Consider the following 57,671-nt stretch of genomic DNA (forward strand, 5'->3'; position numbering starts at 1 on the left):
CCATTTGTCGAGATCTGCTTGCGAGGTTAGAGGTTTGTCATTATCTCCGGTGATACAGTGTGCTGCCGTAAGGATGTAGGGAGCGAAGTCGAGGTTGGTGTTGTTTAGGAGGTTACCTGAGCAGCAACCCAAAGATACTTTACCATCTTCGGTTTCGTACATAACGATTTGTACTACACCGGTTTTTTCGGTTTGCCATTCGGCCCCTTGCTTACAATTAACGCCGATCTGGCAAAGAGGGTCGCTATTGTCTTCTCCGGGGTCGAAGAACTTCTTTGTGAGAGAGCCTAGACCTACATGAGAGTAGACAATGTGACCTATACCATCGATCAATAGAGAAGGCATTTCATTTCTTCTGCCCGGTACGTACTCAAGGATTAGTTCATTACCCTTGAGAGGCTCTGTTGAGAAGACACCGTGTTTGGGGTGTGTTTCGTTGGTGTAAGCTCCAAGAAGGGCACTTCTATTTGCGTTGTATATAAAAAGTTTCCCTCCGTCGTTGGGGATGAAGAAGTCTTTGTAGGTAATAGAGAGTGCTTTAGCTCCCGGAGAAGAGATAGCTAGGCGATACACCTCTTTACCATATTCTAGTGTGGTTCGTTTAGCCTCTTTGGCGAAGTCGATAGAGGTTTCTACTACCTGGCCTACGCGTAGAGGTTTAAAGTGAATGGCATTCTTGTTCCATTCGTTCAAGGTTTTTAGGTCTTGTGCGTTAAAGTCGGGGGTTACTCGCACAATGTTGATGGCCTCAGCACCACGGAGCTCAGACTTAGCAGCTGTAAAGCTTGGTGGCAGTCCTCCAAAAGACTCTTGAGCTTGTGCTTCATAAGCTTGCACTCCGAAGAAAGGAGCAGCTACTGCAAGCAGTAAGGCCTTTTTGCAATTGATTTTCATTATGATTTGTTATAATCTATATGTCTTAATCCTTTACAGAAGAGAGAGGGAGAAGCTGTGTCATCTTTTGTATGACAAGGTAGCTTCTCCCTCATAAAGACTAATTAAAACTATGCTTAGTGACGAACAATGAGACGCTTAGAAACATTGCCTACCAATACAACATAGATACCTTCTGCAAGTCCGTCTACATTGAGAGCTGCTCTACCAGAGGGGTCTGCAACAGAAGAGAGAACACGTACTCCGTCTAATGTGTATAGATCGATAGTAGCTTCCTTAGAAGCACCTTCAACAAAGACTTCTGCTCTTGCAGGGTTGGGGTAGAGTACAACATTTACATCGTCTCTAACTACTTGCTTGGTGAAAGTACTGTTCCAAGTCTCTCCTTCATAGGGATCCTTAGTGTCGAGGAGCCATTCGAATTTAGCAACAACTTCAGTGTCTTTGTCGAGGACAAATTCTTTGGTACCCTTAATATTTATACCATTTGCCTTCAAAGATTGGAGTTCTCTTTCGCCATCTGTTTCATTGGGGTCAATGGTAGCAATAACTTCAACCTTCAAGCCCTTAGGAAGTCTTTCGAGATCCTGATTGAGTCTTTCACCTCTGAGCTTGAGGATACCATGACCTTCACGCTTTAGTGTTACCTTGCAGATATCGTTGGTGAATGAAGCAACTACTTCACCATCTTTAGACACCCAGAAGGTTGAGTTTGTAAAGAGATTTTCGGCAGCCGCACCTTCTTCAGAAGGCTTAAATGCGAGAGTCTTTAGACCATAACCAGCATCAGGAGTAATTGTTACATCTACTCTTGTGTCTGTGTAGGCCTGTATAGAAGTAGCCTCTTGGTTGTTGAGTTTGATAGAACCGCCATTGCCTTCTGTGCGGCACTTGATCGTGCGAAGCATAGCTCCCGGGTAGTTAGCCCAAGTACGGTGGTCGAGGATATTCCAATTCTTGTCCTTAGCAGTCTTTACATCGTCTGCGGTACAGAGGTTCATTTCTTTGGGATCTCGAGTCTGTACTGCATAAAGAGAGCCTGCACTGAACGAATCTTTCTTATCCACTAGAGAAGCAACAAGCTTCTTCATATTCTCTCCTTGAATGTTGTTTTTGTAGACATTGACTTCGGAGAGTTGATCCAAGCCTGTAAGATCCAAAGCAGTGAGCTTATTATTGCCCAACTCGATGCTTTCTAGAGATTTACAAGCAGAGAGATCGATAGAGGTAAGTTGGTTGTCGTTGAGGAAGAGGTATTGGTGAGAAGCAAGAAGTTTGATAGAAGAGAGTTTGTTCTCGCTAGCATAAACATTTTCAAGGTCGCCATCGCAAGCCGTGAGGTCTAGTGAGGTGAGCTCATTCTTCTGAATACCAAGAGTAGACAATGCAGGACATCCGGTAACCTTGAAAGAGGTTAGCTTGTTGTTTTCGATTGTGAACTTATTAAGATTATCAAGACCCTTCAATTCGAATTCTCCTGTAAACTTATTGCTTCCTAGACCCACTTCGCTAAGAGACCCGGCACACTTGGAGAAATCTACAGCGGTAAGTCTGTTGTTTTCCAGGTTTACTTCGCTGAGTTCTGGGAGGTTTTCCAACTTTATTGTAGAGATTCTATTCCCATAGAGGTTTAGCTCTCTAAGTGCAGGAAGGTCAACTGCGGTAAAGCTTGTAAGTCTTGAGTCTTGAGGCTTGTTCTTGATCGAAACTACTTCAAGCTTGGGGCAGTTAGAGAAGGTTACTGCATCGATAGGGTTATACGAAAGTACAACACTCTCTAGAGATGTCAGGTCCTTGAGATCAATCTTTGAGATACCATTGTTGTTAAGGTCGAGCTCTTTGAGATTCTTCAAACCTGTAAGATCAAGATCTCTAAGCGAACTTAGAGTTAGAGAGAGTCTGCGAAGATTTGTAGCAGCAGCAAGATTGATCTTGACCAACTTACTCCCATTACATTGGATCTGCTTCAAGCTTGTACACCCTGTAAGATTAATTTCTCGTATTTCAGTAGCAGAGGCGCCTAGGTATTCGAGAGACTTCATCCCGGTAAGGTCGAGTACCCCCATCTTATTGGTTTCTACAATAAGCTCTTGTAGATTAACGGGGTTTTCGAACGTAATAGAGTCAATAGCAGAGAGGTTACAGTCGAACTTTACGACGGGACCGGTAATGGTGATCCAGTTCTTTGATACCTTCCAAGCTTCGCCTCCATCGGGTAGCTTTACGAGTTCACACCCATCAATTTGTACACCGCTTTCTCCAACTTTAGGAGTCATGACGAGGTTGATCTTCTCGTCACTGTTCGGCTTAACTTGGGTTCTGAACTTGATAACTTGCTGTTTCTGCTCTTGCGCATTAGCATGGTTAGGCAAAAGCGCCCCCACGAATGCTAGCAACGAAATTAGCGTAACAATTCTAAGTTTCATAGCTTTTGTTAATTATGAGAATGATGTTCTATAACCAATACTTAGGGGATGTAGACCTTCTGAGTCTTTCCGTTGGAAGAAACCAAATAGATACCCGTAGACAACTCTACACTGAAGGCTGTTTCGTTGGTGCTATGTACCAAATAGCCGTTGATAGAGTAGAGGTTTACTTGGTTGGCTTCGGGGTTTTCGATGCGAAGAACACCGGCTGAAGGCATCAAAACAAGGCTTTCGCTTGCGACTTCTTCTACGCTCTGGCCTTCAAGTTTTATGATCTGACGGAACTTCTTCCATGCAGAGGCCTTCTTGTATTCAGAGAGGCTTGCCTCGGGAACTTGCAATTGTGCGCCCTTAACGAGATCTTCATCGAGTTCTATAGACTTACCTTCAATGTCTTGTACTTTAGGGGGTACCTCTGCATAGATACGGATGATACCTTTACCCTTTGTCGCAAGAGCGGGGCATGTTGCGAATACGAAATCCCCAAGGGTCTTGCACCCCTTGCCGATCTCTACATAATTGAGTCTTTGGCAATCTTGGAATGCACCTGCAGCAATCGTTTCAACTGCATCGGGTACTTTTATAGAATAGAGGTTGCTACCACTAAAGGCAAATGCGCCAATAGATTTTAGGCTGCTGGGGAGTATAACTTCACGAGGACCTCTACCTCTATAATCTTCTTCCATATGGCTGTTCTCGAAGAGTACGAGCATAGCCTTATCTCCGATGTGTTCGATACCTTCGGGGATTGTAATCGGCTCTCTCTTTTCTGTGTAGAGGATAGAAACAGCTGTGTGAGTCTGCTTGTTGGCAAGAAGTCTGCCATTCATAAGCACTTCGAAGGTGGGGTTGCCTGCAGCTACTTCAAACTTTTCGCAGCTTTCGAGAAGGCAGAATGCAGAACCATCTGCAATCTTCTCTACAGAAGCAGGGATCTTTACAGACTTCAAGCTTCTACAGAGATAAAATGCTGTTGATTCGATCTCTTTGAGCCCTTCGTTCATGGTAATATCTGTGATGTACTCACAATACTCAAATGCTCCTTCAGCAATTTTCTTCACTGTAGAGGGGAGAATAACTTCCTTTACATTGTTTCTGTACGAAGGATATTTGATAACAGTGGACTCGTCCTTGGTATACAGAGCTCCATCTCTATTTGAGAAGGCAGTGTTCCCTTCGGCTATCGTTATCTCTTTGACATCCCAGCAGCCGGAGAAGGCGCCTGTCCCGACTTGGGTAAGCCCCTTACCAAGTTTGATAGTGCTGAGTTTGATAGCTTCTTTGAAGCACTTGTCACCAATTTCTTCCGTTGCATCAGGAATTTCTATCGACTTAATAGAAGACCCCCAGAATGCGCTCTGTCCAATATATTTAATGGTCTTAGGAAGTTTGACGCTTGTCAAATTGAACATATTCGCAAAAGCGACACGTCCGATAGCCACTACTGTATAGGTGTTACCGCCATAAGAAATAGTCTCGGGTACCACCATGTCGTATTGGTACACGTTGTCTATACCACTATATGGAGCTACACCTACAGTCTTGTCAGCTTCGCTGATAACGTAGTAGAACAACTTGTCTACCTGGAACTTCTTTGAGTAGTCAGGCTTTTTCCAAGAATCGTCAAATGTTGTGCTCCGGGTGGTACTATAAGTAACCTTGTCTCCGGTGCTAACTCCTATTTGAGAAGCCGCTGGTGCCACGGTGTTCCCAAACGAATTTGTCGCTACTGCCGACATTAGAGAAGCAATAGCAACAGAAATGAGAGTAGATCTTTTCATTTTTCTGTTTTAATGTTTAATTATTGCGGTTTTATATCATATAGCATTTGCGAGACGTTTCTCGGCTACTATTTCTATGATCTCTCACGTGCGAAGGTAAGCACTTTTTCTAGAATAGCAAACTTTTCACCCCTTTTCGAGGCTATTTTTTGGGAGAATTAGGCGAGAAAAAGCAGGCTTGTTTTATTCCGTGCTATTCTTCGAGAGTATGGTACGGTTACGTGTTTCTATGGGCTGGGTTTCCTCTCTCGAAAGTTAGATATACTCTCAGTTACAGCCTTTTTGAGAGCTACTTTTAGTGTTTATATATCCTAAAATATATTGCTATTCCGATTGCGTTTAGAGCGATTTTTCCTCGATGGATTTAGTTTTTTTATCTCTAATGATCTTCTTGAGAATGTCACTTTTTTCGACTTTCTAGAGGGCTTCTCTTGCGGATTAGAGGAGGGATAATTTGCTGCTTTGTGGTCGCAATTTCTTATCTCTCGAGTTGCTAACCTCTATTTCAGAAACTCTTTTGTTGATATCTGGTGATAAATGGATGTATTGTGGATGGGGTAATAATATGATATTATCTTCTGATTTTGCTTTTTTTAAGCCATTGAGGATTGAGACCCTAGATAAGCATTTCTTAAAATCTGTTTTAATGTTTTGTCCGGGCCTATCTATTCTTGAGGAAAATAGAAAGCTATCCCTCTCCACAGAAAAAGAGTCTGCCTTGTAATCGTTATGGGGTAGGCTCTTTTTGTTTTCGCCTGAGGGGGCTCTCAGCTTCTAGCCCTCACCTCTCTATCTTGTGTCGAGTAGATATGGGAGAATGGGGAACTCCTTACTCTCGCTTAGCGAGAGAGCATTGCCAATCCCAAGCAGAACGTAGAGTTTCCTCTAAACTCTTTTCTGCATGCCACCCGAGTACCTCGTTAGACTTTGTAGCTTCCGCCCAAATGGCTTCGATATCGCCTTCTCGTCTATCCACATACCGATGAGGAACCTTTACGCCTGTGGCGGTCTCAAATTTTTCTATGAGTTCGATTACACTTACCCCTCTGCCGGTTCCGATATTGAAAACATCAAGCTGAGGGGCGTCCTTCGCTTGTAGCATTCTGTCTAGAGCTGCGATGTGAGCTTTTGCTAGGTCAACAACATTGATGTAGTCGCGAATGCAGCTGCCATCGGGGGTATTATAGTCAGTGCCAAATACACTGAGTACTTCACGGATGCCTGCCGCCGTTTGCGTTAGATAGGGAATAAGATTTTGAGGAACTCCGTTGGGTTCTTCCCCGATAAGAGCTGAGGGATGGGCTCCGATTGGGTTAAAGTAACGTAGCAAGGTAGCTCGAAAATCTGCTCCTGATAGGATGGTATCCCGAATAATTTCTTCGTTAATCTGCTTGGTATTTCCATAAGGAGAAGTTGCAGGAAGGATAGGGGCATCTTCGCTTACGGGGAGCACATCGGGCTGCCCATACACCGTGCAACTCGAAGAAAAAACAAGAGCTTTGGTTGCAAACTCTTGCATGCACTCTAGCAGGGTGATGAGCGAGAGGATATTATTGCGGTAGTAGAGGAGGGGTTTTTGTACAGACTCCCCTACAGCCTTGCTCGCTGCAAAGTGGATAACGGCATCTATGGGGTGCTCCCTAAAGACTTGGCGCAAGGCCCCTTGGTCGCAGCAGTCAATGGCATAAAACTCGGGGCGTTTGCCCGTGATGGCTTCGATCCCATCGAGCACCTCACGACGGGAGTTGCTTAGGTTGTCTACTACTACTACCTTGTAGCCTGCCAAGATCAGTTCTACCGTTGTATGGGAGCCAATATAGCCTGTTCCTCCCGTTACGAGAATGGTTCCTTTCATAGTGACTGATTAATAGTGTCGATGTATTGTAGCAATTCGTCTCTCCCTGCCGCTTTCTCTGATGAGGTATAAAAGAAGGGGGGCAGTTCGTCCCACTCTTCCGACAAGGTCTCTTGGTATCGCTTTATAGACTCTTGCAATTTTGGGCGAGAGAGCTTATCAATTTTTGTCATGACAATAGAGAGAGGTACCCCGGCTTCACCCATCTGCTGGATAAACTCTAGGTCTATTTTTTGTGGTTCCAGACGGCTATCAACGAGTATAAATAGGTTGATAAGCTGCTTACGTCCCAAAATATATCCCTCAATCATACGGCGAAAGGTAAGGCGTTGCTCCTTATTGCGAGCGGCATAACCATAGCCCGGGAGGTCTACAAGGTGCCAATCTTTGTTGATTAAGAAGTGGTTGATGAGTTGGGTTTTGCCTGGTTTGGAACTTGTCATGGCCAACTTGGCATGCCCTGTAAGCATATTGATAAGGGAAGATTTACCCACATTGGAGCGTCCAATGAAGGCATATTCCGGCAGTTTACTCTCGGGGCATTGATCCAGTTGAGCGCTACTTTTGACAAATTCGGCAGTCTTTATGATCATGAGTCTCAGCAATTGTGTTTGTTGGGTGACGCAATAAATACCCGTCCTTTTGGGCTGGGGCTCCCACAAAGGTAGTCTCTTTCTACTAATTTATTGCCTCCTCTTCTATAAGTGCCTAGGAAGTGGGAAGAGCATTCCTAGTCGCTTGATGAAAGGCTGGTAACCAACAGAAACAAAAAAGGGAGCTACACCATAGAAAGTGTGCTCCCCTAATAGTGGACCCGAATCTGGGTAGATTTCTATCAGAATCTAGCTAGTTTTTCGCTAGAATCTGGGTGGATTTCTATGGGATTCTGGGCAAGAAATTATTTATTGTAGCGTGCTTTTAGGATGCGTACCATGTCTTCGCTCATGGTGTCGATGTCGAATTGGGGCTTCCAATCCCACTCTTGGCGAGCGCAGGTGTCATCAAGCGAGTTAGGCCACGACTCGGCAATGCCTTGGCGGAGAGGGTCTACATCGTAGGTCATCTCGAAGTTAGGGATCTGACGCTTTACGGCAGCTGCGATCTGGCTAGGCTCGAAACTCATGGAGGCAATGTTGAAAGAATTGCGATGAACGAGGCGCGTAGGATCGGCTTCCATTAGCTCGATAGCTGCACGGAGAGCATCGGGCATGTACATCATATCCATGTAAGTACCTTCCTTAATGGGGCAAACAAACTTACCCTCTTTTACGGCAGCATAGTAGATATCTACAGCGTAGTCCGTTGTACCCCCTCCGGGGAGAGTTACGTTGGAGATAAGGCCGGGGAAGCGTACCGAGCGAGTATCTACACCGAAGCGTTTGAAGTAGTAGTCGCTAAGAAGCTCACCGGCTACTTTGGTCACCCCGTACATCGTCTTGGGGCGTTGTAGGGTATCTTGGGGTGTCTTGTCTTTTGGGGTGTCGTTACCAAAAGCTCCGATAGAGCTAGGAGTAAATACGGCACAACCCTTTTCACGAGCGATCTCAAGTACATTGAAGAGACCTCCAAGTCCGATATGCCATGCAAGTTGAGGTTTTGCCTCAGCTACTGCACTCAGTAGGGCTGCCAAGTTGTAAATCGTATCCACATGGTACTTATCTACCACTTCGCTAATCTGCTGGGCGTTGGTAATGTCCACCACTTCAGCAGGACCGGATTCTGCCAAAATTCCCTTGGGTTCTGCGCCCGGGATATAGCCTGCAATTACATTTCCAGAGGGGTAGGTCTCCCTCAACTTCATAGTGAGCTCCGAGCCAATTTGCCCTGTTGAGCCGATGATGAGTATATTCTTCATTACTCCTAAATGGTTAACTATATATCTTCTGCAAAGGTAACTTTTTGCTAATTATTAGAGGTCATTTTGCCTCTTTAATAGCGAGTAAATGATTGCGTAATGGATTGGCATACATGAGTAGCATATGCTCCCGTAGTTGGGGCCGAGCCTCTAGTGGTGTGGGGCATTTTTCTAGTTGAGCCTCTATATATTGCTCAAATTCACCCTTTTCTTTGCTGCTGTAGTGCCCTGCAGTATGATGGCGCATAGAGCCACTAAGAAGGTCATCTGCAATATAATTGGCCGGATAGAGCCGGTAGTGGCGATGTATCTCTTGGTCTATAAGCTCAGCGGCAAGATGTAGCTGGTCTTTAGGACTTTTGGGGATCTCTACTTCGGAGATTAGCTCCCGAAGCGGTGTGCCAATTGTAACATGGATACGTCCCTTTTTACCCATGAGCCCCTCGCGCATGTTCAGTACGTCCTCGCCGGGCGACTTGTGGTATTCTCCATTTTGCTGGCGGGCAAGTAGCTCCATAGCCTTGAGGTAGTCGCAAGGGTCGTATTCGTAACTAATGGCAACGGGTACCGTATTTATGTCAAGTAGTCGGTCTATGATACTTCCCTCTCCAGCAATGGCAAGCATTTTGAGTAGGGCGGGCTGGGTGCGGTCATTGCTGTCTTTTGCACGCCCCTCGCGTTGGGCAATCCACAAAGAGGCTTTGTCTTGTGTAATACTATGGTGTATATAGGCTGAGAGCGCCTGGGAGGAGGCAAGGAAGTCGCGGGGCGATTCGGCGCGTTTCACGGTGACGCTATCCATCAGCCTCACCACTTCTTTGATCCAAGGGCGAGCAAAGAGGTTGTCGCCAATGGCGATACGGGGGAGGCGATAGCCCTTATCGGCTAGGAGTACATTGAGTATCCCGGTATCTAAAATGATGTCTCGGTGGTTGCTTACAAAGGTAGCCGGAATATCCCCCCCAAGGCGAGATGTACCCGACAAGTCGCAGCTAAATGCCGTCTTTTCTACGATATAACGGATGATGTTGTATCCAAAAGCAAGCTTGATCTCCCGTATTGTTTGGGATTTTAGCATGCCCTGCTTTAGAGCCTCGGCCTGGCTAGGGAGAACCTGATCGAGCAGTGCAGAAAACTCCGGATCGGCCAATAGTCGCTCTACGGCATCGTGTACTTCACTATCGAGATAGGGACGAATATCACCCCATATTTCGGTTGAGGCTGTTGAGGTCATAGGAGGTGTAGTTTGTCGTTTATAATCGCTGTAAATATATGAGATAGCTCAAGCCCGGCAGCTCGTATCTCTTGAGGGATAAAGCTCGCTTCGGTCATCCCGGGGGTCGTGTTTACCTCTAGCAACGTAGGCTTGCCGTCGGCTTCGATAATATAGTCTACACGGATAATCCCTTGGGCGTGCAATAGAAGGGCAATATGCGAGGTGAGGTCTTGCAATTCCTTTGTGAGCTCTGTCGAGATACGCGCAGGGGTAATCTCATCGCTATTGCCATGATATTTGGCATCGAAGTCGAAGAACTCCCCTTTCTTTATCACTACCTCTGTGAGAGGGAGAGGGTGGGGTGTGTTGTTTACAATGTAGCAACCGGATGTAACTTCGCTACCTTCGATCAGACGCTCTACAAGCACCTCGGGAGCCTCTTCGAAAGCCTTTTGGATAGCCACGGAAAGTTGATCCATAGAGGTAACTTTGGTTGTGGCTATGCTAGAGCCTCCGGCATTGGGCTTTACAAATACGGGGAGAGGGATGCGCTTGGCCACCTCTTCTACTTGGTAGGGAATGTCTGAGAATAATCTCTCGGAGGCAGCTATGCGAATGCCAAAGGCAGAGAGATAGTGGTTGCAGGTAAACTTGTCAAAGGTGAGAGACTCGCACAAAACACCCCCCGTATTGTAGGGGATCTCGAGCATGTCGAAGTACCCTTGCAGCAATCCATTTTCGCCGGGAGTGCCATGTATGGTAATGAAAGCATAGTCGAAACGGCACTCTTTACCTCCAAAGATAAACGAGAAGTGGTTACGGTCTATAGGAAGCCATGTTTCCTCTACTTCTACCTCCCATAGATCCCTAGATAGGCGAACAAGGTAGGGAGAGAAAAGGGTCGTATCTATATTTTTTATGATGGTGGCTGCACTACGGAGCGATACTTCACGCTCGCCGGAGTACCCGCCGGCAACAATGGCTATCAGTGGTTTTTGGGTCTTCATATACACTACACTATATAGGTGGAATAGGGTCGAGTTTGATATCTATACGAGGGCAAGAGCATAATCTCTCCACTCCGAGATGAGTTGCTCCATATCGGGAGGGATGGGAGCTTCGAAGCGCATAAATTCTCCGGTTGAGGGATGGGTAAATCCCAAGGTGCGAGCATGGAGGGCTTGTCTCGGGCAGGTGTCGAGCATGCGTCGTGCAAAGGCTAGGTAACTACTAGAGGGGCGACCCCGAAGTATCTCACTGCCGCCATATTTTTCGTCACTAAATAGGGGGTGATTTATACTCTTCATATGGGCGCGGATTTGGTGGGTTCTCCCCGTCTCTAGCCGGCACTCAATGTAAGAAACAAAGGCAAAGGTCTCGAGTACCCGATAGTGTGTAACGGCATTTTTCCCCTCATCGCTATCGGGAGGGAAAACGCTCATACGAGTTCGGTCTCGGGGGTCTCTGCCAATATTGCCCTCTATTCTTCCTTCGCTCTCTTTAAAGGCTCCCCATACGAGAGCTCGGTAGCTTCGCTCAGAGGTCTTCTCAAAAAATTGCTTCCCTAGGGCCGTCTTAGCCTCGGGGCGTTTCGCCACAACAAGGAGCCCACTGGTGTCTTTGTCGATACGATGTACGAGCCCAACATTGGGGTCGTTTGCATCGTATGTGGGATCGTCTCGGAAGTAGTAAGCCAGGGCATTTACGAGGGTGCCCGTATAGTTGCCGTTGCCAGGGTGTACGACCATCCCCGCCGGCTTATTTACCACCAGTAGGTCATTGTCTTCGTAAACAACCTCTAAGGGGATATCTTCGGCAACGATACCACGCTCGTGGGGCGGTCTGGCCAGACGTAGGGTAATAACGTCTCCGGGGCGAACTTTGTAGTTGCTTTTGATGGGGGCCTCTCCCACAAAAAGATAGCCCGCCTCTGCAGCCAGTTGGATGCGATGTCGAGAACTGTGCTCTAACTTGTCGACTAGGAATTTATCGATACGTAGGGGAGCTTGCCCCTTATCTACAACGATGCGAAAATGTTCGTAGAGAGTTCCCCCTTCCTCATCCCCCTCTTCGTCGAGAGGTGATAGGGTGTCTAGGTCCTCCTCTTCATTCTCCCAATTCAGAGCCATGTTACCACCATTCTTCGGGTTCGTCTTCTTTTATCGGGGCGACTTCGCGTGTGTCTATCTCCGATTGGGCCGTTGCGGAAGCATCATCCCCATTGGGACTGGCAAATAGAGACTCTTCTATGGCAAGGCTATCCGCACTAAAGCTCAAAGCATCACTCGTAACCAAAAGGGTAAGGTGTGCCTTGAGGGGAACTTTGGTGCCGGGGGGCATTAATTGGCCTTTGTCGTTGGCAATACCTACCACAAGGCCGTTGTATTTGCCATCCACTCGCTTTAGTCCGATATTGGTGAAGCCTAAGCCTTCTAGTAGGGCGTTGGCATGACGTGCAGACTGCCCCTCTACCTCGGGTATAGCTATCATACGAGGATAAAAGGCATTGATAGTTAGGAAGATGATGCGGCGTGGCTTTACACGAGAACCCGCCTCGGGGAGGGTCTCGAAGACGGTTCCGGGTTTCATGTCCTCCACATAGTTGGAGTCCACAACTTCGTACTTCAGTCCGGCATCGTCGAGTTTCTCTATGGCTTCGTCAAAGGATAGCCCCTTTAGCTCGGGTACTGTCACTGCTTGTCCGTGCCGAGTGTAGAGATGCATCAGCAGGAATACGATAAAAAGTACCAATATGGAAATGACAACCATCGCCACTATAGAGCTGATTGTGGGGTGTTTTCGAATGAATGTCCAGTTTCTCCAATTCATATATTTCTTCGATTGGGGTGTAGAGCACCACAGCCTTACGCCTCTATTCGGCTCCCAAGATAATGGGAGAAATAGGGGAGGTTGGGTACTTTCCGGCATCAAAGATACAGCAAAAGAGGCACACAACGAGGTTTCTTGCCTGATTCTCTAATGAAAAAGAGGGAGAGCAAGAAGCCTATGGGCGCATCTCTTTCTCTGAGGGTTTGATTGAAAAATAGCGCCGGATTGGGAGGATTCTTAGGCAAAAGTAAATCCATTTTTGCCCGCTACTTTCCCTTTATTCGTAGGAGAGGAGTCCGCTATTCTCCCCGGTTCGAGGGAAAAGACTCCGGAAATATGATGGCGTGTGTGAGGAATATTGTATATTTGCAAGAGATATAGTAAATGCAGAAGTATGAGCAAACAGACTACTCCATCTTTCCGTAGAACGCTGATAGGCTGCCTACTAGCGGTTTTTACTTTGGCTGTATCCACTCAAATGATGGCTGCTTCCGAAGCGCCGGAGCCAATTGCGCAAGAGGAATCCCGAGTTGCGGATTTGGGTGCTCCAGACGATGATTTTGCGTTGGTACGAGTCTTTAGTACTCCGTCTGATCTCGTGATAGAGCTCCCGACTTCTAATGTACAGCTAATAACTATTTACGATATAACGGGTCGGGTATGGTATAAGGTTGCCCCACAAGGCGAGGGCGTCTTGCGTATTGGGCATGACCAGCTCCCCTCGGGCTTACTACTTGTAGAGGTTATCAGCAAGGAGGGGCATCGCAAGACCTTTAAGGTGAAGTTGTAAGAGAAACTCTAATTGCGGAGCGTATTAGGGTTACCCGGCGCCTAGAGCGGTGTCTGACCTGCTTCTCCTGAGGCTGGGTGTGGATAGAGGGCTGCTCTGGAGGCATACGTCCGAATAATAATTACGGCTATATAGTTGTAAACGAAATGGATATGAAAGCACCATTAACCCCACACGCAGCCAACGAAACTGCAAAATTACATACCGTAGTACTTGGTCTGCCGGATTCTCCCGGAGTCACTCCCTCTCTGGAGGAGGCTTATGATGCAACAAGCTATCGCAGTGTGGAGTTGGGTATTTATCCCCAAGAAAAAGACATAAAAAGGGAGATGGATGCATTACTCTCCGTCTTGGAGAGGTATCAAGTGGAGGTGCTTCGCCCTACGTTTATCCCCAACTACAATCAAATATTTGCCCGAGACGTAGCCTTTACCATAGGGGATCGTTTCTTTGTGGCCAATATGATAGAGGATCGGATGCGGGAGGTTGAGGCTTTCCGTCCCATCTTCGATCGCATAGCTCCCGGTCACTTGGTAGAGATGCCCAAGGAGGCACATGCCGAGGGAGGGGATGTACTTTTATATAATGATTATCTATTCATCGGTACCTGTCGGGAGGATGAATTTGATCGATATAAGACCGCACGTACCAATCGTGCCGGCATAGAGTTCTTCAAAAAGCAATTCCCCGACAAGAAGGTTATTCCGTTGCATTTGAGAAAACACGACACGGATCCTACTCAATCCATCCTGCACCTCGATTGTACTTTTCAACCGGTTGCCGAAGGGAAGGCCGTTGTTTATCCCGGAGGTTTTGCCGTAGAGGAAGAGTACCAACTGATCGAGCGCATCTTTGGTCGCGAGAACCTCTTTGTCGTAACCCAAGAGGAGGCCATGAGCCTTTCTACGAATTTGTTCTCTCTTTCCCCCCGAGCCATTATTTCGGAAGAACGCTTCGAGCGTTTGAACCATCACTTGGCAACCGAGTGGAATATGGTGGTAGAGGCAATTCCCTATCACGAGATCTCAAAGGAGGGTGGGTTGCTCAGATGTTCTACTTGTCCTATTATTCGTGATTAAATAGCTCTAGACTCCTATCCCTTCGAGAGCTATGGCTGTACGCGTCAAGGTTTCATTTGTTTGTAGTGAATGCGGAGCTTCTTATCCCAAGTGGCAAGGGCAGTGTACGGTTTGTAAGGAGTGGAATACACTAAAAGAAGAGGTTGAGCGTCCCTCTCTGTCTAAGGGTGGGGGTGTTGTGGAGCGCATTACGGGGCACAAGCCTGCTGTTGCGCGTCCTCTGCATAGCATAGAAGCCTCCGAAGAGGCTCGCTGGGATTTGTTAGATGGCGAGTTTAATCGAGTCTTGGGAGGGGGGCTGGTTCGGGGCTCTTTTACTCTACTAGGGGGAGAGCCCGGCATTGGTAAGTCCACCTTGCTCTTGCAGACCATGCTTCGGCTTCAGACCCTTCGCATCCTCTATGTCTCCGGAGAAGAGAGTGAGCAGCAACTCAAAATGCGGGCGGATCGCCTCAATAGCGAAAAGAGTAACTGCTTGATTTATTGCTCAACCTCCATAGAGGAAATTTTGGCAACAGCTCAAGAAGTACATCCGGATTTACTCGTTATTGATTCCATTCAGACGGTGGCAACGTCGTCTTCGGAGAGTAGCCCCGGTACGCCATCTCAGATTAAAGAGTGCGCAAGCCTCCTCCTCCAATATGCCAAGACACAAGGCGTTTCGATTATCGTTGTTGGGCATATCACAAAGGATGGTTCTATTGCAGGTCCTAAGGTTTTAGAACACACGGTGGATACGGTGTTGCAGTTTGAGGGAGACAAACACTTCCTTTATAGGATCCTGAGAGCCAGTAAGAATCGTTTTGGTAGTACCCACGAAATAGGGATTTACGAGATGCGCAACGAGGGGCTTATGGCCGTGGAGAATCCTTCGGAACATCTAGTCTCAAAAGATATGGAGGCTCTTAGCGGAAGAGCCGTGGCTGTAGCCTTGGAGGGCGCACGCCCCCTACTTATAGAAACTCAAGCTCTCGTCAGCAGTGCCATCTATGCCAATCCGCAGCGGAGTGCTACAGGATTCGACCTCAGGCGGCTCAATATGTTGCTCGCAGTACTGGAGAAGCGCGCCGGATTCAAGCTCATTAAGCAAGATGTCTTCTTAAATATTGCCGGAGGTATACGCATCAACGATCCGGCTGTAGACCTGGCAGTATTGTCGGCTGTGCTATCTTCGGGATTAGACCGAGCCATCCCCTCCACTTTTTGCATCGCAGGAGAGGTGGGTTTGTCTGGGGAAATTCGAGCCGTTCAGCGTATTGAACAACGCATCGCTGAGGCCGAACGTATTGGATTCAAGGATATTATTATACCGAGAAGCAACGACTCCGATCGCTTGCATCCTGCTACGGGGAGAGCGATTCGAATTCACCTTTGCAGTGGTGTGGAGGAGGCTTTCCGGATTCTATTTTCATCAACTAATCAGTAGCAGTATGCGTCGTTGTATTTCTCTACTTTCGCTCACTCTCCTTTCTCTCTTGCTCAGTGGTTGTATTATTACTAATGTATCGGGGCATCGCGCTCCCGCCACTCAAGGATCTGTTTTGATCGGAGGTAAGCTCTATACTTCTGCATGGATTCAGCACTCTGCAGAGTACAAAGCCCTTTGCCAGCAAGCCTATAATATTGCAACGGATCGGGTACTCGAAGCAACTCGTTCGCCTCTAGCTCCCGGGGCTAAGCCTTGGGCCGTTGTTACAGATATTGACGAAACCATTTTAGATAACACTCCCAATGCTGTGCATCTAGCTCTTCGAGGAAAAGAGTTTACGTCCGAATCTTGGAATAAATGGTGCGAGTTGGCCGAGGCCGATACCCTAATAGGTGCTCTAGACTTCTTCTGTTTGGCTCAGGATCGGGGTGTGGAGATTTTTTATGTCTCCAATAGAGATCCCGAGAGTAGGGCTGCAACCCTTGCCAATCTACAGAAGTTTGGGTTCCCTCAAGCCGATGAAGAGCATCTTCTCTTGCGTGAGCAGACGTCTGATAAGAGCACTCGCCGTGAAAAAATCCTCTCTAAATACAATATTTTACTCCTCTTAGGGGATAATTTAGGGGACTTCGATCATATTTTCGATAGCTTGAATGCTAAGGATCGAAAGGATGCTGTCCAAAAATTCAAGAGCGAGTTTGGTAAGAAATTTATTGTATTGCCCAATCCCAATTATGGTACTTGGGAGCGAGCAATTATACACGAAGGCCGCTCGAGTAGGGACGAAGAGCGTCTTCTTATTCAGTCCCTACGCTCCCAAAGTGGAGAGTAATGCTTCAGTCATACCTTCAGGTAATTCTATACAAAGACCCTTTGCAAACAGATGAGTGACTCCATAGAAGATCTAGAGAACCCTTTCCAATCTCACGAAGTGAGTTTGTCTGAGAATAACGATTCTACACACCCTCAAGAGGAACGTGAGGCTAGTCACTCTCATCCTACCGATGTGGTGCGATTGCACTCGTTGCCACAGATGTATCGAACTTGGTTTTTAGACTATGCTTCGTATGTGATCTTAGAGCGTGCGGTACCTCATATTGAGGACGGACTCAAGCCCGTACAGCGTCGTATCTTGTATGCTATGCAGCTCTTCGAGAATGGGCATCTTCACAAAGTGGCGAAGATCGTGGGGCAAACTATGGCGTTTCACCCCCACGGAGATGCCTCAATTAACGATGCTCTCGTGCAATTGGGGCAGAAGGGATTTTTGGTAGATACGCAAGGAAACTGGGGGAATACACTCACAGGTGACGAAGCCGCTGCGGGTCGATACATCGAGGCCAAACTATCATCTCTAGCCTTAGAGGTCCTTTTTGATTCCAAACTTACAGAATGGAAGCGTACTTATGACGGTACTGCGGATGAGCCGGTAGCCCTCCCTGTTCGTTTCCCCCTCCTATTGGCCCAAGGGGCCGAGGGTATTGCCGTAGGGCTTTCTTCTAGGATCTATCCTCACAATCCCAAAGAATTGCTAGAAGCCGCCATTGCTTACCTTCGAGGGGAAAGCTTTGAATTGTATCCGGACTTCCCTACGGGCGGTCTTCTCGACGTGGATAAGTACAACGATGGTCACCGAGGTGGAGCCTTAAAGTGCAGAGCTAAGATTGAAAAAATAGACGATCGTGTCCTTAGCATTACGGAGCTTCCCTTTGGGAAAACGACCTCTTCTCTTATTGAGTCTATCTTAAAGGCCAACGAAAAGGGGAAGATAAAGATCAAGCATATTGACGATATGACCGCGGCAACGGCGGATATTCGTATCCAGCTACCTGCAGGCGTGTCTACCGACAAAACAATAGATGGACTCTATGCTTTTACCGATTGCGAGGTGGGACTTTCGCCCAATGCCTGTGTAATTAAGGATGGGACTCCGGTATTCCTGGGCGTCTCAGATCTTCTCAAATATAGTGCTGATAGAACAAAAGAACTACTCGTTGCTCAGCTCAATTATCGCCTAGGCGAGGTGCAAGATGCCCTTGTAACAGCCAGCTTAGAGCGGATCTTTATAGAGAATCGTATCTACAAGGATAAGCCCTTTGAGGAGGCGGCTTGTGAAGCGGATGCTCTAGATCATGTGCGTAAGCGTATCGAAGCCATGGAAGATCTTGTCTTTGTACGTCCTATCACGGAGGCTGACCTCAAGCGTCTTCTCGAGATCAAAATGGCTCGAATACTGCGTTTTAATATCGAAAAACACGAGGAGCGTATTGCTCAATTGATGCGTGAGGCGCAAACGATCGAGAAGCATCTCGCCCATAGCACTCAATACACCATCGATTACTACACGCACATTCTCAAGGAGTTCGGCTCAGGCTGGACGAGAAAGACTACTATAGCTCGCTTTGGTACGATTGAGGCGACCAAGGTAATAGAAGCCACAGAAAAACTTTACTTCGATAGAGAGGGCGGCTTTGCAGGTACAGGCCTCAAGAATGCCGAGTTTGTAGCCGAGTGCTCCCTACTTGATGAGATGATTGTGATTTTCAAAAATGGTACATATCGGATCTCGAAGATAGAGGAAAAGAAGTTTATCGGCAGGGGAGAGGTACTCTACATTAATCGCTTCCGTCGCAACGATAATCGCACTATTTATAACATAATTTATCGCCAGGGAAAGAGAGGCCCTTGGTTGATAAAACGATGCAGCATCACCGGGATTAGCCGAGACAAAGACTACAATCTGATTAGTGATGAGGAGGGGTCTCGTATTACTTATTTCTCTGCGAACCCCAATGGAGAGGCAGAAACCGTACGGATTGCCCTCAAACCGCAACCTCGAATGCGTGTTTTGACCTTCGAAAAGAGCTTTAGTGAGGTACCCATCCGTGGGCGAGGCGCTAAAGGAAATCTGGTAACTCGTGCAGAAGTGCAGCGCATTACGCTAAAGCAACGAGGGGCATCTACGCTTGGGGGGCGCAAGATTTGGTTCGACCGAGACGTGATGCGGATAAATTATAATGGTCAGGGTGAGTTTATCGGAGAGTTCGAAGCCGAGGACAGACTCCTTGTCTTTGCCAAAGATGGAAGTGTCTACACCACCGATTTTGGGGAGTCGAATCACTTCCCCGAAGGCACAACCCGAGTTGAGAAATTCGATGCCAACAAGGTTTGGTCTGTGGTGTATTTTGATAGGGAGCAGGACTATTACTATCTCAAGCGTTGCCAGATAGAAGACTCAAAGAAGCCCCTTTTACTCCAAGGCGAGGGCAATGACCTCGTTGCTTATAGCGATGTGCCCTATGCTCGGTTTGCTGTGATTTTTGGAGGCCGAGACGAGGGCCGTCCAAACGAAGAGATTGAGGCTGTAGACTTTATCGGAGTAAAGAGCGTTAGGGCTAAGGGTAAGCGCTTGACTACTAGAGAGGTTGCCAAGGTAGAAGAGATGCCTCCCCTACGCGAACCGGAACCTGCTACGGACTCTTTACCGGAGGTGGATGAGTACGACTTTTCTACTTCCGAAGATGAGGAAATGGAGGAGGAGGGCCTAAAGCAGACCTCCCTTTTTGATGATGAACTCGAGTAATTACTTTGATTTTCTTCCTTAGATGAGACTTGGTTATATCACCGCCGTTTTACTACTCCTTAGAGTACTATCTCTTCCCCTTTCTGTGGCTCAAGAGCAAGATAGCTCTGCACTGCCCATAAGCACCTATACGGCTATCACTATTGGTGTGGGGGGAATGTACAACACCGATCAGTTTTTGTCCCCTCTTCCCTATGGGGGGAGTGCTTATGAGATTGGGGTACATACAGAGACCCCTTTGGGTACTAAGCCTTGCATGATCATGGTAGATGGTGCTTTCGATTACGCTCTTACCCTTAATCCGGCACGCAATGCCAGCATGACCTATTACCGAGCCGAATTGCATCCCCAGGTGATGTACCTATGGAGTTTGCCCTATGATATAAAATTCTTGTTGGGCCCCGGGCTTCGCCTTGGTGGTGGCGGACGACTTCACTCTCGCAATAGTAACAACCCCGGATCTGTGGATCTAAAAGGCGACCTTACGGTGAGTGCTCTTGCGGCATATCGTTTGCCGAGTGAGCATTGGCCCATTGCCATACGGCTCAGCACTACTTGTGGTTTGCTGGGGTTTGCCAATAGTATTGGCTATGGTCAGAGCTACTATGAACAGGCGTTTTTGGCCGGAGGTCTGATGAAGTCTTTCTCTTTTACAGCCCCCCATAATACGTTCTATTCTACCTCTCAAATGCGTATTGACATCCCGCTTTGGAACGTGTGTACGTTGCAGTTGGGGTATCGTTTGCAGTACGATTATACCCAACTTAAAGGGTTAGAGCGTAGGCATATTCAGCATATGGGCATGGTAGGCTTTAGTTTTGAGTCCCTATCTTTTATGGGAAGGCGGGCTGCCCGAGGGGCTTCTCATCGCCCATTCCTTTTTGGTAATTGATGCTAACCCTTACTTTCTACTCCGGTATATATGAAACGAGTTCTGAGTTTTTTCTTCCTTTCTTTACTAGCCTTTAGCTGTACAACTAAGGAGCATTATACCTCCTCGCCTATAGCTAATTATAGAGCTCTTTGGGAGGTACTAGACAAGGGCTATTGCTACTTTGACGAAAAGCTTCCGCAAGACTCTTCTTGGCAGGATATGTACAATAAGTATCTTCCTCTTGTAGCCAACGATATGGGGCAAGACTCGCTATTTAATGTGATGGCGATGCTTCTCTCCGAGCTAAAAGATGGGCATGTAAATCTCGTCGCTCCCTTCGATATTAGCCGCTATTCACGCTGGTACAGCGATTATCCTAGCCAGCTGGATGCTTCTGTTCGGAGGCGTTATTTAGGAGAGGCCTACCGAATTGCGGGGGGGATTCACTATGCTCCCATCTCTTATCAAGACCATGCAAAGGATAGCATTGGCTATATCGTCTATACGAGTTTCACGAGTTCTCTGTCGGAGGCGGGTGTCTCTTCGGCTTTTGCTCGTCTGGCAAAGTGTAAAGCCCTAATCATTGATATCCGAGGAAATGGGGGAGGGTATGTTTCCTATTCCTCGTTTTTGGCGTCCCACTTTACGGATAAGAGAGTTCTTACGGGCTATATGCGCCATAAGACGGGCCCCGGTCATAGAGATTTTTCGGCCCCGGCCCCGGTTTATCTCGACACCCTAAAGGCGGGGATAAAGTGGCTACGTCCGGTGGTTGTCTTGACCAATAGGGGCGTATATAGTGCTGCTAACGATTTTACTATGAACATGAAAAATCTTCCATTGGTTACCATCATGGGGGATCAGACCGGTGGCGGTGGCGGCGTGCCTCGCAGCAGTGAGCTACCTAATGGCTGGGCCGTGCGTTATTCGGCCTCAGTGGTAACCGATGCCGATGACCAGCAGGTAGAGTTTGGTATTCTCCCGCACTACAAGGTGGAACTCAAGTCCGCAGATGTGGCCCAAGGGAAGGATACATTGATAGAAGAGGCGATTGCCTACCTCAATCGTACTACAAAGGAATACCGCTTGACGGGTGTATATAAGAAGTGATAATAACTAAGCAATAACAATAGATATGAAGCAAGGATATGTAAAGGTAGCAGCTGCCGTACCCTACGTTAAGGTGGCAGATTGTTACTACAACGTAGAGCGCATCAGCGAAATGGTGCATCAGGCGGATGCACAAGGGGTGGAGATTGTCACCTTCCCCGAGTTGTCCGTTACGGGGTATACATGTGGTGACCTTTTTTTGCAGCCTTTCCTCCTAGACGAGGCTAATGCAGCCCTCTGTCAATTGGTGCAAGATACGGCTGATACCCATGCGCTTGTAATTGTGGGGATGCCCGTGCGAGTGGAAGAGAAACTTTTCAATAGTGCTGTGGTCTTCCAGCAAGGTCGTATCCTAGGAGCTATTCCCAAAACCTACCTCCCCAACTATCGGGAGTTCCAAGAAAAGCGTTGGTTCTCCCCCAGTGATGTCCTTCAATACAAGACCGTAAGGATAGGCGATCATATCGTGCCCATAGGCCGTAACATCCTTTTCCGCTCCGGAAGAGTGGGGATTGGTATCGAGATATGCGAGGATATGTGGACGCCCTATACCCCGGGTACTCGCCTCAGCCTCTATGGCGCACACATTATTTTTAACCTATCGGCCAGCAATGAGAATGCCGGTAAGCACAACTATTTGCGCTCCATTATCAGCGGATTGTCTTCTCAAGGATTGTGTGGTTACGTCTATGTTTCGTGCGGATATGGAGAGAGCTCTACCGACCTCGTTTACACGGGTAAGGCCTTTATTTCTGAGATCGGGAAGATTGTAAAGGAGATGAAACGCTTCGAGTATTGCGAGCGAATGATCGTGAGCGATATCGACGTGTCTCACGTACAGACGGAGCGACTCCTCAATAGTAGTTTCAAGTCGGCCGTCTCCCATTTTACCCAAGAGGAGCTAACGGAGATTCCTTTTGCCCTCAGGAGCGAAGAGGAGTCTGCACCGGTGGATCGTCCCATCGAGCGCAATCCCTTTATGCCTACGGGTGTAGACCCCGACGAGCGTTGCGAAGAGATGTTCCAAATCCAGGTTTGTGGGTTGGTACAGCGGTTGCGTCACATGAAGGCAGAGCATGCCGTCATTGGCATTTCCGGAGGTCTCGACTCTACATTGGCCCTGCTTGTTACAGTACGAGCTTTTGACATACTCGGCTTGCCCCATAGTAACATAATTGGGGTTACGATGCCCGGCTTTGGCACCTCTATGCGCACTCGGGAGAATGCGCATAAGATGATGAGGCATTTGGGCGTTACCCTGCAAGAAATTGATATTACGGAGGCATGTATGCAACACTTTGCCGCTATCGGGCATGACCCCAAAGTGCATGATACCACCTACGAAAATGTACAGGCTCGCGAGCGTACCCAGCTGCTAATGGATATTGCCAATCGCTATAATGCCCCTGTGATTGGTACGGGAGACCTCTCGGAGATTGCCCTTGGTTGGTGTACCTACAATGGGGACCATATGTCGATGTATTCGGTCAATGCAACCGTTGCCAAAACCTCTGTTGCACTCATTATTGATTGGCATGCTCGAGTGCTTTCGCATGGAGATGAGGTGCTCAAAAAGACGCTTCTTGATGTGGTTGCCACTCCCATTAGTCCCGAATTGATACCGGGAGTTAATGGAGACGAACCCCACCAGAAGACGCAGGAGGCAATTGGCCCCTACGAGTTGCACGACTTCTTTATCTATCACTTCCTCTTTAAGAAGAATCAGCCGAGTAAGATATTCTATCTTGCACGTGTAGCGTTTGAGGGCATCTATCCTCCCTCGATGATTAAGCGTTATATGCTACTTTTCTTCCGCCGCTTCTTCAGCCAGCAGTACAAACGTAATTGTATGCCCGATGGACCTAAGGTGGGAGCGGTAAGTCTCTCTCCCCGAGGAGAATGGCGTATGCCTAGCGATGCTGTTAGCTCAATGTGGATTAGAGAGATTGAGCAACTCCCCGAGGACTAATCCTCCGTCCCCTATCTCCCCGAGAGTAACTTGCTTTTAGAGTTTGCTCTCGCCGAGTGGTGAGTTTACTCCGCAGCCTATTCTCAAAAGGGAAATAGGCTGCGGATTTTCTTTTTCTTGGGTAGTAAATTTTCTTTTTTCAGCCGGTTTGTCCCTCTCTTTCTGGCTAGATTTCCTAGAGTTTTTGGTCAGTTCCCTTTAGGAGCTCTGAAGATGCTATTTCCCTTCTTCGGAGAGAGGTGTGTGCTGCGACTCTGTTATACTTTGTTTTATGCCGTGTGGAGTGGGGTGAATGCGGGATTTTTCACCTGTAATCATTTGTCAGAATAGTAATATTTCGCTATCTTTGTAGAGATATTGATAGGTGTGCCTATTCCTAAGAAATAGGGTGTAGGGCACCTTTTTTGAAGAAGAAAGCAAGAGAGCACTATGAGCGACGAAAATAATAAGTCAACGGAGCAGCAAGAGTATTCTGCCGGTAGTATTCAGGTCCTTGAAGGGTTGGAGGCCGTGCGCAAACGCCCTGCCATGTACATTGGCGACATCAGTGAGAAAGGGTTGCATCACCTTGTTTATGAGGTGGTAGACAACTCCATTGACGAAGCTCTTGCAGGGTATTGTACAGATGTCAAGGTTACGATCCTTGAGGATAATTCGATCTCTGTAGAGGATAACGGCCGTGGTATCCCTGTGGATATCCACCCCAAAGAGGGGCGTAGTGCCCTAGAGGTGGTAATGACCGTATTGCATGCCGGGGGTAAGTTTGACAAAGGCTCCTATAAGGTATCCGGTGGTCTCCATGGGGTAGGGGTCTCTTGCGTAAATGCTCTATCTACGCATCTTAGAGCCGATGTTTACCGAGATGGTAAGCATTTTGTGCAAGAGTTTTCTAAGGGCAAGCCGCTCTACTCTGTAAAAGAGGTGGGAGAAAGCGACCGCACAGGTACTACGGTTACCTTTACTCCGGATAATACCATTTTTACGGTTTCTACCTATCAGTTTAAGATCTTAGCGCACCGCCTGCGAGAGTTGGCCTTCTTGAATGCTGGACTTCGCCTCTCTCTTACTGATTTGCGTCAGCGAGATGAGGAGGGGAATCCCTTGACAGAGGTTTTCTACTCAGAGGATGGTCTCAAGGAGTTTGTGCGTTTCATCGATCAGAGTAAGGTCAATTTGCTAGACGATGTTATTCATATCAAGAATGACAAAGGAGAGGTGCCCATCGAGGTGGCAATGACCTACAACCAAGACTATCAGGAGAATGTATACTCCTATGTTAATGATATTAATACCATAGAGGGGGGGACGCATCTAACCGGTTTCCGCCGTGCCCTCACTCGTACTCTCAAGCAGTATGCTACGGACTCTAAAATGCTTGAGAAGGTAAAAGTAAACGTGGAGGGCGACGACTTCCGCGAAGGGCTCACGGCCGTAATCAGCATTAAGGTGGCAGAGCCTCAGTTTGAGGGACAAACGAAAACCAAGCTGGGGAATAGCGAGGTAATCGGTATTGTAGAGAGTGCTGTAAGCGAAGCCCTTGCGATCTACCTAGAGGAGCACCCACAGCAGGCTAAGGCAATTGTTGATAAGGTAGTGCTCGCAGCTCAGGCTCGTCATGCCGCAGCGAATGCTCGTAAATTGGTGCTTCGCAAAAGCCCGCTAGCCGCAGGTGGTCTACCCGGTAAGCTCTCGGACTGTACAAGCAAAGACCCTGCCAAGTGTGAGATCTTCTTAGTGGAAGGGGACTCGGCAGGTGGAACGGCAAAGCAAGGGCGTGACCGCATGTACCAAGCTATCCTACCCTTGCGAGGGAAGATCCTCAATGTGGAGAAAGCTATGCAGCATAAAGTGCTTGATAGCCAAGAGATTCGCAATATATATACCGCTCTTGGAGTTACTATTGGTACAGAAGAGGATAGCAAAGCCCTTAACCTCTCCAAACTTCGTTACCACAAGATTATTATTATGACCGACGCCGATGTGGACGGCAGTCATATCGCTACTTTGATTCTTACTTTCTTCTTCCGCAATATGCGCTCCCTTATAGATAACGGATATGTCTATTTGGCTACACCTCCTCTCTATCTCTGTCGTAAGGGTAAGGAGCAGGCTTATTGCTGGACGGAGCAGCAGCGTAGGGCTTTTATCGATAAGTATGCCGATGGCAACGAAAGCCGCGTGCATGTACAGCGTTACAAAGGTCTTGGGGAGATGATGGAAGAGCAACTTTGGGAGACAACCATGAATCCCGAAAATCGCATTCTAAAGCAGATCACCATAGAGAGTGCGGCGAGTGCAGACCGCACGTTCTCGATGCTCATGGGAGAGGATGTACCTCCTCGTCGGGAGTTTATCGAAGATAACGCTACCTATGCTCGCATCGACGCTTAGTTCATCTTCTTGGACTGACCTATCTCCTATGCTTCGCTCCTTGTACGAGACGGCTGATAGCAATCCGTCTCCCAAGGGGCGAAAGCCTTTGATTGGGCTAACTTGTCACCATACGGAAGCTGGTAACTCTGTAAATGAAGCCTATTCTGAGGCTATATTGCAGGCCGGAGGGCTCCCCATATTGCTGCCAACAGAGCATACTACGGCGCATTTGGGAGAACTACTCGACTCCCTAGATGGCTTGTTGCTTACGGGGGGAGGAGATATTCACTCTCCCTTTATGGGTAAGGAACTCACGCGTGAGGTCGGATCAATAGATGTCTGGCGCGATCGTTTTGAGTTAGTTTTGATATTAGAGGCTTCACGTCGTAATACCCCTATTCTTGGGATCTGTCGTGGCTTACAAATATATAATGTAGCAATGGGGGGAACCCTAATCCAAGATATTGCTACGGAGTACCCCCAACCATCTATTGGGCATGATCCTAAGATGGATAAAGAGGTGGGGTGTCATACTATTCGCCTTGCAGAAGGGGACAACCCATTAGTGCAGGTCTTGGGCCTTGCACCCGGCGACGAGCTGATGGTGAATAGTCTGCACCATCAAGCTTTGGGCGAATTAGCAGTGGGCTTGCGAGCATTGGCTCACTCTTCGGATGGAATAGTAGAGGCTGCTACAGCCCTCCCATACAAAAATTTCTTAGGGGTGCAGTGGCATCCTGAGCACCTTGTGCGTCAACCCGAGGGGCAGTGTATGCGTGGCCTATTCACTTACTTAGTGCAAGAAGCTCGCCTTTACGCTCAAGCCAAATCACTCCACCAATCGGCCGTTGTGCTAGATTCGCACACCGATACTCCCATGTTTTTCTCTTCAAATACAGATCTATCGCATTGGGGAGATACACTCGTTGATTTGCAAAAAATGAGGGTGGGTAAGGTGGCTTCTACGATTATGGCAGCCTATTTGCCTCAGGGAGAATGTACGGAGGAGGGGCATACGAGAGCACAGCGGTATGCGCTCCAGAAGCTCGAGGAAATACATAAGTATGGTTCGGCTCATCCCTCTTTAGGCAGAGTGGCTACCTCTCTAGAGGAGATAAGGTCATGTCACAAACAAGGGCTTTGCAGCCTAGTCCCCGCCATAGAGAATGGGTATGCGATAGGTCGAGACCTATCTATTATTCAGCGTTTTAGAGACTTAGGAGTTTGTTATATCACGCTGTGCCATAATGGAGATAACGAGATTTGCGATTCCGCACGGCATAGCGAGCACCGCCATCACGGGCTGAGTGCCTTTGGTCGAGAGGTGGTGCAAGAAATGAATCGTCTTGGTATTTTGGTGGATATTTCGCATGCAGCCCCTGAGACTGTGGCGGATGTCTTGGCACTATCTTCGCAGCCTATTATTGCAAGTCACTCATCGTGCTACGCCCTTTGCCCCCATCCTCGCAACCTTAGCGATGAGCATATCAAGGCAATTGCTGCGGCCGGTGGTGTAGTACAGGTCTGTCTCTATGCAGGCTTTATTGCAGAAAAGGAAGAGGAGGCAACGGTACAGAGAGCTGTTGATCACATTGAGCATATTATAGAGATTGCAGGAGTACAAGCCGTAGGTATAGGTTCCGATTTTGATGGAGACGGCAGACTTATAGGGTGCCAAGGAAGTCATGATCTGATCAACTTGACGCTTGAACTATTGCGCCGTGGGCATACAAAAGAAGAGTTACGTGCTATTTTGGGAGGCAACTTTCTTAGGGTGCTGGCGTCCATAGGGCGTTAAACATATTGGCATGGTATTTGTCTTATTGAGTGTGTAAGCTAGGTGCAATGAATAAAAACGAGAGATAACGAAAGAATGGCAAAATATAGGAATAACCCTTCATCAGGAAATAATAAGCGCAAAATGGGGTTTAACCCCTTGTGGATATACCTCTTGGTAGCAGTTTCTCTACTCGGGATCTTCTTTATGCGCTCCTCTGGTAGCAGTAAAGAGCTGAGTTGGAATGAGTTCCAGAGAGTTGCTAAAGAAGAAGTTTTTGAGAGTATTACGGTACATCGAGAAGGGGATAAGGTAGAGGCTGTTGTGAAGAAAGACAAACTGTCTCAAGTCTATACTAAGCAAGAGCTCCTTGCACTGCGAAAATCCTATCTTCCCGGTTTCCAGCAAAACGATCGCTACGTTGTATCCACTCAAATACCCTCTGTCGATAATTTTGCAGACTTCTACGAGAAGGCTGGCCTCAAGACCGAGGTGAAATATGTAAGCCGAGGATTCAGCTTAACCGCCTTCCTGCTCAATTGGTTCCCGATGATTATCCTCATCGTCTTTTGGATCGTGATCATGCGTAGGATGAATGCCGGAGGCAAAGGAGGAGCTGCCGGTGGAGGTGGTATTTTCAATGTAGGTAAGGCCAAAGCGCAACTCTACGATAAGACAAATATTGACGTAACCTTCAAAGATGTAGCAGGGCTACACGAGGCAAAGCAAGAGATCGAAGAAATTGTGCATTTCCTCAAAGACCCGAGTAAATACACCGCTTTGGGGGGGAAGATCCCTAAGGGAGCCCTTTTGGTTGGCCCCCCGGGAACCGGGAAGACATTACTCGCCAAAGCTGTGGCTGGAGAGGCTCACGTACCCTTCTTCTCTATGTCGGGTTCCGACTTTGTGGAGATGTTTGTGGGGGTGGGTGCTAGCCGTGTACGCGATCTATTTGCCCAAGCAAAGAGCAAGGCTCCTTGTATTGTCTTTATCGACGAAATTGATGCCGTGGGGAGAGCCCGTGGGCGCAATAGCAATATGGGCGGTAATGACGAACGGGAGAGCACGCTCAACCAATTACTTACCGAGATGGACGGCTTTGGTTCGAATAGTGGCGTGATTGTCTTGGCTGCGACCAACCGCGTAGATGTACTCGATAGCGCCTTACTCCGTGCAGGACGTTTCGATAGACAAATCTCGGTAGACCTCCCCGATATAAATGACCGCAAGGAGATCTTTGCCGTGCACATGCGTAGTTTGCGATTAGACCGAGATTGTGATGTGGAGCAACTGGCACGCCAAACCCCGGGTTTCTCGGGTGCGGATATTGCCAATGTATGTAACGAAGCTGCCCTTATTGCTGCAAGACACGAGAAGAGTGTCATCACAAAAGAGGACTTCATGAATGCTGTCGATCGTATTATCGGTGGCTTAGAGAAAAAGAATCGTATTGTAACGGAAGAGGAGCGCTTGAGCATTGCCATCCACGAGGCTGGTCACGCTACTGTCAGCTGGCACCTCCAATATGGTAATCCATTGGTCAAGGTAACCATTGTTCCCCGAGGGAAAGCCCTTGGTGCCGCTTGGTATATGCCAGAGGAGAGACAGATTACACATACTCAAGTACTGCTGGACGAGATTTGTAGTCTCTTGGGCGGACGTGCTGCCGAAGAGCTCTTCTTGGGCCGTATCTCTACGGGAGCTGCCAATGACTTGGAACGTGTAACACGTATTGCCTATGCTATGGTTGTGTACTATGGTATGAGCGAGAAACTACCGAATATAAACTATCATGAGCAGGGGGGGGACTACTCATTCCAGAAGCCATATAGTGAGAATACAGCAGAAGTAATTGACCAAGAAGTCTCTCGCATCATTGCAGAGCAATACGAGAGGGCTAAGCAGTTGCTTCGAGAAAAAACAGAGGGGCATCACCGCCTCTATCAGCAACTGCTAGAGCGCGAGGTGATCTACACTGAGGATGTAGAAGCAATCTTTGGCAAACGCCTTTGGGCATCTCGTTCGGATGAATTGTTGCTCGCAGCAAAATCTACCGAGGCACCATCTGAGTCCTCTCAGAGTGAAGAACCCTCTGAGGCCGGAGGAGAACAGCAACCGCCCGAAGGCGAAGCTCCAAGCTCTGTACCGCCTCCATTTCACCTCTAATTAGCATCTCTAAAAGTCGATAGTGAGCCTCTTCTTCTCGGTTGGAGCTTACTGTCGGCTTTGATTATGAATAAGTAAATATATCGTATCGATCAATAGTTCTCTACATATGGCTCTTGATAAGAAAAACCTCCTCGTCCGGTCTCTTTCCGGATTTGTTTATGTGGCCCTCATCATCTCTTCCCTTTTGTGGGAGAATCCCTTGTTGCGCATCTTGCTCTTTTCCTTCTTTACAGGGGCAATGATTGTAGAGTACAATTTGCTGACTAAGGTCAATCGTCTCCATCCCTTCCGCACTACTTTGGATGTGATAGCCTCGGTATGTGCCGTGCTTTCCCCCTATTGTTTTTTAGCTCCAGACCTCTATCTTGTTGGGGTTGCTCTCATCTTCTTCTATCTTTTCTACATCTTCTATATAGTGGCTCGTACCATCTTCTCAGATTTGGAGAAGGGGGCAGTTCGTTCGATAGGGAATGTGTTAGTAGGGCAGCTCTATATAACGTTGCCTATGGTCCTGACCTCTTTATTTAGTTACCTCATGGGAGGGGCTGTGATTCTATTCCTTTTCGTTATCTTATGGGTGAATGATACAGGGGCATATCTAGTGGGGTCTCTTTTGGGGAAGCACAAATTGTATCCTGCTGTTTCTCCCAAAAAGAGCGTTGAGGGGCTCATCGGAGGTTTGGTGCTCTCTATCCTTGTGGGGGCTTTATTCGGGTATTTTTCTACGGAGATGGCCGATTGTTGTTTTGATTGTTTCGGCTTCTCTCCCTTGAGTCGTACGGATATAATAGTAGGTGGAGGTGATCGCTTGATGGAAGCATTGTCAAAAGCAATATTTGCGTTACTTATCGTTGTGTTGGGGACCTTGGGAGATCTTTTTGAGTCCGTGCTCAAGCGTCAGGCTAAAGTAAAGGATTCCGGCAACATCATTCCCGGGCATGGTGGAGTACTAGATCGTCTTGATAGTTATCTCTTTGCTAGCTATATTCTCCTTTTCTTCTCTCTCTCGTCTCTGTTTGTGCTGTTCTAAATGGTATCTTATCGCTCCGTAATCCGACGATATGTAGCCCCCTATAAGGGGTATTTGGGGGGGAGTATCTCTGCGAATGTACTAGCAACGTTACTCAACCTTCTTACTTTTTCGCTCATCATGCCCATTCTTCGTATCCTGTTTGGGATGGAGGAGGGTGAGCATACGTATCAGCCCTTGAGCGAGATTTCTTTTGAGGGCTTCTCTACCATCTCTGCATGGGGTAATGCCCTGATGAATAACTTCAGTTACTATGTAGAGCAACTGATTCACCAGCACGGAGCAAGTACCACACTGCTTATTTTGTGCCTCTACCTGGTGGGGATGACCCTTGCTAAGGTAGGGGTTAATTATTTGGGACTTTGGTTGTTGGTCCCGGTGCGTACGGGGGTAGTGCGTGACTTGCGTAATCTTCTCAACGACAAGATAACGGCGTTCCCCATGTCTTTTATGAGTGATGAGCATAAGGGGGATATTCTTGCTCGCATATCGGGGGATGTAACGGATGTTGAGTCTACGATTGTGGACTCTCTAGAAATGATCATCAAGAACCCGATACTTCTCTTGATCTACATATTGGCTCTATTCTTACTCAGCTGGCAGCTTACTTTGTTCGTCATAATTGTACTGCCTCCTGCAGGGTATATTATGGGGCTTATTGGTAAGAAACTCAAGCGTCAGAGCCTAGAGAGCCAGAATCGCTGGGGTGCCCTTATGTCTCAAGTAGAGGAGACGCTCGGGGGGCTTCGCATTGTCAAGGCTTTTGGTGCTGAGGAGAAGATTCGCACTCGCTTTCGGACTTCTAATGAGGAATATAGGAGGCTTGTCTCAAGTGTCTACCGCCGTCAGCAATTGGCACACCCCGTGAGTGAATTCTTGGGAACCGCCTCTATTGCCATCATTTTGTGGTATGGAGGAAGTCTCATTTTGGGTGGAAGCAGTATTATCTCTGCTCCCGTTTTCATATACTACCTTATTGTCTTTTACAACATCATTAACCCGGCTAAAGATTTTAGTAAGGCTGTTTATTCCGTACAGAAGGGGCTTGCCTCCATGGAGCGTATTGAGCGTATCTTGGAGGTGGACAACCCAATAAAAGACCCCGAAGAGCCTAAGGAACTCCGCTTTGAGAGGGAGATTCGCTTTGAGAATGTCTCTTTTGGTTACGATGCCCATACGCGAGTGCTCTCCAATCTCAATCTGACTATTAAAAAAGGACAGACGGTAGCCTTGGTGGGAAGCTCGGGATCGGGGAAAAGTACCTTGGTCGATTTGATCCCTCGTTTTTGGGATGTTACGGAGGGGAATATAACCATAGATGGTACCGATATTCGGGAGGTGACAGTGCGTGATTTGCGTGCACTTATTGGGAACGTTAATCAGGAGCCTATTCTCTTTAACGATACCATTTACAATAATATAGCATTTGCCCCTCTCAGTGTGACGCAGGAGGAGGTGGAGCATGCAGCCACTATTGCCAATGCGCACGGCTTTATCTCTCGTCTCCCGGAGGGCTATCAAACTAACATTGGAGACCGAGGGAATAAACTCAGTGGGGGCGAACGCCAGCGTCTAAGCATCGCTCGTGCCATTCTCAAGAACCCTCCAATTCTTATTTTAGACGAGGCAACGTCTGCCCTAGACAACGAAAGCGAGCGTCTCGTGCAGGATGCTATCGAACACCTTTTGCGTGATCGTACTACCATTGTCATAGCTCATAGGCTCTCTACTATTGTGGATGCTGATGTTATCTGCGTGCTAGACCACGGTACTATTGTGGAGCAGGGCTCTCACTCTGAGTTGCTGGCGCTCAATGGCGCTTACGCCAAATTGTATAGATTACAAGTTGCACACGAAGGGCTAAATTCCTAGCCTTGTCCCTTCTTTTAGACCAAAATGGACCAGATCAAACACCTCCCCATCGCCAAGAGTAATGCGAATCGATTGCTGATAATGGCTTATCTGGCGGGGGTATTCCCTCGTGTTCGGGAGGCTCTCTTCTCGCAACGAGATTGGGAAGACTGCCCAGATGATGTGCGTATTATGTGTTGTGTGCTTCAGAAGATGGCGAGTAGGACGGAGACGGTACCGTCTCCCGATGCCTCCTTTACCCTGCTTGATGTAGGAGCTGCCGGTACGGTACTTCGCTTTGTAACGGCGTTGGCTGCTGTGGTGACCGAGAGGCCTTTGCAGATAACGGGTACAACACGCCTAAAGAACCGCCCTCTACGCCCTTTGCTGGACGAGCTCAAAGCTTTGGGCGCGGACATTCGAGGGGAGTGGAGAGAAGACAAAGCTCACGATTCCCTTACTATATATCCTCCGTCCCGACCATTATGCGGAGGGACGCTTTCGAGTACATTCGATAGGAAAAGTAGTCAGTTTATCAGTGCTCTGTTGATGGTTGCTCCCTACTTTTCGGCTCCTTTCTCCATCCCTGAGCTCTCGAGGCGAGGCAATAGCTACCCATATATCGAACTGACCCTCGCTATGATGAGAGAGGCCGGGGCGGATTGGAGCTATACAGAAACCGGGGTTGTGGTAAGGCCCGGAGGCTATAGTGGCGATAGGTTGCTCAAGATGGCGCAGGCTCCGGAGATGGATTGGAGTGCCGCATCCTACGCTTTCGGTTGGAGTGCTGTGTCCCGTCGTCCTGTTTTCTTACCTTCTCTTCGGGCGTCCGATAGGCAGGGGGACAAGGCTATTGTCGGCTTTATGCGCCCTTTGGGAGTTGAGGCTCGATTCCTAGAGGGGGGAGGTGTAGAACTTATCCCTATCGATGTGCCCCGTTTGACGTGTTACACTCCGGAGGGGCTTAACGAGGTGCCGGATCTTGTTCCCACGCTGGTGGTGACGGCTCTCATGCGCCGGCAGCCTTTTCTGATGCAAGGGGTAGCCTCTTTGCGCCTGAAGGAGAGTGACCGCCTGCGCCAGCTTGTAGAGACAGCGGCCCTCTTTGGATTTCATTTAGACGAGGGGGAGGATTCTTTGGCATGGGATGGTGCATTCTCACCCGTGGAGGCGCAGCGTACTATCCTCGTGGATACGGCGGAGGATCATCGGATGGCTATGGCGTGGTCTCTTGCGAGCCTCCTTTACCCCCAAGTGCAGTACACGGATGCTTCGGTCGTCTCGAAGAGCTACCCGGGCTTTTGGCGAGAACCCATCTTTGCAGCCCTCCCGCATTGATCTTGGACTTTCCGCCTAGAGAAATAAAAGAGCCCCCGATAGATGATCAGAACTATCGAGGGCTTTCTGTATTTGGAGGCAGAACCTCCAAGAAGAGTTACTATTACTTAGCAGGAGCCAGCTCTACGGTAAAGTGACGCATCACGGGGAGTTCTTCTGTGATTACGTAGCCCCTTGTAATGCTTTCTCGCCTATCGAACACATTCTTCACGGCGGCCGCGATTACATCCATGTGATTATTGGTGTAGGTACGGCGTGGAATGGCAAGACGCAGCAGCTCCAGACGCGGATAGCGATTCTCGCGTGTGACTGGGTCGCGGTCGGCTAGGATGGATCCGATCTCTACCCCACGTATGCCGGCCTCTAGGTAGAGTTCTATACCCAGCGTCTGTGCGATAAACTCTTCTTTGGGTACGTGGGTAAGGATCTTCTTAGCGTCGAGGAAGATGGCGTGCCCTCCTGCCGGACGCTGATAGGGGATGCCGTATTCGTCGAGCTTGCGCCCTAGGTAGGCGACCTGTTCGATGCGTGTTTCGAGCGTATCGAACTCAGTACCTTCGTCCAGCCCCTGAGCCAAGGCGTTCATGTCACGTCCGGAGAGACCTCCATAGGTGATGAAACCTTCGTTCATAACGCAGAACATCTGGCAGCGACGCCATAGCTCTTTGTCTCGGAAGGCGAGGAATCCGCCCATGTTCACGATGGCATCTTTCTTGCTGGACATGGTCATGATATCGCCGTAGCTGAGCATCTCCCGCACGATTTCCTTGATGGATTTATCCTTGTAGCCCTCTTCACGAGTCTTGATGAAGTAGGCATTTTCTGCGAATCGTGCTCCGTCTATCTGCACGAGGATGCCGTACTTGTGGCACAACTCGCTGGTCTCGCGGATGTTCTTCATCGAAACGGGTTGCCCGCCGGCGGTATTGTTCGTTATGGTGAGTACGCAGCAGGGGATGCGATCTTTGGGAGTTTCCTTTAGCACCTTCTCGAGTTTTTCGAGGTCCATTTCGCCCTTGAAGGGGAGCTCTAGCTGGGTGTCTGCCGCTGCGTCTATAGTGCAATCTACGGCTGCTGCCTTACGGAATTCGATATGTCCTTTAGTGGTATCGAAGTGCGAATTACCAGGCACTACGTCACCTGCCTTTACGATGGTGGAGTAGAGTACATTCTCGGCAGCGCGCCCTTGGTGGGTGGGGAGGAAGTACTCGAATCCGAGGATCTCTTGGATGGCTTTTCGCATTTTGTAGTACGAGGTCGCACCTGCGTAGCTCTCGTCTCCCAGCATCATGGCGCTCCATTGTTTGTCGCTCATGGCGCCGGTGCCGGAGTCGGTTAGGAGGTCGATAAAGACCTGTTCGCTGTGTAGGTTGAAGAGGTTGTATTTGGCCTCGCGTATCCACGTTTCGCGTTCTTGTCGTGTGCTCTTGCGGAGCTGTTCTACCATCTTGATGCGGTAGTTTTCAGAAAAGGGAATTTCCATGAATTCTGCTGATTAAATGAATTTTGAGTGTAACTTTTGCCGGGAGTTATTCGTTGGGCTCTCCAAGATGCGCCTAGAGTAAGAGATCTCCTGGCGTGGGGCTCGTAGATAAGGACTCCATACCAGGGGTTCTTTTGAGAGCCAAGTACTAGATTGTAATGCTTCGGCACCTCTCCTTGGGATTGGTGATGTACACTTTATCTCTAGGGCACTGCGTTGCATTTTCTTGGCTTTTCTTCCTTCGAATACAATTTGAGTACAAGTATAATAAATGTTTTCAAAATGTACAAGGATTCGGTCGAAAATCTGACACAGAGCCACCTTTTAGAGGGGATCTACGTCGAAGAGGATACGAGAGCGTCGGGCAGAAAGCGAGGTACGCTCCACCTGATGGAGGATGCTTTTTAAGGCTTCGCGAATCTGCCTTGCCGAGTAGTTGGGAGCCAACTTGAGGGTAATCTGCCGAATGTACATGAGTCGTACGCGAGATACATAGGGCTTGATGGGGGCGGATACGTGAGCTAGTCCGGGGTAGCTCCCGAAGTGCCGGGAGAGGAGCGTTGCCGTCTCTATTGCATCTTCTTCCCTTGTGCTTTTAACTACTACCTGAATGATCCGCTCGTAGGGAGGGAAGCCGAAAAATGTGCGCTCCTGTAGTACCAACTCCGCGTACTTCTCCCTAAGTTCGCGAGAGGGCATGTCAAGATACTCGAAGAGAGGACGCTGCGTATCACTCGTTTGTAGGAGCATGAGAGCCTCGGGGTACTTTACAGCCAGGCGGTAGAGGAGGGCGAAGACTAATTCGTCTGTGCGGAAGTCGGGTAGGGCGAGCATGGCATCAAGTTGGGGTACTGCGACCAGTCCTACCCCCTGAATCGGAGCAAAGTGTGTGAGCATCTGAGTACCCACGTAGAGGGAGGCCTTCCCCTCCGCTAGCGCACTTCGGATGTGGCTTCGCTTTTCCTTGCCCGAGGTCGTATCGGCATCAATGCGTACAATCTCCTCCCCGGGGTAGAGCGTGGCTAGTTCGTCCTCAATGCGTTCCGAACCGTATCCTACCTTCTTCAGCTCCTCCCGATCCGCTCCACAGTGTGGGCACTGCGGCGGTAGTGATAGATTGTAACCGCAGTAGTGGCAGGTGAGCCGATTCTCCATCTGATGGTAGGTGAGGCTTACATCGCAATGCAGGCAACGGATGCTCTTGCCGCACTTCTGGCACAAGATATAGGGCGCATATCCGCGTCGAGCACTTACCAAAACTACCTTCTCACCCTTCTTTAGCGTCTCGGAGATGGCCTCTCGGAGGGGGAGGCTCAGTAATGTCCCCGTCTTGAGGCGGCGAGTCGTGCGCTCGTAGTCCAAATCGATGGTGCGAAAGGTGGCTAGGGTAAACGACTCCTGAGACGCTGTAGCGGCATATTTGTCGTGGGCGACGTTGTGGTACGTCTCCATGGAGGGCGTTACGGAGGTGAGAAGTAGGGGAATCTTGCTCTTGGTAGCCCTGTAGGCGAGTAGGTCTCGGGCATTGAAGCGAGGTGCCGGCTCCTGTTGCTTGTAGAGAGGATCCTGCTCCTCGGCTACGATGATGAGTTTGACCCCCTCCAGCGGAAGCAGTGCCGCCATGCGACTTCCTACGACGATAAGAGGGGCGTCGCTCTCTGTCAGGCGGTAGCGTAGGGAGGCTCGTTCGCGGTCGGATAGACTGCTGGTGTAGAGATAGATCGGGGTCTCTTCGGGGAGCTTTAGTTGGGAGCAAAGTGAGGGGAGGTCGCCCTCTAATCCGCTACTCTGAGGGAGTAAAAGGAGCACGCGTCCCCCTCGGGCTAGCACGGCGGCCGAGTAGGCTCCGATTCGCTCCAGTTCGTCGCTGTACGTTGCGGCGGTGTAGTAGTTGGGGCGATCGCTCTCCAAAGGTGGAAGATTCGGGGCTATTCGATACTCGGGAGGGCGGTCGGTAGAGGCATATTGCCGAAAGGAGCGTTCCAGCACCCCTTCGGAGAGGAGGTAACGCAGGGCGTTTTGTCGGTTGCTATCCCCGGCGATCAGTTCTTTTTCGCGGACGGAGCCGGAGAGAGAATGCTCCTGGTCGGGGAGAAGCTCCACAAAGCGGTAGAGCAATCGCGTTCGAGCAGGCCTTCGCTTATAGGCATCCAAGAGCAGGTTCAGAGCATCGTCCGATTGGTACTTGGGGTTTAGGTAGAGCCATCGCTCCCCGATTCTTTTTTCTACTCCCCGTACTCGCTCCTTTAGGGAGAGGACGCCGTGGGCTACGAGCTGGTCGAAAACGGAGAGTTTATTGCGCCCCGGGATGTATTGCAAGAGGGTTTCGAAGTGGATCCCTTTGCCTGTGATTGAGCGGAGATTCTCAATTACTTCGCTCTCGGTGCGCCCGAGGGAGGCGTCGGAGTCGGCTTGCTCGAAATCAATAAGTACCTCCGTTCGGCTCTCGGGTAGGAGCGTGGCAGGCAGAGCCGCGTGCAGCAGATCTCCCGGCGTTGCCATGTAGTAAAGGGCAGCCCAGAGCCACGAGTCGATCTCTTCTTGGGAAATAATGGGAGCGTCGTCCGGTAGGTATCCTAAGGACTTTACCTTGTGCGTCTCCACTCCCAATGGAAGCGTAGGAGAGAGGCTCGCTATGATACCTACGTAGATGCGCTTCGCTCCGAATTGTACGACGCAGCGCATACCTACTCGCACTTTCGCCTCAAGCTCCTGGGGCACTCGGTAGTGGTAAAAGTCGCTTAGGCTTAGTGGGAGCAGTACGCCGGCGTACAACATTGTGGTTTAGTTACCGGAGAGGTAGCGGTGCATATTGGCTGCAGCTCGCCGACCGTCGCCCATGGCTAGGATGACCGTTGCGCCCCCTCGTACGATGTCGCCTCCGGCATACACATCCGGCAAGTCGGTCGCTCCTAGTTCGTTCACAACGATGGTACCCTTGGGAGTTACGTTAAGTCCCGAGAAGGTATTAGGGATAAGAGGATTGGGCGATACCCCGATGCTGACGACAACTACCTCTACAGGGATTTCCTCAATCGCTCCCTCTATAGGTATCGGCTTACGGCGCCCTGATGGGTCGGGTTCTCCTAGCTCCATCTTCTGTAAGCGCATCTTGGCCACGTGTCCCCTCTCATCGGCAAGATATTCGATAGGGTTGTGCAGCGTTAGGAACTCTACCCCTTCTTCCTTGGCGTGGGCTATCTCCTCTAGGCGCGCCGGCATCTCCTCTTCGCTACGGCGGTACACAATCATGGCGCGTTCAGCCCCTAGTCGCTTAGCTGTACGTACACTATCCATAGCGGTATTTCCGCCTCCTATCACGGCTACGTGCTGTCCGCGGAAAACAGGGGTCTCGCTATCAGGATCTCCTGCGTTCATCAGGTTTACACGCGTTAGGTATTCGTTAGAAGACATTACGCCGATGAGGTTTTCCCCGGGAATGTTCATGAAGTTGGGCAACCCGGCTCCTGAGCCGACGAATAGCCCCGAGAATCCCATCTCGTGCAAGTCGTCGTACGAGAGGGTAGCCCCTATTATGGTATTGGTCTCAAAGGAGACACCCATTTGTTTGAGCAGCTCTATCTCCGCATCTACCACCTTATTGGGCAGACGGTACTCGGGGATACCATACTTCAGTACGCCCCCAATTTCGTGCAGAGCTTCGAATACTACCACTTCGTACCCTAGCTTTGCCATATCTCCGGCAAAGGACAATCCGGCAGGGCCACTCCCCACAACAGCAATCTTTTTGCCCGTGGGAGGGGCTAGGGTTGGCATCTCAACGGCATTGTGCTCTCGAGCCCAATCTGCGGCGAATCGCTCTAGGTAACCGATGGCAACAGCCGGTTTCTTCATCGTTTGGTATACGCACCGGCTTTCACATTGGCGCTCTTGAGGGCAGACACGACCACAAACGGCAGGCAAACTGGTTGTCTCTCGTAGCGTGGAAGCTGCGGCAGCAAAATTTCCGCGCTCTATTTCCTTTATGAAAGAGGGGATATGGATGCCGACGGGGCACCCCTCCATGCAAGTTGGTTTGGCACAGTCTAGACAGCGACGAGCCTCCACAAGGGCTTGCTCCTCGGTTAACCCTTGATTTACCTCTTCTGTAAGTGTAGTGATGCGGTACTTGGGGTCTAGTTCGGGCATTTGGGCACGAGCTATGGCAGTACGCTCTTTGGGGGAGTGGCTCTTGCGTAGCTCTTCTCGCCAAGCTTGCTTTCGGCGTTCGGCAATTAGTTCATTCATTTCCATTGTAGTAGATATTAGAGGTTTATTTACCGACGTCTTTATAGGAATTAAGACGCATCAATAGCTCATCAAAATCTACTTGATGGGCATCAAACTCCGGTCCATCAACGCAAACGAATTTGCGCTTCCCTCCCACAGTTACACGGCAGGCTCCACACATCCCGGTGCCATCTACCATAATGGTATTGAGTGAAGCTATTGTGGGGATTTGGTACTTTGCCGTGAGAGCGGAGACAAATTTCATCATAATGGCAGGGCCGATGGTCACGCACTTATCTACCTTTTCTCTTTGGATTATTTCCTCTACGCCCTCAGTTACGAGTCCCTTTTTCCCAAGTGAACCATCATCGGTCATAATGAGGACTTCGTCGCTAGCTTGGCGCATCTCCTTCTCTAGTATGACGAGATCTTTGGTACGAGCTGCTAGTACTACAATTACTCTGTTGCCGGCTGCATGAAAGGCTTCTACGATGGGGAGCAACGGGGCAACACCAACACCCCCTCCGGCACATACAACAGTGCCCACTTTCTCTATTTCAGTAGCCTGCCCAAGGGGACCTACCACATCGTGTACGTAGTCTCCTTCGTTGAGGGCAATAAGTTTCTTGGACGATTGTCCCACACCTTGTACTACCAAAGTAATGGTTCCTTGGTTGAGGTCTGCACTTGCAATGGTTAGAGGAATGCGCTCGCTATGAGCATCGGCACGCACTATTACAAAGTTACCTGCACGCCTAGCTTTGGCAATACGCGGAGCCTCAATACGCAGCATAGCTACGTTTTGGGAGAAGTATTTCTTCTCTACAATTAAATTCATTTCTCTCTTTCTTTCGGAAAATGTATAGTGGGGAATGGGTTATAGACCGGGCCAGAGATTTGAGTAATCTTTGGGGTCTATAGCCTCTACCTTTTGTTCAATATTGTCTTCGAGGTTTGGGAAAAAGTCGAAGTTCGTTTTATCCTCAAGCTCGTCTATGGAGCAGGCCAAAGGAGCTAATCCTCCCTTTAGTTTTTGACTATTTTCATGGCTAATCCAGAAGCCAAGAGACCTCCACTCTCCGTCTTTTTCTACGAGAATGGCCATCCAATAGTTGCGGGGAACGGCAATCTTACCGCCCGAGAGGGTAGGATAGATACCTTCGGGAGCGAGAGTCCCCCCCTTGGCAATATACATCTTATCGGTTACAGCTTCGTTGCGAGCCCACTTCTGCACCACCTCCTCAAGTTGTCGCCAAGCGACCTGGTTAAAGGCGGCTTTCTGGGGGCTCATATTGGAGTAGTAGAACGTTTGTCGGTTGGCCTCGTCTGAGAATATTCGGTCGTGGGATGCTACCAGGTGCCCTCGGTCGTATCCTTTGAATGAGCTGCCATTTACTTCGTATTGGGCCGGAATAAAAGGATCCCATGCCCAAGCATTGCTGCGCTTACCGTTGATTTGTTTGGTGTAGTTGTCGAAGCTAAAGCAGACCCAAAGGGCATGATGCAACTTGATATCGTACTCAAGCGAATAGTTTACTCGTGTACCATTGTTTACCCGATGCGTAATGAAAAAATCCCCTTGACGCCCACGCACTTTGGGGCATTCTAGTAGAGAGGCATCTCCCGCTCCATTGGGTACATAGGGCGGTTGTGGCTTTTGCCGTGATTGACAGCCCCAGAGACCACTTCCTAGTAGCAGGGCTGAGATGCATGCTAAGATGAGTTGACTGGATTGTTTCATACTACTTTGTTCGTTTTTGAGGCAGAGATACTTCTATGAGATTCTTCCGTTGTACTAGTCTCTCTTTTGCAAAGGTACCAATTAACGCTAAAACCTTATAGCAGACTCCTCTCAAAGCCACTATTTATTAAAATAGAGCCCTCCTTCTGGAGAGAAGGAAGGGCATTGGACTGATTACTTTATAGCTAGCATCCGCTGGATGGGTAGCAAGGCTCGCTCTCGCACTTTAGGATCGATTGTCACTACATGCTTCTCGTCTCGGAGGGCATCGCGTAGGTCGGTAAGCGTGGTGAGTTTCATATACTCGCAGTAGTGCTCTCGGGTGATAGGGATGAACTCGAGGTGAGGATATTGGTGTACGAGTTCCGTAATAGCTTCCTTTTCGGTGGCTACCACAAATTGCTTTTTATCGCTTTGTGCCGGATGCTTTAGGATGCCAGAGGTAGAGCCAACAAAGCAGCGAGGGTGCTCTAGAATACCCTTGTCTCCACAAGCAACCGACTCCGGATGGATGAGAATATCTGCATTGGGATAACGCTCAAGATACTCGCGGATGAGCTCGCTGGTAATGTGTCTGTGTACATAGCAATCGCCCTGCCAAATATCCATATTACGCCCTGTTTTGAGGTTGATGTACTCCCCTAGGTTCTTGTCCGGACCAAAGAGGATGGGTACATCGAGGGGCAACGTCTCTATCACCTTGAGGGCATTGGCACTCGTTACACAGTAGTCCGTTTCTGCTTTTACGGCAGCCGATGTATTTACGTAGCTTACAATAAGACCATTGGGGTGGTATTTGCGCCAGGTTGCCAGCCCTGCGGCTGTAACACTCTCGGCTAGGGAGCATCCGGCATTCTCTACGGGGATGAGCACTTTCTTCTCAGGAGAGATAATTGCTGCCGTCTCTGCCATAAAATGGACTCCGCAGAATACAATCACCTTTGCCTTTGTGGTGGCTGCGAGTTGGGATAAAGCCAAGGAGTCGCCCAGTATATCGGCAATAGCCTGCACTTCCGGACGAGCGTAATAATGCGCAAGTATAACAGCATCACGCTCTTTCTTCAGTTGTGCAATCTCTTCTGCAAGAGCCTTAACGTCTTCGTTGTTATTCATTTTCTATCCCTTTTGGTTGAGGTAAAAATCTTATTGTATAAAGTTCATGCTAATGTCGAGAGCCTTTACGGAGTGAGTCAGAGCCCCTACACTAATGTAGTCTACCCCCAATGCTGCTACCTCACGGATGCGCTCGAGAGTCATGTTGCCCGAGGCCTCCACTGCGCAGCGATGATTGATCAAACGTACGGCCTCCAGCATGGCTTCGTTGCTCATATTGTCTAGCATAATAATGTCTGCACCGGCAGAGAGAGCCTCTTCTACCTCTTGGAGGCAGGTGGTCTCTACCTCTACCTTAACGGAGAGGGGAAGTTGAGAGTGTACCATCTCTACCGCCTTTGTGATGCTCCCCACAGCCTTGATGTGGTTGTCTTTGAGCATAATCATATCGTACAAGCCCATACGATGATTGCGCCCACCTCCGTGTCTCACCGCCATTTTATCGAGAAGTCGCAGCCCGGGAGCTGTCTTGCGCGTATCCAGGATATGCGTATTGGTGCCTTCGCAAGCGGCCACATAGCGGTGCGTTTCGGTAGCGATACCGGACATCCGTTGCATAAAATTTAGGAGAAGTCGCTCGGCGGTAAGGAGGGTAGCATAAGAGGCGGTGATGGCCATAATTTTATCTCCCTTCTGTACGGAGTCTCCGTCATTTACGAAGAGTTCTACCTTGTTGCTCCCACGCTTGTCGAGTACTCGTTGGGCTATCTCAATACCCGAGATAATGCCGGGGGCTTTGGCAGTGAGGAGTGCTGTTGCCTCAGTTACGTCGGGGAAGATCGATTCTGTGGTAAGGTCGCCTTGAGCAATATCTTCGTCAAAGGCAAGATCGATGAGACGATCTATTTTTTCTAATTCGTCGTGAGTTGCTTTCATAGAGAAACCAGACTGGAAGTCGTAAATACTTGTTTTATACTCTCTTGAGTAATGAGGGAATGATATGCTTTGTCGTTGGGGAGTGTCTCGGGGTAGTCACTGCGGAAGTGCCCACCTCGGCTCTCTTTTCGTTCGAGAGCCGCCCTTACCAAACAACGAGCTAGGTGTAGTCTTTGGGAAACAACAGTGGCAGATAAGAGTTGTTGCGCAGGAGATGAGATTTCCGAGATAAGCCTATCGAGCTCCTCTAAAGCGGTAGAGAGAGAGGCTTCTGTGCGTACAATCCCCACGTGCTTCATGAGCAACTTCCCTAGTTGTAGCATGTAGTCCCTCCCATACTGTTCTCTCCACTCTTGCTCTTGAGCTACCGAAGAGAGGGGGAATTCTCGGTGGAGTAATGGAGACTCCGAAGGAAGAGATTGAGGATAGGGGTGCTGATGGATGTGGTCTGCGATGCGTTTGCCAAAAACAAGACACTCAACAAGGGAATTAGAAGCTAAGCGATTGGCACCCATCACGCCCGTAGAGGCAACTTCTCCCACCGCATAGAGTTGTCGTACAGACGTAGCTCCATTAAGGTCCGTTGCCACTCCTCCCACGGTATAGTGAGCTGCCGGAGCTACGGGTATCTCTTGGGTAAGATCCAACCCTATATCGGTACAATGTTGGGCGATGGTGGGGAAGCGATGGCGTATATGCTCGGCATCAAGATGACGCAAGGAGAGGGTAACACTATCCCCTCCCTCGGCTTCTATTTGATGGAAGATTTCGCGTGCCACTACATCTCGGGGCGCAAGCTCTGCCAGCGGATGCTTTGCCAGCATAAAGCGTTCCCCCGATTTATTATAGAGGTGTGCTCCCTCCCCTCGTACTGCCTCGCTGATGAGGAATGAGGCCTGCCCCGGCACGTATAGAGCCGTTGGGTGGAATTGTACAAATTCGAGATCTCGCAGCGTGGCTCCTGCCGCTAATGCCATCCCCAATCCATCGCCTAGAGCCGTTGGAGGATTGGTCGTGGGGTGATAGAGAGCTCCGGCACCTCCGGTGGCTAGGATGGTCGCATGTGCGGTTATCGCTTCTGTCTCGTGCGACTTTTGATTATAGGTATAAAGTCCGAAGCATTGGCCTTGGGTTACAATTAGCCCTAGTGCAAAGTAGTGATCTAGGATCTTTATATTGGCCGTTTTGCGCACTTGCTCCGTCATAAAGGAGGTGACCATTCGGCCTGTGGCATCTCCTCCGGCATGTAAGATTCGTCTGTGATGGTGCCCTCCTTCTAGCCCTAATGCTAAGTGACCATCTTCGGTATCGAAGTGCATCCCTAAGTCGATCAATTCTTCGATACGTTGCGGCGCCTCTTCTGTCAGGATGCGTACAGCGGCTTCGGAGCATAGTCCGCGCCCTGCTTCAATCGTATCTTCGAAATGATTTTTAGGGGTGTCACTTGCCTCTGTTACGGCAGCCATTCCCCCTTGTGCAAAATAGGAATTACTCTCCTCTAGGGTAGTGCAGGTAACAAGAGCTACAGAGCCTTTGGAGGACAATAAGTATGCGGTATATAGACCCGCAAGCCCCCCTCCTACTACTACATAGTCGAACTGCATCATATAGCTTCTCTTCTCTCTTCCAATTGAACGTTGGGGCAAAGGTACTCTTTTATTTATGATAAAATCAGGGAAAGAGGGCAGAGTAGGCGAGTATAAATGCTGCGTACCATATTCCCTGAGAAATGGTTACTTTTGCGCTTGTAAGTGGTTACACAGAGGGGGAAACAACGAATTGCTACCTATAAAGAACCGCTACATTAGTTTAGACCAAAGAAAGTAATAGATATACTATGCTTAGAGAAATTCTTTCTGTCTCGGGTCGTCCGGGGCTTTTCAAACTCCTCTCTCAGGGGAAAAACTCCCTCATCGTGGAGTCTCTTACAGACAAGCGTCGCACGCCTATCCATGCTACAGATCGAGTGGTGTCGCTTGCAGAGATTGCCATATATACGACTGAGGGAGAGAAACCTCTCGGTGAGGTGCTAGATCTTGTGTATACGGCTGCCGAAGGCAAGGAGGTAGACCTCAAAACCATTGGGGCAACCAAAGAGTCTACTTTTGCCTATATGGAGTCCGTTCTCCCCACGTACGACAAAGACCGAGTTTACCCTACCGATGTAAAGAAGATGCTCTCGTGGTATAATATATTGGTACAAAGCGGCTTTACCCGATTCACTGCAGAAGAGACCCCCGAAGAGGGGAAAGAAGAAGAGGTTAAGTAACCTTTCTTATTCGATTGCTTACTAATTAAAATCCATTAATAGTACAAACATTGCTATGTTTAAGGGAATGAAAGATTTCTTGGGTGCTGAGCTCAAGAAGATCAAAGAGGATGGGCTCTACAAAGAGGAGCGCATCATTACGACACCCCAACGTGCCGACATCAAGGTTAATGAAGGTCAAGAAGTACTTAACTTTTGCGCCAACAACTATCTAGGCCTTAGTGATCATCCTCGCCTCATCAAGGCTGCAAAAGAGGCTATGGATAGCCGTGGTTATGGTATGAGTAGCGTGCGTTTCATTTGTGGTACGCAGGACATGCACAAGCAACTCGAGCGTGCTATTGCCGAGTACTTCCATACCGAAGACGCTATTCTTTATGCTGCTTGCTTCGATGCCAACGGAGGTGTGTTTGAGCCTCTCTTTGGTGCAGAAGATGCCATTATTAGCGATGCCCTCAATCACGCTTCTATTATTGACGGGGTACGTCTTTGCAAGGCAAAGCGTTATCGTTATGCCAATGGTAACATGGCAGAACTCGAAGAGTGCCTCAAAGAAGCACAAGCACAACGTCATCGTATCATTGTAACGGACGGTGTTTTCTCTATGGACGGTAATGTTGCCCCCATGGATCAAATTTGTGCTCTTGCTGAGAAGTACGATGCTCTTGTGATGGTAGACGAATGCCACTCGGCAGGCGTTGTGGGAGCAACCGGTCGTGGTGTTGCCGAAAAGTACAACTGCTGGGATCGTATTGATATCCATACCGGTACACTCGGTAAGGCTTTTGGTGGAGCTGTTGGTGGCTTTACGGCAGGTCCTCAAGAAGTTATCGATATGCTTCGTCAGCGTTCTCGTCCCTACCTCTTTAGTAACTCAATTCCCCCCGCAGTAGTAGGTGCCGGTCTTGAAGTTTTCAAGATGCTCAAAGAGGACGATTCGCTCCATACCAAACTTATGGAGAATGTAAACTACTTCCGCGACAAGATGATTGCTGCCGGTTTTGATATCAAACCAACTCAGAGTGCCATCTGTGCTGTGATGCTCTATGACGCACCTCTGTCTCAGAAGTATGCTAAGCGCATGCTCGAAGAGGGTATCTATGTAACAGGATTCTACTATCCTGTTGTACCCAAGGGTGAAGCTCGTATCCGCGTACAGCTCTCTGCCGGTCATAAGCGTGAGCACCTCGATCGTTGTATCAATGCCTTTATCAAGGTGGGTAAAGAGCTTGGTGTAATTAAGTAATTACCTATACATAGAGAGAGGGGCTTCTCCCCTTTCTTCTGTTTCTTACAACCTCCGGTTGAGCATCCAAAGGTGCCTGCCGGAGGTTTTTTCTTTCATAAACATAGATCTTAGGAGAAAGTCTAAGAGTATGAGGAGGATACGTGTTTATAGAGGATAACGCAGTACTATTGATGGTTTCTGCGAAGTAGTTGCTATAAGTAAAGAGAATGTTTGGGAGAGAGTTCTACAAGGTCGTAGAGTAACATTCTCAGTATTTTGTCGAGGATGAGGAGAATTGGGATTTTGATACCCTAATGTGGGAATGGGATGAAAACTTTCCAAGAGAGAAAAGAAATGCGAAGCGGTCGGCAACCCAATTGATCATAACTTCTTTTAGTGAGTTTTGAATGGAATGAGAAAGCCAAAGAAGCCTCAACGAGAAAGAGCTCGTCTATTTTGACCGAGAGTTGAAACGCCTCAAGAGAAGCAGAGGTTCTCTACATAAATCTGTTCTTATCGATGGTGTGTTATCGTATAGATTTCTTTGAAAACTCTACTAATTGTATTAGCTTATATAGTTCAAAAAGAAGTAGTCCACAACAGAAAACGCATAGTAAGTTTAATATCCATATCGGAACATAGCAGCGAAATAGGAGAAGAAGCAACGTACTGAGCAGGGTTATGGTAATTGTTGTCATTGACAAAATCTTAAATTCTTTTTCTTTTTTCAGCCAACGTTCATACCGTGGTAAAACATACTCTATTGGTTGGTAAATATCAACATAAAAATCTCCCGAAACGTTTCCAAGCAAATCCTTTGTCAATTGTAACCCTTTATATTTTGGGGAGATTTCTTTTAGATAATTGATTGTATGTTCTCTAAATATTTCCGAGTGATGAGTATCAAATATTACCTCTTGAAAACCATTGTAATCATTATCTATACAATACCATATGTCATTTATTGTATTACAGATTAACCTCAATTGTTTTGCCGTAAAATAATCTGTAGGATAGTCCTGTCCAGATGTAATGGATTGTGCCCCTAACTTTGAAATCTCTTCTAAATGGTCCTTTAGGCACTTCATGTATCCTTCTTTTTCTTCTACGTTGAAGACAAAACAATTTTTGAAGAACGATATAAACCTTACATAGTTAGTAAAGCTATGCGAGAAAGGGCGCATGATAAAATGGAAGCGTTCAGTCATATTATTTGCAACCTGTTGACTTTCTATGAATATCATCAGAAAGCCACCAGTCAATAGAGCTGCAAGGAAAGTTGCTATGATTGATACTTGATCTTCCATAACTAATAAAAGGTAAACGTACTAAGTCTTTCTATTCCTATAGTTCGATATTTGTTTATACTTTTCGCTTGTAAAGTTACTCATTTATAGCGATAAAGATGGATAAAGAGACAAGAAAATCCCCTTTGTGTTTTTTTGAGAAAGATGTAGTTTAACGGGAAAATATCTTAGGGACGATTTTAAGGAACTGTGGATTCCATTCTTAAGTATAGGTGATTACCGATAGGAGTGCATCGTCGTCCCTCTGCATTATTGTTCCACAAACATATTAGGGAGAAGGGGAGAGCAAAAGATTCTTAGCCGGAAGGAGAGGGGAGAACTGGGTGGTTTTTCGTTCGTTTTCACTCTAAATGGCTGAGGGATTTAGGCTGGTTCCCGGGCAGATTTCACCCTGCAAAAATTCATCAGGAGGCTGAGTTTTTCTTCAGCAACCTATCGGCATTATTTTTCTCTGGTGGAGGAGGTGGTTTAGCGCCTTTTGGAGGAATTTGTTTTTGAAGGCTTGTTTTTGGACGAGCGCGCATGAGAGCTGTACTGCTCCGAGCTTTGACGCGGATTCTTCTTTTTAGAAGAATCGGTTTGTCGAACAGCATGCTGACCAAAAAGAGTCTCTACAAGGTCGGGTCTATGCAGGGATTGCAATGCTTGTATGAGTTCGCGTCGCTCTTCGGGTTTATACCAAAAGAAGTACCGTCTTTGCTTCCTTTTCTCCTCGGGAGAGATGGCGCAGTAGAGTTTCTCTAGTGTATAGGGATGGTACCCCGTGTAATAAATCTCAGTGGCAAGGGTCATGGGAGTAGGCGTGAAGTCCTGCACTTGCTCAAGATGGAAGTTAAGCCGCTTGGTCAGCACGGCTAATTCTGCCATATCCACTTCGTGAGAATTGGGGTGTGAGGATATGAAGTAGGGAATCAGTTGCTGCTTGAGTCCGTACTTTTTGTTCACCTCGTCAAAAATGCGAGTAAAGCGCTCAAATAGAGAAAATGGGGGCTTTCGCATGATTGTCAGCACGTTGGGAGAGGTGTGTTCCGGAGCTACTTTTAGTCGGCCCGAGGTATGGTGGGCTATAAGCGACTCGGTGTATCGCCTGGCTTCGCGCTGGTATTCGGGATTTTTGTACTCTTCGAGCAATAGGTCGTAACGCACCCCACTACCGATAAAACTCTTCTTGATCCCGGGGATTTTGTCCACCTTGTCTAATAGATTATTTAAGGGCTTGTGATTGGCGTTGAGATTGGGGCATATGGCAGGGAAGATACAGGACGGGCGTACACAACGTGCGCACAACTCCCGATTGACCCCCTCCATTCTATACATGTTGGCAGAGGGACCTCCCACGTCACTTAGGTAGCCTTTGAAGTCGTCCATCTCCGTAATCGCTCCTACTTCTTTGAGTACGGAGGCCTCGCTTCTGGAGGCTACGAATTTGCCTTGATGGGCCGAGATGGTACAGAAGGCACACCCTCCGAAGCAACCCCTATGCAGATTCACCGAGTGCTTGATCATCTCGTAGGCCGTGATGGTCTTACCCTTGTAGCGAGGGTGGGGGAGGCGAGTGTAGGGGAGATCGAAGGAGGCATCGATTTGTCCGGTAGTCATAGGAGGGAAAGGCGGATTCACAACAATAACCCGATCGCCGCAGGGTTGAATGATGCGACTTGCATGGAATTTATTGCTCTCTTCCTCTATATGCTTGAAGTTCATTGCCTGCTTCTTCTTGTCCTTTTGGCACTCCTCGTAACTAAAAAGATGGAGGTCGCCCTCTTGGGGCTGGAAGTCTTGAGCGTCTACGGCGTAGGTGGTCTGGAGTACCTTGCGAAGTTCGGCAATATCTGCTCCGGCTTTGAGTCTTTCCACCACCTCTGCCAGTGGTAGTTCTCCCATCCCGTAGATGATTAGGTCTGCAGGGCTTAGGATGGACATCCCCGGCAAGAGTTTATTTTGCCAATAGTCGTAGTGAACCAATCGCCTGAGGGAGGCTTCGATCCCTCCTAGGATAATGGGGACGTCGGGGTATATACTTTTGAGGATGCGACTATATACGATGGAGGGATACTCCGGGCGCATGTCTATGCGCTTGTCGGGTGTATAGGCATCTTCACTCCTGAGCCTTCGGGCAGCGGTGTACTTGTTTACCATGGAGTCCATAGCCCCCGGGGAAACTCCAAAGAAGAGTCGAGGTTTACCCAATTTGCGGAAGTCCCTCAGATCGTCTCGCCAGTTGGGTTGGGGTACAATGGCAACACGCAGACCATGGCTCTCTAGGAAGCGTCCTACCACGGCCGCCCCAAAGGAGGGATGATCTACATAGGCATCGCCGCTAAATAAGATAACGTCCACCTCGTCCCAGCCACGAGCGTCCATTTCTTTTTTAGAGGTGGGGAGGAAGTCCGTTAGGCTATATTGCCTTGCCATACGAAGCTATCAGGGTAGATTGATTGCAGATGATCTATGGCAATGGGGGTATGGAAGAAGCCATAAATAGCCGATCCGGAGCCGGTCATTGCTGTGTAGAATGCTCCGGCTTTGTGTAAGGATTCTTTGATTTTTGGGAGAATGGGATAGCGACCGAAGAGTGATGCCTCAAAATCGTTGATGAAGAGATCTTGCCACTGATCAAGGGGATTTTGAAGTAAGGATGGGAGAGAGCCCTCAGCCTCCGGGTGACAGGTAATTTGAGCATACGCCTCTTTGGTCGAGATCGAAAGGCTAGGTTTGATGAGTACTACACTTGCTTGTCGCAGTTCGTGGGGTATCTCAATGGGGGTTAGTACCTCACCTATTCCTGTAGCTAGCATGGGTTTATTATAGATGAAGAAGGGGCAGTCGGCTCCTATTTGCGCCATTTTTCGTGCCATTTCTTCTTCCGATAAATTTAGAGAAAACCGATGATTGAGCATTTTCAGAGCAAAAGCAGCATCTGCAGACCCCCCGCCAAGCCCGGCTCCGAAGGGGATTTTTTTGAGTAGTTCGACCTCCAGAGGGGGGATAGCGACCTCCTCTCGTATCATTTGTATTGTACGAATTACCGTGTTACTCTCTACGGCGCCATCAATGGTGATGCCACTTTGCCGCCAAGTGTCCTCTTGCTTTGCCTTTTGAGGTACTATCTCTAGGGCATCGGTTAGGGTGATAGGTAAAAATATCGTCTCTAGTAAATGGTAGCCGTCGGCACGTTTACCTAGAATACGAAGACCTAGATTGAGTTTGGCATTGGGGAAAGTGATCATCTCGGATAGGTACAAAGGGGAGTATCGCAGGGGGGATACTCGAGTCCCCTGCAATACTCCTATGATTTGTTTAGTATATTGCCTACGAGCACCCTAGAAGCAGACTTTGCCACACTTATTGCAGTGGCGGATCTCTTGGCTATTAAAGCGGGAGGATATAACGTCTACGATAGAGTCTCGAAGGGGTTCAAGTTCGATGAGTCTAACTACATCATCGGTAAAAGCGATGCTAAGAAGCGTACGAGCTTCGTCTTTGGATACCCCACGTTGTTGCATGTAGAAGAGAGCTTCTTCGTCGAGCTGCCCTGTGGTCATACCATGGCTACACTTTACATCGTCCGCATAAATCTCAAGCTGAGGCTTGGAGTATATGCGAGCATTGGGCGAGAGCAGCAAATTGCGGTTGCTCTGCTGAGCATCGGTCTTTTGAGCTTGTGCTGATACAAAAACACGTCCGGCAAAGGCCCCAACCGCCTCGTCATCCATGATGTACTTGAATAACTCGTTGGTTTTGCACTCGGGGAATATGTGACTTATGTAGGTGAAGTTATCGACGTGCTGAGCTTGAGTACCAATGGCCAGCCCTGCTAGGGTAAGCTCGGCATGAGGCCCCATAAAGCGCGTCCAATATGAGTTCCTTGTAATGCCGTTGTTGAGGGTTAGTCCGTTGATGAGTACTTTACTCGATTCGTATTGGCGCAAACAGAGAGTGGAGAGGTGTCGCATCCGGCTGCTAGACTCCTCTACATCGTAGAGTTTGAGCTGAGCGTTCTCTGCAACATGTACCTCTATCACTTGGTCTACAAGGAAATCGTGCTTGTCTAATGTATGGTTGCAGACCAGCACTTCAATTGCCGATTCCTCCTCAAGTACGACGAGCACTCTACGGAAGAGAAGCATGGGTACATCCGCACGCACCAATTGGATGAGTCGTAGAGGCTCGGTTACCTTCACCCCTTTGGGTACAAAGAGCAAGACGGCGTCTTGGGCAAATAGGGTATTGAGGGCAACAATGCCGTCAATATCCGTCTCGGCGTACTTGCCATATATCTTAGCAAACTGGGACTCTCGCTCCGGATGCTCCGTGAGAAAGGCACTAAGGCTCCCGATATACACACCGGTGGGGAGTTGCTCCAAGCCTTGCGAAAGATCTCTATCAAAGCGTTCGTTGAGGATTATCCCCTGCATATAGGGCATATCCTCTACATTGCAAGAGAATCCTTTGGTATCGTGGAGAGGAAATTGTACTCCATTGATATTTACACCATAATCGAGACTGAATAGCTTGTGAATGTCTGTGCGATTGTAGTTTTCGCTGCGCAGAGAGGGAAGTCCGTGAGCGCTGTAATCCTCTCTAGCCACCTCACGGGCATTATTCATCAGCGGAAAAGATCCCTTTTCTATGGCTTGCCTATTCTCATCGAAGAGGTCGAGATAGGTTTTTGCAATACTTTCCATATTGAGGGTAATCAGAGAGTATGTTGTTCCTTAATCCAGTCGTAGCCACGTTTTTCTAGCTCTAGAGCGAGGTCGGACCCACCATCTTTTACGATGCGTCCGTTGTAGAGCACGTGTACAAATTGAGGCTTAATATAGTCGAGCAAACGTTGATAGTGGGTGATCACAATAGAACTTGTTTCCGGAGTATGTAGCTTGTTTACCCCCTCTGCGACAATGCGCAGAGCATCGATATCGAGACCACTATCCGTCTCGTCTAGGATGGAGAGACGAGGCTCTAGCATAGCCATCTGGAATATTTCGTTGCGCTTTTTCTCTCCTCCTGAGAACCCCTCGTTTACCGAACGATTAGAGAGTTTGCTCTCCAATTGTACGAATTCGCGTTTCTCTTTCATCAGTTTGAGGAATTCTGCGGCAGGCATAGGGGGAAGCCCTTGTGACTTGCGCTTCTCGTTGATGGCCGCTTTCATGAAGTTGGCCATACTTACGCCTGGTATCTCTACGGGGTATTGGAAACTGAGGAACAGCCCACGATGAGAACGCTCTTCCGGGCTCAAAGGCAGAATGTTTTCACCTCGGAATGTAACCTCCCCTTCGGTAACCTCAAAAGCGGGATTCCCCACAAGTACGGAAGAGAGTGTACTCTTGCCACTCCCATTGGGCCCCATGATAGCATGTATTTCGCCCTCGTTAATCGAGAGGTTAATACCCTTTAATATCTCCTTGCCGTTGATAGAGGCGTGGAGGTTCTTTATCTCTAATAGCTTCTTGCTCATCTTCTAAAAGTCTTAGTTGTTGCTAGATCTTACACCTTTTGCTCTTAACCTACCGATCCCTCTAGGGTTACACTCAGTAGCTTCTGTGCCTCTACGGCAAACTCCATGGGGAGCTTATTCATTACCTCTCGGGCGTAGCCGTTTACAATTAAGCCTACTGCCTCTTCGGTGGTAATCCCTCGCTGTTGGCAGTAGAAAAGCTGATCTTCGTTTATTTTGGAGGTCGTAGCCTCGTGTTCTATGATTGCCGTATCGTTGAGTACCTCGGCATAGGGGAATGTGTGTGCGCCACAATGGTCGCTCAATAAAAGGCTATCGCATTGCGAGTGGTTGCGGCTTCCCTCAGCGCTTGCAGATATCTTTACCAGCCCTCTATAGCTATTGTGGCTAGAGCCTGCCGAGATACCTTTAGAAACAATGGTACTACGCGTATTTTTTCCGATATGGATCATCTTGGTCCCTGTATCGGCTTGCTGGTAGTTGTTGGTTACAGCTACCGAATAAAACTCGCCTACAGAGTTATCCCCTACAAGGAGACAACTCGGATACTTCCAGGTAATGGCAGAGCCTGTCTCTACTTGGGTCCAAGAGATTTTTGAGTTGTTACCACGGCAAAGCCCTCGCTTGGTTACGAAGTTGTATATACCGCCTTTGCCATTTTTGTCGCCCGGATACCAATTTTGCACGGTGGAGTACTTGACCTCCGCATTCTCTTCGGCAATGATCTCTACGATGGCAGCATGGAGCTGATTTTCGTCACGCATGGGAGCTGTACAGCCCTCTAGGTAACTCACGTAGGCATCATCGTCTGCGACAATGAGAGTTCTCTCGAATTGCCCCGTGTTGCGAGCGTTGATGCGGAAGTAGGTGGAGAGCTCCATAGGGCATCGTACCCCCTTGGGGATATAAGCAAATGAACCGTCACTGAAGACAGCCGAGTTGAGTGCCGCAAAGTAGTTGTCTCTATAGCTCACTACCTTGCCAAGATATTTCTTTACTAGCTCGGGGTGCTCTTTTACAGCTTCGCTGAAGGAGCAGAAAACAATGCCTAGGGCAGAGAGTTTTTCCCTAAATGTGGTTTTTACCGAGACGCTATCCATTACAGCATCTACAGCCGTATTCCCGGCTAATATCTGTCGCTCATGTAGGGGAATCCCTAACTTGTCGAACGTCTTCATTAGCTCCGGATCGATCTCTCCGGGTGTACCCTCAGAGACCTTTTGCTTGGGAGCTGCGTAGTAGATGATGTCTTGGTAGTCGATGGGTGGGATGTGGAGATGTGCCCACTTGGGCTGCTTTAGCGTAAGCCAGTGCTGGTAAGCTTTGAGACGGAAGTCGAGAAGCCACTCGGGCTCTTCCTTCTTCTTTGAAATCAAACGTACCACCTCTTCACTGAGTCCACGCTCGATGGTCTCAGTAGAGATCTTCGTTTCGAATCCATATTTATAGTCTCCCTGCGTTACCTCTTGTAGTATGTCTTCTTTAGGTTCTCCTTGAGAAGAGGGTTGAGGGTGAGTGCTATCTTTCATTTATTTTCTTCTTTTTCTTTAGAAGTCTGTTCTATCAATTCGTTCTCTTTATCCAACAGCCGAGGAGCTAAAATAGTTGGGACAAAGTTTTTACGGGGTAGTATAGTGCAGACTCTTTGCGAATATCTTTTTCTTCTTCAGCAGCTTCTCTTTCTTCTTTTGATAGAGAAGGAGATTCGAGGGCGTTGCTTAACTTTTTGGTAAGGGTGGCAGCCGGAATAAATACCGAGTCTACAAAAACAAAGATGTAGCCGAGTACGGCAAGGGATGTGAGTCCACCTACCAAGCCTCCCAGCAACCTGTTGAATATCCCTAGGGGGGTAGCATTGAGGATTTTCGTGAGAATCTCACTTGCCAGATATACAGCTCCCAAGATAAGCAGGAAGGATAGGGCAATAGCTACAGAGTTTGATGTCTTATCACTTAGCTTTAGCAGAGAAGAAAATGCACCGCCTAGCCAGCTTGCTACCACCCCGGAAACCGCAATCCCAACCACAATAGCGACAAAGAAAGCAGCCTGATGTATAAACCCTTTGGAGAAGCCCTTGAAGAGACATAGCCCGACGATAACAATAATAACAAGGTCTAACCAGTTCATTTCGTCTTAGTTATCAAGAATTAGCTATGCTCCGACAAACAATAAAAAGAGTTGCTGTGGGTGCCTGTTTTCGTGTAATACGTGAATAAGTACCTCAGTAACTCCTTTTATTATTCATATATGTGGAGAATACTATTGTCAATCCCCCCTCGTGATAGGCACGAGGGGAATTTTGCTATGCATTTTAGAGTGTTTTCTTTACTTCGATCTCTTCGTAGGATTCGATAACATCACCCTCGTGAAGGTCGTTGAAGCCCTTAATGTTGAGACCGCAATCGAGCCCAAGAGCCACTTCTTTCACATCATCTTTGAAGCGTTTGAGAGACTCAAGTTCCCCAGAATGTATTACAATACCATCGCGGATTACACGTACCTTGTCGGAGCGTTTGATCTTTCCTTCCTTTACAAGACAGCCGGCAATTGTACCCACCTTGCCTATCGTAAAGGTTTGTTGTACGTCGAGTGATGCCGTAACCACCTCCTTGATTTCGGGAGATAGCATCCCTTCCATCGCACTCTTTACGTCTGCAATTGCATCGTAAATAATAGAGTAGGTACGTATTTCTACACCTTGTTGCTCTGCATTCTTACGAGCTATGGCACTGGGGCGTACTTGGAATCCAATGATAACGGCCTGCGATGCTTCTGCGAGTACAACGTCTGATTCTGAGATCTGTCCCACACCTCTGTGGATTACATTAACCCCAATCTCTTCGGTTGATAGCTTTTCGATCTCAGCCGATAGGGCTTCCACAGATCCGTCCATATCCCCCTTAATAATAAGGTTGAGCTCTTGGAAGTTTCCGATGGCAATGCGTCGCCCAATTTCGTCTAAGGAGAGCATCTTCTGAGTTCGGAAGCCTTGCTCTCTCTGTAGCTGCATACGGCGTGTTGCAATATCACGAGCTTCTTGTTCGCTCTCAAGTACATTAAAGGTATCTCCAGCCGAAGGCGCACCATTGAACCCGAGTATGGTTGCAGGTACAGATGGCCCGGCTCCGCTTGCCTTGAGAGATTGATTACGCTCGTTGAACATCGCTTTTACACGACCATAATACTTACCTGCAAGGATGATATCCCCTACATGCAGAGTACCATTGTGTACCAAGATGTTGGAAACATAACCACGGCCCTTGTCTAGAGAAGACTCTATGATAAGCCCCTGAGCACGGCGGTTGGGATTGGCCTTTAGGTCGAGCATGTCGGCCTCGAGCAGTACTTTTTCTAGCAATTCATTGACGCCGATACCCTTTTTCGCAGAGATCTCTTGGCATTGATACTTACCACCCCAATCCTCTACGAGGTAGTTCATAGCAGCAAGCTGCTCGCGGATCTTATTAGGATCTGCCCCTTGTACGTCTATCTTATTGAAGGCAAATACCATGGGGACACCTGCTGCCGCTGCATGGTTGATAGCCTCTTTGGTCTGAGGCATCACCTTGTCGTCTGAGGCAATGATAATGATCGCAATGTCGGTTGCTTGGGCACCACGAGCACGCATGGCCGTAAAGGCTTCGTGACCCGGTGTATCTAGGAATGTGATACGGCGCCCGGAGGGAAGTTGTACATTGTAGGAACCAATGTGCTGAGTAATACCTCCGGCCT

42 protein-coding genes (2 of these 42 running past the window's edge) are annotated in these 57,671 nt (G+C 48.4%); 16 read left to right on the forward strand and 26 right to left on the reverse strand.

The window, feature by feature from the left end:
• The 10 genes from Q0090_RS00570 to Q0090_RS00615 form a co-directional block, all read right to left on the reverse strand.
• On the reverse strand, positions 1-894 hold the beginning of the coding sequence (locus tag Q0090_RS00570; RefSeq protein ID WP_297946382.1) for a T9SS type A sorting domain-containing protein. Its footprint begins 2,055 nt before the window's first position; the window shows 894 of its 2,949 coding nt (coding positions 1-894); its start codon is at positions 892-894; the stop codon falls past the left edge of the window.
• 116 nt (positions 895-1,010) lie between these two features.
• Entirely contained in the window at positions 1,011-3,320 is a 2,310-nt protein-coding gene (locus Q0090_RS00575; protein WP_297946385.1) for a leucine-rich repeat domain-containing protein, read from the reverse strand.
• Between the two features lie 41 nt (positions 3,321-3,361).
• A complete protein-coding gene (locus Q0090_RS00580) occupies positions 3,362-5,101 on the reverse strand; it encodes a leucine-rich repeat domain-containing protein (RefSeq protein ID WP_297946388.1) in 1,740 nt (579 codons plus the stop codon).
• 829 nt (positions 5,102-5,930) lie between these two features.
• Positions 5,931-6,956, reverse strand: a complete 1,026-nt coding sequence (gene galE / locus Q0090_RS00585) for a UDP-glucose 4-epimerase GalE (protein ID WP_297946391.1) — start codon at positions 6,954-6,956, stop codon at positions 5,931-5,933.
• The gene (yihA, locus tag Q0090_RS00590) at positions 6,953-7,549 is read right to left on the reverse strand and encodes a ribosome biogenesis GTP-binding protein YihA/YsxC (protein ID WP_297946393.1); all 597 of its coding nucleotides are present in this window, start codon (positions 7,547-7,549) and stop codon (positions 6,953-6,955) included. Before yihA ends, galE begins: the two co-directional genes overlap by 4 nt.
• A 305-nt stretch (positions 7,550-7,854) precedes the next feature.
• Positions 7,855-8,811 carry an NAD-dependent epimerase/dehydratase family protein gene (locus tag Q0090_RS00595; protein ID WP_297946396.1) on the reverse strand — a complete coding sequence of 319 codons (957 nt, stop codon included), beginning with the start codon at positions 8,809-8,811 and terminating at the stop codon, positions 7,855-7,857.
• A 61-nt stretch (positions 8,812-8,872) separates the two neighbouring features.
• Positions 8,873-10,045 carry a 1-acyl-sn-glycerol-3-phosphate acyltransferase gene (locus Q0090_RS00600; protein ID WP_297946399.1) on the reverse strand — a complete coding sequence of 391 codons (1,173 nt, stop codon included), beginning with the start codon at positions 10,043-10,045 and terminating at the stop codon, positions 8,873-8,875.
• Positions 10,042-11,034: a D-alanine--D-alanine ligase gene (locus Q0090_RS00605; RefSeq protein WP_297946401.1), complete on the reverse strand. Its 993-nt coding sequence runs from the start codon at positions 11,032-11,034 to the stop codon at positions 10,042-10,044. The genes Q0090_RS00600 and Q0090_RS00605 overlap by 4 nt, the downstream gene beginning before the upstream one ends.
• Positions 11,035-11,076: 42 nt before the next feature.
• A complete protein-coding gene (locus tag Q0090_RS00610; protein ID WP_297946405.1) occupies positions 11,077-12,156 on the reverse strand; it encodes an RluA family pseudouridine synthase in 1,080 nt (359 codons plus the stop codon).
• A 1-nt stretch (position 12,157) separates the two neighbouring features.
• Entirely contained in the window at positions 12,158-12,856 is a 699-nt protein-coding gene (locus Q0090_RS00615) for a PASTA domain-containing protein (protein WP_297946407.1), read from the reverse strand.
• 394 nt (positions 12,857-13,250) lie between these two features.
• On the opposite strand from Q0090_RS00615, the gene Q0090_RS00620 reads away from it, so the two are divergent.
• The 14 genes from Q0090_RS00620 to Q0090_RS00685 all read left to right on the forward strand — a co-directional run bounded on the left by Q0090_RS00620 (position 13,251) and on the right by Q0090_RS00685 (position 34,228).
• Entirely contained in the window at positions 13,251-13,646 is a 396-nt protein-coding gene (locus Q0090_RS00620; protein ID WP_297946410.1) for a T9SS type A sorting domain-containing protein, read from the forward strand.
• A gap of 146 nt (positions 13,647-13,792) precedes the next feature.
• Positions 13,793-14,725, forward strand: coding sequence for an amidinotransferase (locus Q0090_RS00625; protein WP_297946413.1), 933 nt, complete (start codon positions 13,793-13,795; stop codon positions 14,723-14,725).
• Between the two features lie 31 nt (positions 14,726-14,756).
• Entirely contained in the window at positions 14,757-16,151 is a 1,395-nt protein-coding gene (gene radA, locus Q0090_RS00630; RefSeq protein ID WP_297946415.1) for a DNA repair protein RadA, read from the forward strand.
• A 4-nt stretch (positions 16,152-16,155) separates the two neighbouring features.
• Positions 16,156-16,986 (forward strand): 5'-nucleotidase, lipoprotein e(P4) family, encoded by an 831-nt coding sequence (locus Q0090_RS00635; protein ID WP_297946418.1) that lies wholly within the window; start codon positions 16,156-16,158, stop codon positions 16,984-16,986.
• Positions 16,987-17,037: 51 nt separating this feature from the next.
• Positions 17,038-19,737 carry a DNA gyrase/topoisomerase IV subunit A gene (locus Q0090_RS00640; protein WP_297946421.1) on the forward strand — a complete coding sequence of 900 codons (2,700 nt, stop codon included), beginning with the start codon at positions 17,038-17,040 and terminating at the stop codon, positions 19,735-19,737.
• Between the two features lie 22 nt (positions 19,738-19,759).
• Entirely contained in the window at positions 19,760-20,629 is an 870-nt protein-coding gene (locus tag Q0090_RS00645) for a DUF3316 domain-containing protein (RefSeq protein ID WP_297946424.1), read from the forward strand.
• Between the two features lie 30 nt (positions 20,630-20,659).
• Entirely contained in the window at positions 20,660-21,721 is a 1,062-nt protein-coding gene (locus tag Q0090_RS00650) for a S41 family peptidase (protein WP_297946427.1), read from the forward strand.
• A 25-nt stretch (positions 21,722-21,746) separates the two neighbouring features.
• On the forward strand, positions 21,747-23,690 hold the full coding sequence (locus Q0090_RS00655; RefSeq protein WP_297946430.1) for an NAD(+) synthase: 1,944 nt from the start codon (positions 21,747-21,749) through the stop codon (positions 23,688-23,690).
• Between the two features lie 429 nt (positions 23,691-24,119).
• Entirely contained in the window at positions 24,120-26,081 is a 1,962-nt protein-coding gene (gene gyrB, locus Q0090_RS00660) for a DNA topoisomerase (ATP-hydrolyzing) subunit B (protein WP_297946432.1), read from the forward strand.
• Positions 26,062-27,861 carry a membrane dipeptidase gene (locus Q0090_RS00665; protein ID WP_297946435.1) on the forward strand — a complete coding sequence of 600 codons (1,800 nt, stop codon included), beginning with the start codon at positions 26,062-26,064 and terminating at the stop codon, positions 27,859-27,861. Before gyrB ends, Q0090_RS00665 begins: the two co-directional genes overlap by 20 nt.
• A gap of 75 nt (positions 27,862-27,936) precedes the next feature.
• On the forward strand, positions 27,937-30,006 hold the full coding sequence (gene ftsH, locus Q0090_RS00670) for an ATP-dependent zinc metalloprotease FtsH (protein WP_297946437.1): 2,070 nt from the start codon (positions 27,937-27,939) through the stop codon (positions 30,004-30,006).
• 109 nt (positions 30,007-30,115) lie between these two features.
• Complete coding sequence (locus Q0090_RS00675) at positions 30,116-31,039, forward strand: phosphatidate cytidylyltransferase (protein WP_297946440.1); 924 nt, start codon at positions 30,116-30,118, stop codon at positions 31,037-31,039.
• Positions 31,040-32,911 carry an ABC transporter ATP-binding protein gene (locus tag Q0090_RS00680; protein WP_297946444.1) on the forward strand — a complete coding sequence of 624 codons (1,872 nt, stop codon included), beginning with the start codon at positions 31,040-31,042 and terminating at the stop codon, positions 32,909-32,911. It abuts the gene before it with no gap.
• A 24-nt stretch (positions 32,912-32,935) separates the two neighbouring features.
• Positions 32,936-34,228, forward strand: coding sequence for a hypothetical protein (locus Q0090_RS00685; RefSeq protein ID WP_297946448.1), 1,293 nt, complete (start codon positions 32,936-32,938; stop codon positions 34,226-34,228).
• A gap of 103 nt (positions 34,229-34,331) precedes the next feature.
• Here Q0090_RS00685 and Q0090_RS00690 read toward each other — a convergent pair whose 3' ends face one another.
• The 8 genes from Q0090_RS00690 to nadB all read right to left on the reverse strand — a co-directional run bounded on the left by Q0090_RS00690 (position 34,332) and on the right by nadB (position 45,278).
• Positions 34,332-35,711: a tryptophanase gene (locus tag Q0090_RS00690; protein ID WP_297946451.1), complete on the reverse strand. Its 1,380-nt coding sequence runs from the start codon at positions 35,709-35,711 to the stop codon at positions 34,332-34,334.
• Positions 35,712-36,035: 324 nt separating this feature from the next.
• A complete protein-coding gene (priA, locus tag Q0090_RS00695) occupies positions 36,036-38,489 on the reverse strand; it encodes a primosomal protein N' (RefSeq protein ID WP_297946453.1) in 2,454 nt (817 codons plus the stop codon).
• Positions 38,490-38,495: 6 nt separating this feature from the next.
• The gene (gene gltA, locus Q0090_RS00700; protein ID WP_297946456.1) at positions 38,496-39,965 is read right to left on the reverse strand and encodes an NADPH-dependent glutamate synthase; all 1,470 of its coding nucleotides are present in this window, start codon (positions 39,963-39,965) and stop codon (positions 38,496-38,498) included.
• Positions 39,966-39,984: 19 nt separating this feature from the next.
• Complete coding sequence (locus Q0090_RS00705; protein WP_297946459.1) at positions 39,985-40,779, reverse strand: sulfide/dihydroorotate dehydrogenase-like FAD/NAD-binding protein; 795 nt, start codon at positions 40,777-40,779, stop codon at positions 39,985-39,987.
• A 39-nt stretch (positions 40,780-40,818) separates the two neighbouring features.
• On the reverse strand, positions 40,819-41,682 hold the full coding sequence (locus Q0090_RS00710; RefSeq protein ID WP_297946462.1) for a DNA/RNA non-specific endonuclease: 864 nt from the start codon (positions 41,680-41,682) through the stop codon (positions 40,819-40,821).
• A 174-nt stretch (positions 41,683-41,856) separates the two neighbouring features.
• Complete coding sequence (nadA, locus tag Q0090_RS00715; RefSeq protein WP_297946464.1) at positions 41,857-42,795, reverse strand: quinolinate synthase NadA; 939 nt, start codon at positions 42,793-42,795, stop codon at positions 41,857-41,859.
• Between the two features lie 30 nt (positions 42,796-42,825).
• Complete coding sequence (gene nadC, locus Q0090_RS00720) at positions 42,826-43,671, reverse strand: carboxylating nicotinate-nucleotide diphosphorylase (protein WP_297946467.1); 846 nt, start codon at positions 43,669-43,671, stop codon at positions 42,826-42,828.
• A complete protein-coding gene (nadB, locus tag Q0090_RS00725; RefSeq protein WP_297946469.1) occupies positions 43,668-45,278 on the reverse strand; it encodes an L-aspartate oxidase in 1,611 nt (536 codons plus the stop codon). The genes nadC and nadB overlap by 4 nt, the downstream gene beginning before the upstream one ends.
• Positions 45,279-45,508: 230 nt before the next feature.
• Between nadB and Q0090_RS00730 the strand changes: the two genes are divergently transcribed.
• Together Q0090_RS00730 and kbl are read left to right on the forward strand one after the other, a co-directional pair.
• A complete protein-coding gene (locus Q0090_RS00730) occupies positions 45,509-45,940 on the forward strand; it encodes a DUF5606 domain-containing protein (protein WP_297946472.1) in 432 nt (143 codons plus the stop codon).
• Between the two features lie 55 nt (positions 45,941-45,995).
• Entirely contained in the window at positions 45,996-47,186 is a 1,191-nt protein-coding gene (kbl, locus tag Q0090_RS00735) for a glycine C-acetyltransferase (RefSeq protein WP_297946475.1), read from the forward strand.
• A gap of 509 nt (positions 47,187-47,695) precedes the next feature.
• On the opposite strand, the gene Q0090_RS00740 is transcribed toward kbl, so the two are convergent.
• The 8 genes from Q0090_RS00740 to infB all read right to left on the reverse strand — a co-directional run.
• Positions 47,696-48,475, reverse strand: a complete 780-nt coding sequence (locus Q0090_RS00740) for a hypothetical protein (RefSeq protein WP_297946478.1) — start codon at positions 48,473-48,475, stop codon at positions 47,696-47,698.
• 468 nt (positions 48,476-48,943) lie between these two features.
• Positions 48,944-50,890: a YgiQ family radical SAM protein gene (locus tag Q0090_RS00745; protein ID WP_297946481.1), complete on the reverse strand. Its 1,947-nt coding sequence runs from the start codon at positions 50,888-50,890 to the stop codon at positions 48,944-48,946.
• Complete coding sequence (gene ispE, locus Q0090_RS00750) at positions 50,869-51,705, reverse strand: 4-(cytidine 5'-diphospho)-2-C-methyl-D-erythritol kinase (protein ID WP_297946484.1); 837 nt, start codon at positions 51,703-51,705, stop codon at positions 50,869-50,871. Before ispE ends, Q0090_RS00745 begins: the two co-directional genes overlap by 22 nt.
• Positions 51,706-51,798: 93 nt before the next feature.
• A complete protein-coding gene (sufD, locus tag Q0090_RS00755; protein WP_297946487.1) occupies positions 51,799-53,163 on the reverse strand; it encodes a Fe-S cluster assembly protein SufD in 1,365 nt (454 codons plus the stop codon).
• Between the two features lie 11 nt (positions 53,164-53,174).
• Positions 53,175-53,939, reverse strand: a complete 765-nt coding sequence (gene sufC / locus Q0090_RS00760) for a Fe-S cluster assembly ATPase SufC (protein ID WP_297946489.1) — start codon at positions 53,937-53,939, stop codon at positions 53,175-53,177.
• A gap of 44 nt (positions 53,940-53,983) precedes the next feature.
• Positions 53,984-55,468, reverse strand: a complete 1,485-nt coding sequence (gene sufB, locus Q0090_RS00765) for a Fe-S cluster assembly protein SufB (RefSeq protein WP_297946491.1) — start codon at positions 55,466-55,468, stop codon at positions 53,984-53,986.
• A 67-nt stretch (positions 55,469-55,535) separates the two neighbouring features.
• Positions 55,536-56,066: a CvpA family protein gene (locus Q0090_RS00770; protein WP_297946493.1), complete on the reverse strand. Its 531-nt coding sequence runs from the start codon at positions 56,064-56,066 to the stop codon at positions 55,536-55,538.
• Between the two features lie 184 nt (positions 56,067-56,250).
• Positions 56,251-57,671, reverse strand: the 3' portion of a protein-coding gene (gene infB, locus Q0090_RS00775) for a translation initiation factor IF-2 (RefSeq protein WP_297946495.1). It continues 1,540 nt past the right edge of the window; the window shows 1,421 of its 2,961 coding nt (coding positions 1,541-2,961); its start codon lies beyond the right edge, outside the window; the stop codon is at positions 56,251-56,253.

Source organism: uncultured Porphyromonas sp. (genome assembly GCF_938023125.1).
In the GTDB taxonomy this organism is placed as follows: Bacteria; Bacteroidota; Bacteroidia; order Bacteroidales; family Porphyromonadaceae; genus Porphyromonas.

Coding starts and splice junctions, on each gene's coding strand:
- Q0090_RS00575 (WP_297946385.1), bottom strand. CDS start 3,320: ATGAAACTTAGAATTGTTACGCTAATTTCGTTGCTAGCATTCGTGGGG.
- Q0090_RS00580 (WP_297946388.1), bottom strand. CDS start 5,101: ATGAAAAGATCTACTCTCATTTCTGTTGCTATTGCTTCTCTAATGTCG.
- galE (WP_297946391.1), bottom strand. CDS start 6,956: ATGAAAGGAACCATTCTCGTAACGGGAGGAACAGGCTATATTGGCTCC.
- yihA (WP_297946393.1), bottom strand. CDS start 7,549: ATGATCATAAAGACTGCCGAATTTGTCAAAAGTAGCGCTCAACTGGAT.
- Q0090_RS00595 (WP_297946396.1), bottom strand. CDS start 8,811: ATGAAGAATATACTCATCATCGGCTCAACAGGGCAAATTGGCTCGGAG.
- Q0090_RS00600 (WP_297946399.1), bottom strand. CDS start 10,045: ATGACCTCAACAGCCTCAACCGAAATATGGGGTGATATTCGTCCCTAT.
- Q0090_RS00605 (WP_297946401.1), bottom strand. CDS start 11,034: ATGAAGACCCAAAAACCACTGATAGCCATTGTTGCCGGCGGGTACTCC.
- Q0090_RS00610 (WP_297946405.1), bottom strand. CDS start 12,156: ATGGCTCTGAATTGGGAGAATGAAGAGGAGGACCTAGACACCCTATCA.
- Q0090_RS00615 (WP_297946407.1), bottom strand. CDS start 12,856: ATGAATTGGAGAAACTGGACATTCATTCGAAAACACCCCACAATCAGC.
- Q0090_RS00620 (WP_297946410.1), top strand. CDS start 13,251: ATGAGCAAACAGACTACTCCATCTTTCCGTAGAACGCTGATAGGCTGC.
- Q0090_RS00625 (WP_297946413.1), top strand. CDS start 13,793: ATGGATATGAAAGCACCATTAACCCCACACGCAGCCAACGAAACTGCA.
- radA (WP_297946415.1), top strand. CDS start 14,757: ATGGCTGTACGCGTCAAGGTTTCATTTGTTTGTAGTGAATGCGGAGCT.
- Q0090_RS00635 (WP_297946418.1), top strand. CDS start 16,156: ATGCGTCGTTGTATTTCTCTACTTTCGCTCACTCTCCTTTCTCTCTTG.
- Q0090_RS00640 (WP_297946421.1), top strand. CDS start 17,038: ATGAGTGACTCCATAGAAGATCTAGAGAACCCTTTCCAATCTCACGAA.
- Q0090_RS00645 (WP_297946424.1), top strand. CDS start 19,760: ATGAGACTTGGTTATATCACCGCCGTTTTACTACTCCTTAGAGTACTA.
- Q0090_RS00650 (WP_297946427.1), top strand. CDS start 20,660: ATGAAACGAGTTCTGAGTTTTTTCTTCCTTTCTTTACTAGCCTTTAGC.
- Q0090_RS00655 (WP_297946430.1), top strand. CDS start 21,747: ATGAAGCAAGGATATGTAAAGGTAGCAGCTGCCGTACCCTACGTTAAG.
- gyrB (WP_297946432.1), top strand. CDS start 24,120: ATGAGCGACGAAAATAATAAGTCAACGGAGCAGCAAGAGTATTCTGCC.
- Q0090_RS00665 (WP_297946435.1), top strand. CDS start 26,062: ATGCTCGCATCGACGCTTAGTTCATCTTCTTGGACTGACCTATCTCCT.
- ftsH (WP_297946437.1), top strand. CDS start 27,937: ATGGCAAAATATAGGAATAACCCTTCATCAGGAAATAATAAGCGCAAA.
- Q0090_RS00675 (WP_297946440.1), top strand. CDS start 30,116: ATGGCTCTTGATAAGAAAAACCTCCTCGTCCGGTCTCTTTCCGGATTT.
- Q0090_RS00680 (WP_297946444.1), top strand. CDS start 31,040: ATGGTATCTTATCGCTCCGTAATCCGACGATATGTAGCCCCCTATAAG.
- Q0090_RS00685 (WP_297946448.1), top strand. CDS start 32,936: ATGGACCAGATCAAACACCTCCCCATCGCCAAGAGTAATGCGAATCGA.
- Q0090_RS00690 (WP_297946451.1), bottom strand. CDS start 35,711: ATGGAAATTCCCTTTTCTGAAAACTACCGCATCAAGATGGTAGAACAG.
- priA (WP_297946453.1), bottom strand. CDS start 38,489: ATGTTGTACGCCGGCGTACTGCTCCCACTAAGCCTAAGCGACTTTTAC.
- gltA (WP_297946456.1), bottom strand. CDS start 39,965: ATGGAAATGAATGAACTAATTGCCGAACGCCGAAAGCAAGCTTGGCGA.
- Q0090_RS00705 (WP_297946459.1), bottom strand. CDS start 40,779: ATGAATTTAATTGTAGAGAAGAAATACTTCTCCCAAAACGTAGCTATG.
- Q0090_RS00710 (WP_297946462.1), bottom strand. CDS start 41,682: ATGAAACAATCCAGTCAACTCATCTTAGCATGCATCTCAGCCCTGCTA.
- nadA (WP_297946464.1), bottom strand. CDS start 42,795: ATGAATAACAACGAAGACGTTAAGGCTCTTGCAGAAGAGATTGCACAA.
- nadC (WP_297946467.1), bottom strand. CDS start 43,671: ATGAAAGCAACTCACGACGAATTAGAAAAAATAGATCGTCTCATCGAT.
- nadB (WP_297946469.1), bottom strand. CDS start 45,278: ATGATGCAGTTCGACTATGTAGTAGTAGGAGGGGGGCTTGCGGGTCTA.
- Q0090_RS00730 (WP_297946472.1), top strand. CDS start 45,509: ATGCTTAGAGAAATTCTTTCTGTCTCGGGTCGTCCGGGGCTTTTCAAA.
- kbl (WP_297946475.1), top strand. CDS start 45,996: ATGTTTAAGGGAATGAAAGATTTCTTGGGTGCTGAGCTCAAGAAGATC.
- Q0090_RS00740 (WP_297946478.1), bottom strand. CDS start 48,475: ATGGAAGATCAAGTATCAATCATAGCAACTTTCCTTGCAGCTCTATTG.
- Q0090_RS00745 (WP_297946481.1), bottom strand. CDS start 50,890: ATGGCAAGGCAATATAGCCTAACGGACTTCCTCCCCACCTCTAAAAAA.
- ispE (WP_297946484.1), bottom strand. CDS start 51,705: ATGATCACTTTCCCCAATGCCAAACTCAATCTAGGTCTTCGTATTCTA.
- sufD (WP_297946487.1), bottom strand. CDS start 53,163: ATGGAAAGTATTGCAAAAACCTATCTCGACCTCTTCGATGAGAATAGG.
- sufC (WP_297946489.1), bottom strand. CDS start 53,939: ATGAGCAAGAAGCTATTAGAGATAAAGAACCTCCACGCCTCTATCAAC.
- sufB (WP_297946491.1), bottom strand. CDS start 55,468: ATGAAAGATAGCACTCACCCTCAACCCTCTTCTCAAGGAGAACCTAAA.
- Q0090_RS00770 (WP_297946493.1), bottom strand. CDS start 56,066: ATGAACTGGTTAGACCTTGTTATTATTGTTATCGTCGGGCTATGTCTC.